Source organism: Yeosuana aromativorans (genome assembly GCF_014646655.1).
Classification (GTDB): Bacteria; Bacteroidota; Bacteroidia; order Flavobacteriales; family Flavobacteriaceae; genus Yeosuana; species Yeosuana aromativorans.
Genome location: NZ_BMNR01000003.1, coordinates 1 through 57,671, shown reverse-complemented (window position 1 = coordinate 57,671; position 57,671 = coordinate 1). Strand labels below are relative to the sequence as shown.

50 protein-coding genes and 2 tRNA genes (1 of these 52 running past the window's edge) are annotated in these 57,671 nt (G+C 35.9%); 39 read left to right on the top strand and 13 right to left on the bottom strand.

Features of this window, described 5'->3' with window-relative positions; genetic code table 11:
* From IEW94_RS07130 to IEW94_RS07090, 9 genes are all read left to right on the top strand, one after another.
* On the top strand, nt 1–244 hold the 3' end of the coding sequence (locus tag IEW94_RS07130) for a RagB/SusD family nutrient uptake outer membrane protein (protein WP_188651460.1). Its footprint begins 1,280 nt before the window's first position; 244 of the gene's 1,524 nt are visible here — the last part of the coding sequence; its start codon lies beyond the left edge, outside the window; its stop codon occupies nt 242–244.
* A 20-nt stretch (nt 245–264) separates the two neighbouring features.
* Nucleotides 265–2,640 carry a LamG domain-containing protein gene (locus IEW94_RS07125; RefSeq protein ID WP_188651458.1) on the top strand — a complete coding sequence of 792 codons (2,376 nt, stop codon included), beginning with the start codon at nt 265–267 and terminating at the stop codon, nt 2,638–2,640.
* Between the two features lie 136 nt (nt 2,641–2,776).
* Nucleotides 2,777–4,141, top strand: a complete 1,365-nt coding sequence (locus IEW94_RS07120) for a glucoamylase family protein (RefSeq protein ID WP_188651456.1) — start codon at nt 2,777–2,779, stop codon at nt 4,139–4,141.
* Nucleotides 4,142–4,151: 10 nt separating this feature from the next.
* The gene (locus IEW94_RS07115; protein ID WP_188651454.1) at nt 4,152–5,513 is read left to right on the top strand and encodes a glucoamylase family protein; all 1,362 of its coding nucleotides are present in this window, start codon (nt 4,152–4,154) and stop codon (nt 5,511–5,513) included.
* A 10-nt stretch (nt 5,514–5,523) separates the two neighbouring features.
* Nucleotides 5,524–6,330, top strand: coding sequence for a carboxylesterase family protein (locus tag IEW94_RS07110; RefSeq protein ID WP_229669479.1), 807 nt, complete (start codon nt 5,524–5,526; stop codon nt 6,328–6,330).
* A 2-nt stretch (nt 6,331–6,332) separates the two neighbouring features.
* Nucleotides 6,333–8,654 (top strand): beta-glucosidase BglX, encoded by a 2,322-nt coding sequence (gene bglX, locus IEW94_RS07105; RefSeq protein WP_188651452.1) that lies wholly within the window; start codon nt 6,333–6,335, stop codon nt 8,652–8,654.
* 38 nt (nt 8,655–8,692) lie between these two features.
* A complete protein-coding gene (locus tag IEW94_RS07100; RefSeq protein ID WP_188651449.1) occupies nt 8,693–10,393 on the top strand; it encodes a sulfatase family protein in 1,701 nt (566 codons plus the stop codon).
* Complete coding sequence (locus IEW94_RS07095; RefSeq protein WP_188651447.1) at nt 10,390–12,231, top strand: family 43 glycosylhydrolase; 1,842 nt, start codon at nt 10,390–10,392, stop codon at nt 12,229–12,231. The genes IEW94_RS07100 and IEW94_RS07095 overlap by 4 nt, the downstream gene beginning before the upstream one ends.
* On the top strand, nt 12,228–13,061 hold the full coding sequence (locus IEW94_RS07090; RefSeq protein WP_188651445.1) for an endonuclease/exonuclease/phosphatase family protein: 834 nt from the start codon (nt 12,228–12,230) through the stop codon (nt 13,059–13,061). Before IEW94_RS07095 ends, IEW94_RS07090 begins: the two co-directional genes overlap by 4 nt.
* Here IEW94_RS07090 and IEW94_RS07085 read toward each other — a convergent pair.
* Nucleotides 13,053–13,625, bottom strand: a complete 573-nt coding sequence (locus IEW94_RS07085; RefSeq protein ID WP_188651443.1) for a hypothetical protein — start codon at nt 13,623–13,625, stop codon at nt 13,053–13,055. The two genes, IEW94_RS07090 and IEW94_RS07085, sit on opposite strands and share 9 nt — an antisense overlap.
* Before the next feature lie 342 nt (nt 13,626–13,967).
* Nucleotides 13,968–14,040 (bottom strand) — tRNA-Phe (locus tag IEW94_RS07080).
* A gap of 183 nt (nt 14,041–14,223) precedes the next feature.
* Between IEW94_RS07080 and IEW94_RS07075 the strand changes: the two genes are divergently transcribed.
* The 7 genes from IEW94_RS07075 (at nt 14,224) to IEW94_RS07045 (ending at nt 22,158) form a co-directional block, all read left to right on the top strand.
* Nucleotides 14,224–14,958, top strand: coding sequence for a type III pantothenate kinase (locus IEW94_RS07075; protein WP_308423687.1), 735 nt, complete (start codon nt 14,224–14,226; stop codon nt 14,956–14,958).
* On the top strand, nt 14,955–16,268 hold the full coding sequence (bamG, locus tag IEW94_RS07070; RefSeq protein WP_188651441.1) for a BamG family beta-barrel-assembly machinery protein: 1,314 nt from the start codon (nt 14,955–14,957) through the stop codon (nt 16,266–16,268). Before IEW94_RS07075 ends, bamG begins: the two co-directional genes overlap by 4 nt.
* Before the next feature lie 19 nt (nt 16,269–16,287).
* Nucleotides 16,288–17,667: a tetratricopeptide repeat protein gene (locus IEW94_RS07065; RefSeq protein ID WP_188651439.1), complete on the top strand. Its 1,380-nt coding sequence runs from the start codon at nt 16,288–16,290 to the stop codon at nt 17,665–17,667.
* 33 nt (nt 17,668–17,700) lie between these two features.
* A complete protein-coding gene (gene lptC, locus IEW94_RS07060; RefSeq protein WP_229669478.1) occupies nt 17,701–18,222 on the top strand; it encodes an LPS export ABC transporter periplasmic protein LptC in 522 nt (173 codons plus the stop codon).
* A gap of 154 nt (nt 18,223–18,376) precedes the next feature.
* On the top strand, nt 18,377–18,565 hold the full coding sequence (locus tag IEW94_RS07055; RefSeq protein ID WP_188651435.1) for a hypothetical protein: 189 nt from the start codon (nt 18,377–18,379) through the stop codon (nt 18,563–18,565).
* On the top strand, nt 18,566–19,855 hold the full coding sequence (locus IEW94_RS07050) for a hemolysin family protein (protein WP_188651433.1): 1,290 nt from the start codon (nt 18,566–18,568) through the stop codon (nt 19,853–19,855).
* Between the two features lie 173 nt (nt 19,856–20,028).
* Nucleotides 20,029–22,158 (top strand): peptidylprolyl isomerase, encoded by a 2,130-nt coding sequence (locus tag IEW94_RS07045; RefSeq protein WP_188651431.1) that lies wholly within the window; start codon nt 20,029–20,031, stop codon nt 22,156–22,158.
* A gap of 61 nt (nt 22,159–22,219) precedes the next feature.
* Here IEW94_RS07045 and IEW94_RS07040 read toward each other — a convergent pair whose 3' ends face one another.
* Together IEW94_RS07040 and IEW94_RS07035 are read right to left on the bottom strand one after the other, a co-directional pair.
* Entirely contained in the window at nt 22,220–23,134 is a 915-nt protein-coding gene (locus IEW94_RS07040; RefSeq protein WP_188651429.1) for a GYDIA family GHMP kinase, read from the bottom strand.
* On the bottom strand, nt 23,131–24,453 hold the full coding sequence (locus IEW94_RS07035) for a hydroxymethylglutaryl-CoA reductase, degradative (RefSeq protein WP_188651428.1): 1,323 nt from the start codon (nt 24,451–24,453) through the stop codon (nt 23,131–23,133). Before IEW94_RS07035 ends, IEW94_RS07040 begins: the two co-directional genes overlap by 4 nt.
* Before the next feature lie 404 nt (nt 24,454–24,857).
* On the opposite strand from IEW94_RS07035, the gene IEW94_RS07030 reads away from it, so the two are divergent.
* The 3 genes from IEW94_RS07030 to IEW94_RS07020 all read left to right on the top strand — a co-directional run bounded on the left by IEW94_RS07030 (nt 24,858) and on the right by IEW94_RS07020 (nt 28,608).
* The gene (locus IEW94_RS07030; protein WP_188651426.1) at nt 24,858–26,222 is read left to right on the top strand and encodes a peptide MFS transporter; all 1,365 of its coding nucleotides are present in this window, start codon (nt 24,858–24,860) and stop codon (nt 26,220–26,222) included.
* A 48-nt stretch (nt 26,223–26,270) separates the two neighbouring features.
* Nucleotides 26,271–28,049, top strand: a complete 1,779-nt coding sequence (locus IEW94_RS07025) for a peptide MFS transporter (RefSeq protein WP_188651424.1) — start codon at nt 26,271–26,273, stop codon at nt 28,047–28,049.
* Between the two features lie 88 nt (nt 28,050–28,137).
* Nucleotides 28,138–28,608 carry a thioredoxin family protein gene (locus tag IEW94_RS07020; RefSeq protein ID WP_188651422.1) on the top strand — a complete coding sequence of 157 codons (471 nt, stop codon included), beginning with the start codon at nt 28,138–28,140 and terminating at the stop codon, nt 28,606–28,608.
* Here the strand turns inward: IEW94_RS07020 and IEW94_RS07015 are convergent.
* From IEW94_RS07015 to surE, 5 genes are all read right to left on the bottom strand, one after another.
* Nucleotides 28,601–30,652: a ComEC/Rec2 family competence protein gene (locus tag IEW94_RS07015; protein ID WP_188652181.1), complete on the bottom strand. Its 2,052-nt coding sequence runs from the start codon at nt 30,650–30,652 to the stop codon at nt 28,601–28,603. The genes IEW94_RS07020 and IEW94_RS07015 overlap by 8 nt on opposite strands.
* A 110-nt stretch (nt 30,653–30,762) precedes the next feature.
* On the bottom strand, nt 30,763–31,341 hold the full coding sequence (locus tag IEW94_RS07010) for a C40 family peptidase (protein WP_229669477.1): 579 nt from the start codon (nt 31,339–31,341) through the stop codon (nt 30,763–30,765).
* 7 nt (nt 31,342–31,348) lie between these two features.
* On the bottom strand, nt 31,349–32,461 hold the full coding sequence (gene lpxB, locus IEW94_RS07005; protein ID WP_188651420.1) for a lipid-A-disaccharide synthase: 1,113 nt from the start codon (nt 32,459–32,461) through the stop codon (nt 31,349–31,351).
* A gap of 12 nt (nt 32,462–32,473) precedes the next feature.
* Entirely contained in the window at nt 32,474–32,755 is a 282-nt protein-coding gene (locus tag IEW94_RS07000) for a hypothetical protein (protein WP_188651418.1), read from the bottom strand.
* Complete coding sequence (surE, locus tag IEW94_RS06995) at nt 32,756–33,544, bottom strand: 5'/3'-nucleotidase SurE (protein WP_188651416.1); 789 nt, start codon at nt 33,542–33,544, stop codon at nt 32,756–32,758.
* A 210-nt stretch (nt 33,545–33,754) separates the two neighbouring features.
* Between surE and IEW94_RS06990 the strand changes: the two genes are divergently transcribed.
* Both IEW94_RS06990 and IEW94_RS06985 read left to right on the top strand, forming a co-directional pair.
* Nucleotides 33,755–35,890 (top strand): carboxy terminal-processing peptidase, encoded by a 2,136-nt coding sequence (locus tag IEW94_RS06990; RefSeq protein WP_188651414.1) that lies wholly within the window; start codon nt 33,755–33,757, stop codon nt 35,888–35,890.
* 9 nt (nt 35,891–35,899) lie between these two features.
* Nucleotides 35,900–36,988 carry an ABC transporter permease gene (locus IEW94_RS06985; RefSeq protein ID WP_188651412.1) on the top strand — a complete coding sequence of 363 codons (1,089 nt, stop codon included), beginning with the start codon at nt 35,900–35,902 and terminating at the stop codon, nt 36,986–36,988.
* Nucleotides 36,989–37,040: 52 nt separating this feature from the next.
* Here the strand turns inward: IEW94_RS06985 and IEW94_RS06980 are convergent, their stop codons facing one another.
* From IEW94_RS06980 to IEW94_RS06970, 3 genes are all read right to left on the bottom strand, one after another.
* Complete coding sequence (locus tag IEW94_RS06980) at nt 37,041–37,901, bottom strand: hypothetical protein (RefSeq protein WP_188651410.1); 861 nt, start codon at nt 37,899–37,901, stop codon at nt 37,041–37,043.
* 90 nt (nt 37,902–37,991) lie between these two features.
* Nucleotides 37,992–38,597: a ribosome biogenesis GTP-binding protein YihA/YsxC gene (gene yihA / locus IEW94_RS06975; protein ID WP_188651408.1), complete on the bottom strand. Its 606-nt coding sequence runs from the start codon at nt 38,595–38,597 to the stop codon at nt 37,992–37,994.
* Nucleotides 38,598–38,612: 15 nt separating this feature from the next.
* A complete protein-coding gene (locus tag IEW94_RS06970) occupies nt 38,613–39,374 on the bottom strand; it encodes an alpha/beta fold hydrolase (protein ID WP_188651406.1) in 762 nt (253 codons plus the stop codon).
* A gap of 298 nt (nt 39,375–39,672) precedes the next feature.
* On the opposite strand from IEW94_RS06970, the gene mraZ reads away from it, so the two are divergent.
* The 18 genes from mraZ (at nt 39,673) to IEW94_RS06880 (ending at nt 56,956) form a co-directional block, all read left to right on the top strand.
* Entirely contained in the window at nt 39,673–40,143 is a 471-nt protein-coding gene (gene mraZ, locus IEW94_RS06965; protein ID WP_188651404.1) for a division/cell wall cluster transcriptional repressor MraZ, read from the top strand.
* Nucleotides 40,130–41,026 carry a 16S rRNA (cytosine(1402)-N(4))-methyltransferase RsmH gene (rsmH, locus tag IEW94_RS06960; protein WP_188651402.1) on the top strand — a complete coding sequence of 299 codons (897 nt, stop codon included), beginning with the start codon at nt 40,130–40,132 and terminating at the stop codon, nt 41,024–41,026. Before mraZ ends, rsmH begins: the two co-directional genes overlap by 14 nt.
* Before the next feature lie 2 nt (nt 41,027–41,028).
* Nucleotides 41,029–41,349: an FtsL-like putative cell division protein gene (locus IEW94_RS06955; protein ID WP_188651400.1), complete on the top strand. Its 321-nt coding sequence runs from the start codon at nt 41,029–41,031 to the stop codon at nt 41,347–41,349.
* A gap of 60 nt (nt 41,350–41,409) precedes the next feature.
* Complete coding sequence (locus IEW94_RS06950) at nt 41,410–43,365, top strand: PASTA domain-containing penicillin-binding protein (RefSeq protein ID WP_188652177.1); 1,956 nt, start codon at nt 41,410–41,412, stop codon at nt 43,363–43,365.
* Nucleotides 43,362–44,825, top strand: a complete 1,464-nt coding sequence (locus IEW94_RS06945) for a UDP-N-acetylmuramoyl-L-alanyl-D-glutamate--2,6-diaminopimelate ligase (protein WP_188651398.1) — start codon at nt 43,362–43,364, stop codon at nt 44,823–44,825. The genes IEW94_RS06950 and IEW94_RS06945 overlap by 4 nt, the downstream gene beginning before the upstream one ends.
* A complete protein-coding gene (gene mraY, locus IEW94_RS06940) occupies nt 44,826–46,067 on the top strand; it encodes a phospho-N-acetylmuramoyl-pentapeptide-transferase (protein ID WP_188651396.1) in 1,242 nt (413 codons plus the stop codon).
* Nucleotides 46,068–47,399: a UDP-N-acetylmuramoyl-L-alanine--D-glutamate ligase gene (gene murD, locus IEW94_RS06935; protein ID WP_188651394.1), complete on the top strand. Its 1,332-nt coding sequence runs from the start codon at nt 46,068–46,070 to the stop codon at nt 47,397–47,399.
* Between the two features lie 24 nt (nt 47,400–47,423).
* Entirely contained in the window at nt 47,424–48,617 is a 1,194-nt protein-coding gene (locus IEW94_RS06930) for an FtsW/RodA/SpoVE family cell cycle protein (RefSeq protein WP_188651392.1), read from the top strand.
* A 32-nt stretch (nt 48,618–48,649) separates the two neighbouring features.
* Nucleotides 48,650–49,003 carry a four helix bundle protein gene (locus IEW94_RS06925; RefSeq protein ID WP_188651390.1) on the top strand — a complete coding sequence of 118 codons (354 nt, stop codon included), beginning with the start codon at nt 48,650–48,652 and terminating at the stop codon, nt 49,001–49,003.
* A 10-nt stretch (nt 49,004–49,013) separates the two neighbouring features.
* Nucleotides 49,014–50,120, top strand: coding sequence for an undecaprenyldiphospho-muramoylpentapeptide beta-N-acetylglucosaminyltransferase (murG, locus tag IEW94_RS06920; protein WP_373286597.1), 1,107 nt, complete (start codon nt 49,014–49,016; stop codon nt 50,118–50,120).
* A 1-nt stretch (nt 50,121) separates the two neighbouring features.
* Nucleotides 50,122–51,474 (top strand): UDP-N-acetylmuramate--L-alanine ligase, encoded by a 1,353-nt coding sequence (gene murC, locus IEW94_RS06915; RefSeq protein ID WP_188651388.1) that lies wholly within the window; start codon nt 50,122–50,124, stop codon nt 51,472–51,474.
* Nucleotides 51,475–51,490: 16 nt separating this feature from the next.
* Nucleotides 51,491–52,183, top strand: a complete 693-nt coding sequence (locus IEW94_RS06910; RefSeq protein ID WP_308423686.1) for a cell division protein FtsQ/DivIB — start codon at nt 51,491–51,493, stop codon at nt 52,181–52,183.
* Between the two features lie 3 nt (nt 52,184–52,186).
* Entirely contained in the window at nt 52,187–53,494 is a 1,308-nt protein-coding gene (gene ftsA / locus IEW94_RS06905) for a cell division protein FtsA (protein WP_188651384.1), read from the top strand.
* Between the two features lie 76 nt (nt 53,495–53,570).
* Nucleotides 53,571–55,535 carry a cell division protein FtsZ gene (ftsZ, locus tag IEW94_RS06900; protein ID WP_188651382.1) on the top strand — a complete coding sequence of 655 codons (1,965 nt, stop codon included), beginning with the start codon at nt 53,571–53,573 and terminating at the stop codon, nt 55,533–55,535.
* A 146-nt stretch (nt 55,536–55,681) separates the two neighbouring features.
* Nucleotides 55,682–56,131 (top strand): GatB/YqeY domain-containing protein, encoded by a 450-nt coding sequence (locus IEW94_RS06895; protein WP_188651380.1) that lies wholly within the window; start codon nt 55,682–55,684, stop codon nt 56,129–56,131.
* Nucleotides 56,132–56,163: 32 nt separating this feature from the next.
* Nucleotides 56,164–56,237, top strand: a tRNA-Arg gene (locus tag IEW94_RS06890).
* Between the two features lie 280 nt (nt 56,238–56,517).
* Nucleotides 56,518–56,658, top strand: a complete 141-nt coding sequence (locus IEW94_RS06885) for a hypothetical protein (RefSeq protein WP_188651378.1) — start codon at nt 56,518–56,520, stop codon at nt 56,656–56,658.
* Nucleotides 56,659–56,767: 109 nt separating this feature from the next.
* On the top strand, nt 56,768–56,956 hold the full coding sequence (locus IEW94_RS06880) for a hypothetical protein (RefSeq protein ID WP_188651376.1): 189 nt from the start codon (nt 56,768–56,770) through the stop codon (nt 56,954–56,956).
* Here the strand turns inward: IEW94_RS06880 and IEW94_RS06875 are convergent.
* Nucleotides 56,940–57,551, bottom strand: coding sequence for an immunity protein Imm33 domain-containing protein (locus tag IEW94_RS06875; protein ID WP_083677117.1), 612 nt, complete (start codon nt 57,549–57,551; stop codon nt 56,940–56,942). The genes IEW94_RS06880 and IEW94_RS06875 overlap by 17 nt on opposite strands.
* Nucleotides 57,552–57,671: the final 120 nt, after the last annotated feature.

The window sequence follows — 57,671 nt, the reverse complement described above, 5'->3', positions numbered from 1 at the left end:
CGACCAAGCGGTTAATGCTGTAAGACAACGTGCTGGATTATTACCCATTTCTGGAGTGACAACTCAAGACGTTTTGAACGAGAAATTTGCCGAATTAGGATTGGAATGGGGCATTCGATATTTTGATTTAATCAGATTAGGTGATTATAATGAGTTAAGCTATGATGGTAGAACTTTTAGCGCTGATAAGGCTATGCTGCCTTATCCACAGGCTCAAGTAGATGCCTTACCGTTGGAGAATTAAATTGATTTAAACTAAATAATATGAAAAATATATTAAAATACATAATTGGGCTTTTGATGATACTAATTGCAGTGTCGTGTAATGATGGTATTGACCCCATAACAAAAGTTGATCCGGGAGTTGATGAGACTGCGCCAGTAGTTAAAATAGTGACTCCAACAGAAGGAACTGCAATAAAAGTGTTTGAAGATGTGACCTCAATTAACATAAAAATTGAAGTTACGGATGATATTGAGATAGCAGATATTTCCATATTCATGGATGGCAGTAAAATAACTGGTTTTAATTCTTTTAATGACTATAGAAGAGCACTAGAAGAATATACTTATAATAACTTAGTTGATGGTGATCATGTGCTGAAAGTAACAGCAACAGATATAGAAGGTAAAACAACCACAAGTGAAGTTAATTTTAGCAAACAACCGCCATATACTCCCTTATTTGATGGAGAAGTCCTGTATATGCCATTTGATGGTGACTACAGAGATTTAATAGGTTTTAAAATTGCTGACGAAGTTGGTTCCCCAGGATTTGCCGGAAGTGGTTATGCTGGTACAAATGCCTATAAAGGCGCAACAGATTCTTATTTGACGTTTCCAACGGATGGATTAAAAAGTAATGAATTTAGTGCTGCGTTTTGGTATAAAGTAAGTGGAGACCCAGACCGGGCAGGTATTTTAGTTGCTGGTGCTGATGAGAACAGAACTCAAGGCTTTAGATTGTTTAGAGAAGGTAGTGCTACAGAACAACGTATCAAATTAAATGTTGGTACTGGTACTGGTGAAAGTTGGAATAACGGTGGCGTTATTGATGTTACCGCAGGTGAATGGGTTCATGTGGCTTTTACCATTTCTCAAACCGAAACTAAAATTTATTTTAATGGTGTTGAAGTGAATTCAGCAACTTTAGACGCTCCAATTGACTGGACGGGAGTGGGACCTCTTACAATTGGTTCTGGAGGCGAAACTTTTTCGTATTGGGATCATAAATCTGATAATAGTGATTTTGATGAATTGCGCATTTTTAATAAGGCTTTGTCGCAATCAGACATTCAAATCATGATTAATTCTTACAGCCCTTATGTTCCTCAATATGCCGGAGAATCATTTTACATGCCTTTTGATCATGGATATATAGACTTAATAGGCGGTAGAGCAGCTGAAGTATCCGGGTCTCCCGAGATTACAGACCAATCTTACGTGGGTGATGGAGCCTATTTAGGAGCTGCAGATTCTTATCTAACATATCCTGCGGATGGTTTGATGAGCAACCAATTCAGTACTACATTTTGGTATAAGGTTAATTCAAGCCCAGATAGAGCGGGTATTTTAGTTATTGGAAATGATACTCCAGAAAACAGAAAGCAAGGAATTAGAATATTTAGGGAAGGAAGTGGCACAGAGCAGCGTATCAAATTAAATGTTGGAACAGGAACGGGAGAAAGTTGGAATGATGGAGGTATAATTGACGTAACTGCTGGTGAATGGGTACAAGTTGCCGTTACTATTTCAGATACAGAAAGTAAAATTTATTTTAATGGTGTTGAAGTGAATTCGGCTACGTTAGCGGCTCCAATTGATTGGACAGGATGCAACACGTTTACAATAGCATCAGGTGCACCTTCATTTACTTACTGGAATCATTTGTCAGACAGTAGCGTAATAGATGAATTACGTTTCTATAACAAAGCATTATCACCCGAAGAGGTTGTGCAAATTGTTGGAGGCTCATACACACCACCTTATTTTGGCTCAACATTGTATATGCCTTTTGATGGAACCTATACCAATAAAGTAACCAATACAGATGGAACTGAGGTAGGTACACCTAGTTTTGCAGGAGAAAGTGTTCTTGGAACTGATGCCTATTTAGGAGCAACAGATTCTTACATATCATATCCAATCGCCAATTTATTTACTGATGAATTTAGTGGCGCTTTCTGGTATAAAGTAAATGCAACCCCTGATAGGGCCGGAATTTTAACGGTGGCGCCTCCAAGGGTTAATGACACAGACGATAGAAATTCTGGGTTTAGGCTTTTTAGAGAGGGTAGTGCTACAGAGCAACGTATTAAGCTACAAGTTGGTAATGGAGGTGATGTTTGGAATGATGGCGATGTCATAGATGTTACCGCAGGCGAATGGGTGCATATTGCATTTACTGTTTCAACAACTACCACCCAGATATATTTTAATGGTGTTGCAGTTGCTAATAGCGGAAGTTTGGGATCTACACCAATAAGCTGGGCAGGTTGCACGGATCTTTCCATTGGTTCTGGAGCGCCTAACTTTATAGGCTGGGGGCACCTATCAGATTCAAGCGAGATAGATGAACTCTATCTATTTGACCATGTATTAACAACTGAAGAGATACAAGCAATCATGAACAATAATTAATTTTTAATTGGCTAAAACCTTAAACACTCATTCTAGTATTTAAGGTTTTAGTTTAATTGTTTTTGAGTATTTGTTTGTTTTTATTTGAATTTGGCTGCATTTAAATAATGCAGCTAAATTTATCATCCATTCCAAAATGACGTATCATAAACTAAAAATAATATCTTTTTTTGGTGTTGCAATTCTTTTGTTTAATTGCAATAAAAAGAAAGAATCAATTGCTGACATTAAAGATAATTCCAAACCAATTATTGAGAGTGCCTTATTGGACACTGTTCAAAAGCAGACCATTAATTACTTTTGGGAAGGCGCCGAACCAAACTCAGGTTTGGCCAGAGAGCGTTTGCACATGGATGGTGTTTACCCAACATCACCAAAAAACACGGTAACAACTGGTGGAAGCGGTTTTGGGCTGATGGCCATTTTGGTTGGTGTTGAAAGGGGTTTTATTTCTCGCCAAGCGGCATTGAACAGATATCTTAAAATTATTGATTTTCTAAATAAAGCAGATCGTTTTCATGGTGCATGGCCGCATTGGATGAATGGTGAAACAGGTAAAGTGCTGCCCTTTAGTAAAAAGGATGATGGTGGCGATTTGGTGGAAACCGCTTTTTTGGTTCAGGGATTGTTAACAGTCGCTGAATATTTCAGAGGCGGAAATGATAAAGAACAAGAATTGGTAACTAAAATCGAAAAACTTTGGAAATCGGTAGAATGGGATTGGTACACCAAAAATGGAAAGGATGTCTTGTATTGGCACTGGTCACCAAATTACGGATGGGACATGAATTTTCCAGTAGGTGGTTATAATGAATGTTTAATCATGTATGTTTTGGCAGCTTCATCACCAACACATTCCATTGATAAGTCAGTTTATGATAAAGGGTGGGCAAGAAGCGGAGCAATTGTTTCAAGAGATTCTTTGTACGGTGAAGCCCTAGTGTTGAACTACTATGAGCATGATGATGCTTTGGTAGGCCCATTGTTTTGGGCGCATTATTCCTATTTGGGATTGAATCCAAAAGGATTAAAAGACCAATATGCAGATTATTGGAAATTGACCCAAAATCAAGCAATAATCCATCATAAGTATGCAATTGAGAACCCCAATAATTTTAAGGGTTACGGAGATAGTATGTGGGGCTTAACCTCAAGTTATTCCATAAAAGGTTATGCTGGCCACAGACCTGGAAATGACCTTGGTGTTATAGCTCCTACGGCTGCTTTATCATCATTTCCTTATACACCAGACGCAAGCATGAAAATGCTCAAAAATTTATATAAAAACCATGATACACTTATTGGTAAATATGGACCGTATGATGCTTTTAGCTTTCAGGATAATTGGTACGTACCAAGATATTTAGCCATTGACCAAGGACCAATACCTGTTATGATAGAAAATTACAGAACCGGATTATTGTGGAAATATTTTATGCAAAATGAAGATGTTAAAAAGGGCTTGGATAAATTAGGATTTAAAATTGAACCCCATAATTAAAAAACAAACAATGTCTAGAATTTATTATATAGTATGTATTGTGTTTCTTTTAGCTTCATGCGGTTCAGATAATGGACCAGGTTATGAAGAGCCATATATTCCTGGAACCAATGAACCCACAGTCGACCCTTTGACTGATACGGAGATAATGGATTTAACCCAACAAGAGACGTTTAAATATTTTTGGGATTTTGCCAATGCCAATTCAGGTGCCGCTAAAGAACGGTATCATCCCGATAATCCAACGCTTAACCAAAACGTTGTGACCACTGGCGGAACCGGATTTGGATTAATGGCTTTATTGGTAGGAATTGAAAGAGGATTCACCACCAGAGCTGAAGGCGTTGCCAGATTAAATAAAATATTGAACTTTTTAGAAAATGCCGATCGGTTTCATGGTGCTTGGCCACATTGGATGGATGGTGGTACTGGAAACGTCATTCCATTTAGTCCAGATGATGACGGAGGTGATTTGGTTGAAACTGCCTTTTTAACTGAAGGATTGATTTGCGTTAAAGAGTATTTTAAAAATGGTTCTACAGAAGAAAAAGCATTGTCTGACCTAGCAGATAATCTATGGAAAGGTGTAGAATGGAATTGGTACACGCAAAACCAAAATGTATTATATTGGCATTGGAGCCCAAATTATCAATTCACCAAGAACTTTAAATTAATAGGATATAATGAAACCCTCATAACATATATTCTTGCAGCAGCCTCTCCGGATTATTCAATAACTAAAGCGGTTTATACTGAAGGCTGGGCAAACAAAGGAGCCATAGTTACTTCTGAATCGCAATATGGATACCCTTTAATTTTAGATCATGCTGGTTCTGGAACGGGTCCTTTGTTTTGGGCACACTATTCATATTTGGGTCTCAATCCAACAAATTTATCAGACCAATATGCTAACTACTGGAATTTAAATGTAAACCATACTACTATAAATTATCTGTACTGTGTTAACAATCCTAAAAACTACACTGATTATGGTCCTGATTGCTGGGGATTAACGGCCAGTTATAGCAGAAATGCAAATGGTTCAATTGGATATAGTGCCCATAAACCAGATAATGACTTAGGAGTTATTTCGCCAACAGCAGCCATAAGCTCCATTCCGTACACCCCTGAAAAATCCTTAAAAGCTATGCACTTTTTTTATAGTAAAAAAGATAAATTGTTAGGACCTGCTGGGTTTTATGATGCCTTTAGTCCCCAATACAACTATTGGGTTGCCAAGGCTTATTTGGCCATAGATCAAGGACCTCAAATTGTAATGATTGAAAATTACAGAACAGGGTTGCTATGGAATTTATTTATGCAAAATTCAGATGTTCAAAATGGTTTAAACAAACTTGGTTTTAATTATTAAAAAAATTAGAATGAAATACACCAAAAGAAAACTTATTAAACAGAGTATGTTTTGGTTACTGTTAATCGTTGTTTCAAATGTTTTGGTAGCGCAACAAGAACTTTTTTCCAAGGAGTTGTTCCTTCATGATGGCGATACTCTAAAATACCGCTTATTGCTACCAAAAAATTTTGATGAAAACAAAGCATATCCATTGGTTTTATTTCTTCACGGTAGAGGAGAAAGTGGCAATGATAACAAAACGCAATTGGTTCATGGCAGTCAACTGTTTTTAGATAATTATGAGTCTGATGCATTTCCGGCAATTGTAATTTTTCCGCAATGTCCTAAAGATGACTATTGGTCAAATGTAAAAAGGGATTATTCAAAAACTGGACTTGAAAAATTTAAATATAAAAGAAGAGGCAAACCAACAAAAGCAATGCAATTGGTTTTGGATTTAATGGATGATATCGCCAAAAAACCTTATGTTAAAAAGAACCAAATTTATGTTGGAGGGCTTTCAATGGGAGGCATGGGTGTTTTTGATATACTAAAATTCAGACCCAATATGTTTGCAGCTGCGTTCCCTATTTGTGGTGGCGGAAACCCTAAATCTGTTTGTAAATATGCAGATAAAGTGTCTTTATGGGTTTTTGATGGCGGAAAGGATGATGTAGTAGACCCTTACTTCTCTTTGAGAATGGTTACAGCACTAAGAAAAAAAGGAGCTGATGTTAAACTATCTTATTTTGAAAATGACAACCATAATAGTTGGGATTCAGCTTTTGCAGAACCGGAATTGTTATCGTGGCTTTTTTCAAAATCAAAAAAATAAATATGAAGAAAAAACAAATCAACATTACGTTTGCTTTTCTAAGCATCATTGCAATACTTATCGTATCCTGTAATTCAAATCAAAACAAATCAGATGCAATTTCTAATAGCAATCCTTTTGAGGCAAAAGTAGATTCCATATTGAACTTAATGAGCCTTGACGAAAAAATTGGTCAACTCAATTTGCCTTCGTCAGGTGACATTACAACAGGGCAAGCAAAAAGTTCCAATATTGCCAAAAAAATTGAAGAAGGTAAAGTTGGTGGACTTTTCAATATAAAATCTGTAGAAAAAATCATAGAGGTTCAAAAGATTGCTATGGAAAAAAGCCGTTTAAAAATCCCATTGATTTTTGGAATGGATGTCATTCATGGTTATGAAACTACGTTTCCCATTCCACTGGGCTTATCAAGTTCATGGGATATGAATCTTATCAAACAAACGGCGCAAATGGCTGCACTAGAAGCAACTGCTGATGGAATTAACTGGACGTTTTCACCGATGGTTGATATTTCAAGGGATCCAAGATGGGGTCGTGTTTCTGAAGGCGCTGGCGAAGATCCTTATTTGGGTAGCGAGATAGCAAAAGCTATGGTGCAAGGTTATCAAGGGGATGACTTAACCAAGAATAATACCATGCTGGCCTGTGTCAAGCATTTTGCGCTTTACGGTGCACCAGAAGCAGGCAGGGATTACAATACGGTCGATATGAGCAGAATTAGAATGTATAACGAATATTTACCGCCTTATAAAGCTGCTGTTGATGCTGGAGTAGGATCGGTCATGGCTTCCTTTAACGAAATAGATGGCATTCCAGCTACAGGAAATAAATGGTTGCTTACTGATTTGTTAAGAGATGAATGGGGATTCAAGGGGTTTGTAGTTACCGATTACACTGGGATAGAAGAAATGATGTACCACGGCGTGGGCAATTTTCAACAAGTTTCTGCTCAAGCTTTACAAGCTGGAATAGATATGGATATGGTTTCTGACGGATTTTTAACTACTCTAAAAAAATCTGTTGAAGATGGAACAGTTTCAATTGAAACGATTGATAAGGCAGTCAAGCGCATTTTAACAGCTAAATACAAATTAGGGTTATTTGATGATCCATTTAAATACTGTGATATCAATAGGTCCAAAAAAGAGATATTTACAGAAGCCCACAGGAGTTTTGCTAGAAAAGTGGCTACAGAATCCATGGTGCTATTAAAAAATGAGAACCAATTACTGCCATTAAAAAAATCAGGAACCATTGCACTCATTGGGCCATTGGCAAATACGGCCGTTAATATGGCCGGTACCTGGAGTGTGGCAACCAAACAAAATGTGTCCAAAACATTATTGGAAGGCTTGAAAACTGTAGCCGGCGATAAAGCTAACATTTTATATGCCAAAGGGAGTAATGTTGATTATGATTTGGAGTATGAAAAACGAGTGACCATGTTTGGGAAAACCATTCCTCGTGATGGCAGGAGCGATAAACAACTAATGGACGAAGCCTTGTCTGTTGCCTCAAAGTCCGATGTTATTGTTGCCGCCATTGGTGAGACTGCCGAAATGAGCGGAGAATGCAGTAGTGTGACCAACCTTCAAATACCACAGGCACAAAAAGATTTATTGAATGCGCTCTTAAAAACAGGTAAGCCGATTGTTTTAGTTCTGTTTACGGGACGACCTTTGGCAATTGTTGAAGAAGATAAAGACGTGCCTGCCATTTTAAATGTTTGGTTTTCTGGCAGTGAGGCCGGACTGGCGATTTCGGATGTGCTTTTTGGAGATGTCAATCCCTCAGGTAAGTTAACGGCCACTTTTCCAAGAAATGTAGGGCAAGTTCCTATTTATTATAACCACAAAAATACGGGCCGCCCACTAGGAAATAATGAAGGAAAGTTTGAAAAGTTCAAATCAAATTATATTGATGTCCGCAATGAGCCTTTGTATCCATTTGGTTATGGGTTGAGTTATACGACCTTTCAGTATGATAATTTGAAACTAAACACACATAAAATCAATAGAGATCAATCTGTTGAGGTTTCCGTTGATGTGACAAATTCCGGTAATTATGATGGAAAGGAAGTGGTGCAATTGTACATTCGTGATTTAGTGGGCTCCGTAACAAGGCCAGTAAAAGAGCTTAAAGGCTTTCAAAAAGTTTTTATTAAAAAAGGAGATTCTAAAACCGTGACCTTTAAACTATCTGTAGACGATTTGAAATTTTATAATTCCAATCTGGATTTTGTTTCGGAACCTGGTGAATTTGAAGTGTTTGTTGGAACAAATTCCAATGCAACACTTAAAGATTCCTTTGAGCTGGTCCAATAATCTTTAATTAAAGCCTTGACATAAATAGTTAAATTCTGATGAAAAATATATTTAAATACAGCCTGTTTTATTTTCTTTTATTTGGTGTTTTTTCCTGTAACAATAAAACAAAACAGGTTAAAGAAGTATCAGAACAGCAAAGGCCCAATATTATTTATATCATGGCTGATGATCATGCAAAACAAGCCATTAGCGCTTACGGTCACCCGATAAGTCAATTGGCACCCACACCGAATATTGATAGAATTGCCAATGAAGGCGCTTTATTCAACAATAATTTTTGCACCAATTCTTTATGTGGCCCCAGTAGGGCGGTGGTCCTAACAGGAAAGTTTAGTCATGTAAATGGTTTTAGAATGAATGGGGAATGCTTTGATGGAAGCCAGCAAACCTTCCCTAAACTCCTACAAAAAGCAGGATATACTACCGGAATTGTTGGTAAATGGCATTTGTATGGATTACCTCAAGGTTTTGACTATTGGAAGATTCTTGAAGATCAAGGGCATTATTATAATCCAACGTTTATTTACCAAGGCCAAAATGGGAAAGAAGCAGATACTTTGGATGTTCACGGTTATGCAACAGACATTATAACCCAACAGGCAATCGAATTTTTAGATGAGGTAAAGAATGGTGGTAAGCCCTTTATGTTGATGATCCATCACAAGGCACCACATAGAAATTGGATGCCGGCCTTACGCCATTTAAACAAATATGATTCTATTCAATTCCCGTTGCCCGATACGTATTTCACAGACCATGAAGGGTCATTGGCTTCAAAAGACCAATTGCAGACCATTTATAAGGATATGTATGAAGGTCATGATTTAAAGATGACCAAGAAAAAAGGAAGCCCAGAATTGGCTTGGAATCCTTGGCCAACAGATTTTGAGCGCATGACAGCTGAACAACGCGCTGCTTGGGACAAAGCCTATCAACCAAAAAATGATGCTTTTCATGATGCCAATCTTTCAGGAAAGGCTTTGGCAGAGTGGAAGGGTCAACGCTTTTTACACGAATATTTAGCAACGGTTGCATCGGTAGATGAAGGTGTTGGAACCATATTGGATTATTTAAAAGCCAATGGTTTAGACAAGAATACCATAGTGGTTTACACAACCGACCAAGGATTTTATCTTGGTGAAAAAGGTTGGTTTGATAAGCGTTATATGTATGAAGAATCACTATCCATGCCTTTGTTGATAAAATATCCGGGGCATATTAAACCCAAAACTGTTGTTGAGGGGTTGACCCAAAACTTAGACTTTGCTGAAACGTTTTTAGATTATGCCCAAGTTGATATACCAAACGATATGCAAGGAAAATCATTTAGGCCGTTGTTGGAAGGTAAGATGAAAGATGAGGATTTTAGGGATGCCATTTATTATCATTACTATGATTATCCCGCATTTCATATGGTAAAAAAACACTATGGTGTTAGGACTAACCGGTATAAGCTCATGCATTTTTATGATGATATTGATACTTGGGAATTATACGATTTAAAGGAAGATCCTGAGGAAATCCATAATCAGATAGATAATCCGGAATACGACTCAATCGAAGCACAATTACATCAAAAACTGGATTTATTGGAAGCGATTTATAAAGTCACCAAAAAGGAACTAGAGAAAGCGCCAAAAGAACAAGTAGATCGTGCATACAAACAATTTGAAAAATTACGTGGACATACAGGAACAGCTTATGATCCCATAAAGAACAAAGACTATACACCATGAAAATCCAAGCCATTGTAGCAGCCACTTTTTTATTGGGAATTTGTGCATGCAAGGACCATTCAGAAACCAAAAATAGTACAAATACAAAAGAAAAAACTGTAGCCAAATGGCATTACAAAACCTATTGCAATCCTTTGGATATTGATTACTCTTATATGTCTCACTACAGAGCAAAAAATAAGGTGTCCTACCGTTCTGGGGCCGACCCAGCTGTTATAAATTTTAAAGGCCGTTTTTACATGTTTGTTACACGTTCACATGGCTATTGGGCCTCTGATGATATGAGCAATTGGACCTTTATAAAACCCCAAAGTTGGTATTTTAAAGGTAGTAATGCGCCGGCAGCGGCAGTAAGAAATGGAAAGGTTATTGTCTACGGTGATCCCTCAGGCCGTGGGCCTATAATAGAAACCGATAATCCTGAATTGGGAGACTGGAAAACCAATTATGCGGTTTTAGATCCACCGGGTGGCATTCAAGATCCCGATTTATTTGTAGATGATGACAATAAAGTGTATCTCTATGAAGAGTCTTCAAACGTATGGCCAATACGGGTTGTAGAACTGGATCCCGATAATTATTATGTGCCCATGGGTGATGAAAAGGACCTGTTCAACTTGCATCCTGATAAACATGGCTGGGAGCGTTTTGGTCAAGACCACAGGTCGGATATTGCACCGTATTTAGAAGGACCATGGATGGTAAAACATAATGGCACCTATTATTTGGAATATGGTGCGCCTGGCACACAATGGAACGTGTATGCTGATGGGGTTTACACCAGCGACAGTCCATTTGGACCTTTTGAATATGCGCCCTATAATCCTATTTCATATAAACCGGGCGGTTTTTTAAAAGGATCGGGACATGGAAGCACCGTACAGGATAACAATGGGAATTATTGGCATTACTCCACAATGGCCATTTCGGTTAATTATAAATTTGAAAGACGCATCGGTATGTATCCCGCAGGATTTGAGGACGACGGACAAATGTATGTGAATACAGCTTATGGTGATTACCCACATTATTTACCGGACACCAAAGTAAAACAACACAAAGAACGATTTACAGGTTGGATGTTGTTGTCCTACAAAAAACCGGTCACAACAAATTCGCCTTTGGTAAAACAAGAGATTAATGTGGTTGATGAAAGCGAATCGGGTTATATGTTGGGACAGATTAAAGATTTTGATATTTCTAAAATTAATGACGAAGAAATCCGCTCATATTGGGTGTCCCAAGCCAACAATGATTCCATTTATGTGGAAATGGATTTAGAAAAGAAAATGAACGTCAAAGCCATTCAAATTAATTTTCAGGATTTCAACAGTGACATTTACGGCCGGCCAGATACGTTAAGACAACAATTTGTGCTTCAGTCTTCAATTGATAGAGTTAAATGGCAAACCATTGCTGATTATTCCAAAAACACGCGCGATATGCCGCATGGTTATATTGAATTGGAAAAACCGGTTGATGCCAGATATATTCGCTATAATCATGTATATTATACCAATAATTATTTGTCTATTTCAGAATTTAGAGTATTTGGAAATGGCTATGAAGCCAAGCCAAACAAGCCTTCTAATTTTAAAGTGATGAGACAACAAGATAGAAGAAATGCCAATTTAACATGGGATAAGGATGCAACAGCACAAGGCTATGTGATTTATTGGGGTATTGCAAAAGACAAGTTAAACTTATCAGTATTGATGTATGATGAGCCCAATTATGAATTGCGCGCACTAAATACAGATCAATCGTATTACATGCAAGTTGAGGCATTTAATGAAAATGGCATTTCAGAAAAGAGTGATATAATATTTGTAAAATGAACCTAAAAAAATCAGTAGTTACGGTTATTGTTTTAATAACCTTGTCATTACAAGCTCAAAAGCTAAAAGTGATGACGTATAACATTAAGTTGGATTACCCCAAAGAAGGCGAAAACAGCTGGGCAAACAGAAAGCCCTTTTTTATTGACCAATTAAAATTTTATGAACCCGATGTGTTGGGCGTTCAGGAGGCCATGCCCAATCAAATGAAGGACATGGATAGTTTATTGCCAGCCTATAGTTATGTGGGCGTTGGCCGTGATGATGGGAAAGATTCTGGTGAATATTCAGCGATATTTTATAAAAAGGATAAACTAAAAGTTTTGGAATCGGCAACATTTTGGTTGTCCCAAACACCTGAAAAAGTATCTATGGGTTGGGATGCTGTTTGCAATCGCATTTGCACATATGCCTTATTTGAAAACCAAAAGACCAATCAAAAATTCTGGATGTTTAATACCCATTTTGACCACATTGGTGTTGAAGCCAGAAAAAACAGCGCCATGTTGATTATTCAAAAAATCAAGGAAATCAATACACAACATTATCCGGTTATCTTAAGTGGTGATTTCAATATGGAAGATTCTGAAGAGGGCATTCAGTTTATAAAACAGCATTTGCAAGATTCTAAAACTATTTCAAATATTGTTTTTGGGCCTTCCGGAACATTTAATGGTTTCAATTTTAATGAACCCGTAATACGCCGAATTGATTATGTTTTTCTTAGTTCAGGGATTTCAGTCAACAAGTACGGGGTTTTAAGTGACAGCAAAGATTGCCATTATCCTTCAGACCATTTGCCTGTTTATGTGGAACTGGATTTATTTTAATACTTGAATAGGTGTTTTGTATTCACCAGTAACTTTAATTTCTTGTTGATTTGAATCCAAAAAAGTTAAATTAAAATTGCCAGAAATTGCATATACTGAATAAAATTCACCCAAATCCTTTACATAAGTAATGGCAGTTATATTGCTAAAGTTATTTTTGGATTTGTCCAGAGATAAAGTTTCATCATTCTGTAAAAAATTAATGCAAAAATCAAAATTTTCCAAACATTCGGAAGTTGAAAAATCATATTCAATAACATTAGATTTTTGAGTGGTATCGATTGTAAAATTATTTGATTCCTTATAGGTTGCCAAAAAGGGCTCTATAAAATATTCTGAGGTTTTTAATATGCTTATTAAAGTAAAGAATATATTTTCACCAGTTTGACATTCGGTCTTGTTGTGACTTAATTTTCCTAGTGTATTGTTACTTAATAAAATGGTATTGTTTATTGCTACATCAATAAAATAGTCTTCTTTTGATAAATTATTAGAGTCTTCGGAGCATGACCAAAAAAACAATGTAGAAGAGATTAAAATAAACCAATTGATGCTGTTATTCATAATAATTTTTGAGGCTAAAATAGTTGAATTTGGAATTTGATTCTTTTCTGATTTATTAATTTATTATTAAATAAAAATCAATAGTTATAGATTATAATTATTTTTTTTAGACTAAAAGTCAAATTTCCATATGAAGCGTGAATGAGAATGGCCTTCTAAGACTGCAAAACTTAATCGATGTAACTTAGAAAAAATGAAGATTTCTAGATAAGTGGTAAATTAAAGGGAAAAGTATTTTTGTTAATAGAATTAAAACCCCCTTAAAATACGTTGTGAAAAACATAGTAGAAACAAAAAACCCTTAATAACACATTGATTATTAAGGGTTTGTGAAAATTTAAGTGGTACCTCCAGGAATCGAACCAGGGACACATGGATTTTCAGTCCATTGCTCTACCAACTGAGCTAAGGTACCTCGCTAAAGCGGATGCAAATATATATTCATTTTTATTATTCGCCAAAAGAAAAATTATAAAATATGGTTTCCTTTAGATTTGGTGTTTTTAAATTATTGATAGATAAAACGTAAGCCTAGGAAATATCCAACTATAATAACATTAATTATTACTCGTTTTGTAAATTTACAACTTTTATAGGTATGATGAATTTAGTAATTGACGTTGGTAATTCCCTAGTAAAACTGGCTGTATTTGATGGAGATGCGCTTCTGTATAAAAAAACCATCAAGTCAAGCTTTATAGTAAAGCATATTGACCTATTAAGAAAAGAGTACGCACCAATTAAGCAGGTTATTGTTTCTTCAGTAGGTAAATTAAAAACGTCTGATCTATCTTATATCCAAGACCATTTTGAGCTCATAAAGTTAGATTCAATCAGCAAGTTGCCTTTTAAAAACAGTTATAAAACCCCAAAAACACTTGGGTTGGATAGAATTGCGCTGGTAAGTGCTTCCATTCAACAATACCCTTACAACAATGTTTTGATAATTGATGCCGGAACCTGTATTACTTATGATTTTGTGACCAATGATAATGAATATTTGGGTGGTGCCATTTCACCGGGCGTTCAAATGCGGTATCAATCCTTGCATAATTTAACGGCTAATTTACCGTTGTTGAACCCTGAAGTGCCCGAAAACATTTTAGGAAGCTCAACAAATGATTGTATGCATTCAGGCGTTGTTTTTGGCGTTATCAAAGAAATTGATGGTGTTATTGAGGAATATAAGGAAAAATATAAAGATTTAACAGTTATTTTAACAGGAGGAGATGCTAATTTCTTGTCTAAACAATTAAAAAGTAGCATATTTGCCAACTCTAATTTCCTTTTAGAGGGATTGAACTTTATTTTACAAATTAATTCAAACGAATGATAAAAAAACTTGTATTAGTTTTTATTGCGCTTTTTGCAATTCAAAGTTACGCTCAACAAGGTACCGCTTCGCCTTATTCTTTCTACGGTATTGGAAGTCTGAAATTTAAAGGAACTGTTGAAAATAGAAGTATGGGGGGATTGAGCATTTATACTGATAGTATCCATGTAAATTTAAGAAACCCTGCATCATACGCTACACCAGATATTAATTCATTAGGATTTGATGGAGAAAGCAGACCCGTGAAATTTTCAGTTGGAGGTAGCCAGTCACGGTTAAATCTTAAAAGTAGTTCAAGTAGTGACAAAGCTTCGTCAACAACGTTTGATTATATTGCCTTATCAATTCCCTTGAAAAAATTCGGTTTTGGTTTTGGTTTGATGCCTTTTACATCGGTCGGCTACAAATTAGAAACCCTAAATGATAGTGGAGACTTATTAAATAGATACAGGGGAGAAGGCGGTTTAAACAAAGTGTATTTTGCTTTGGGCTATATGATTAGTAAAGGATTGAGTGTTGGGGTGAATGCAGATTATAATTTTGGAAATATTCAAAACAGTACCGTTGAATATGTTTATGATTTAGATGGCGTACCATTATTATACCAGTCAAGAGAAAACAACAGGTCCGATTTAAGCGGATTGAATTTTAATCTTGGTCTATCCTACAAAACCATGTTAAAGGATAAATACGAATTGGTCACCGGTATTACTTATACCCCACAAAGTGATTTAACCTCTGATAATGTGCGTTCCTTTTCAACCATAACAATAAACTCCAATACTGGGCAGGAGTTTACAGTTAACACGGTAGAAACCAATTTGGATGCCCTTGGTTTAAAGCAAACAACGCTGACCATGCCGGCTAAATTCTCAATAGGAGCGGGTATTGGAAAACCTAGAAAGTGGTTTGTGGGTACAGAATATACCTCACAACAAACCAGTAAATTTTCCAACCCATTATACAGTGACATAGCTACATCCTATGAAGATGCGTCAACTATATCAATAGGTGGATTTTTTATACCACAATATAATTCCTTCACAGGTTACTTTAAAAGAGTGGTTTACAGGGCTGGTTTACACTTTGAAAAAACAGGTTTAGTGGTAAATGATGAGTCCATTAAAGAGTTTGGCATGTCTTTTGGTTTAGGATTACCAGTAGGGGATGTATTCTCAAATGCAAATTTAGGCTTCGAAATTGGAAAACGTGGTACAACCAGTAGTAATTTAATTCAAGAGAATTTTATTAATTTCCAATTAAGTTTATCTTTGAACGACAGATGGTTCCGAAAAAGAAAGTATGATTAAGAATATAACAACAAATATCATGAAAACGAAAATTACTTTATTATTAACATTGTTTTTTGTTGGCATTGTAGGTTTTGCCCAGCAAGAAGAGGAATGTATGACAAAGCTTTCCATATTTCACGAATATGTAAAAGCCAAAAATTTTGATGCTGCCTATCAACCATGGATGGATGTTAGAAATAAATGTCCAAAATTCAATAATGCCATTTATATTGATGGGGAGAAAATATTAGAAGATAAAATTGAAAAATCCTCAGGAGCTGAAAAAAAGGCTTTTATTGAAGACCTAGTAAAAATGTGGCAGGAGCGTGAAGCTAATTTCCCAAGTAAAACACCAAAAGGGGAATATGCTGCCAATGCGTGCCAATTACAATATGATAATAGAGAGCTTTTAGGAAAAACAGATTCAGAGTTGTATGAGTGTTTTGATGCTGCTTATAATCTAGATAAAGAAACCTTTACAAACCCAAAAAGTCTGTACACTTATTTTTCTTTAATGGTTGATTTGTATGATGCTGGTAAAAAATCTGCACAAGATTTGTTTGACAAATATGATGACGTTGTAGAGAAAGTTGAATCAGAAGTTAAAAACTATTCTGAAAAACTGAACGAACTTATTGCAAAAGAAGATGCGGGTACAGCTTTGTCAAGCAAAGAAGAAAGACTTAAAAGATACTATGAAAGTTACTTGAATGCCTATGATCAAATTTCTGGTAGCATAGACCAAAAATTAGGAGATAGAGCAAATTGTGAGAACTTAATTCCATTGTACCAAAAAGGATTTGAAGACAACAAAAACAATGCAGTTTGGTTACAAAGAGCAGCTGGTAAAATGTCTGAAAAAGATTGTACTGATGACCCATTGTTCTTTAAATTGGTAAATGCTTACCATGCATTAAGTCCGTCTGCAAACTCAGCCTATTATTTAGGTATCTTAAAAGATAAAGAAGGAAAATCTAATGAAGCTATTAAGTTTTATGAGGAAGCTATTAAGTTAGAAACAGATAACTTTAAAAAGGCAAAACTTAACTATAAAATTGGCTTAAAGTTAAAAGCTGCGGGGAACTATGGTAGAGCGAGAAGCTTTTTCAGGGAAGCACTTAGTTTGAACCCATCTGACGGACACCCTCATTTGTCAATAGCGGCTATGTATGCTGCCAGTGCTAATAGCTGTGGTGATACTAACTTTAATAAACGAGCTGTTTTCTGGTTGGCTGCAGATGAAGCAAGAAAAGCTGGTAGACAAGATCCAACGTTAAGCAAAGCAGCTGCTCAAACAGCTGAAAACTATGAGTCAAAAGCACCAAGTAAAGGAGAGATTTTTAGTGAAGGTAACTCAGGGCAAGTGATAAATATAGGTTGTTGGATTGGCGCATCAGTCACCGTGCCTAAAATTTAAATGTTCAGTAGAAACACACATAACATATTATACATGGTCACAGCAATTGCTGTGACCATGTTTTTTTCATGTAAAAATAATTTGAAGGAGGTTCAAAAAATTGGAATTCCTGAAAATGAACCCATTGGCGTTGCAGAAAACATTAATTTAAAATATACTGATTCCGGAAAAATAAAAGCCATTCTTATCAGCCCAAAAATGTTGGATTATTCTAACAGGGATTTTTCATTTAATGAATTTACCGAAGGCATTAGCTTGACGCTTTTTGATGACGATGATCAAAAAAACACAGTGACAGCAGATTATGCCATAGTTTACAATGATACCGATTTGATGGATTTACAAGGTCATGTGGTCATAGCCACCTATAGTAAAGACACCTTGTTTGCCGAACAGTTGTATTATGACCAAAAAAAGGAATGGTTGTTCACCAATAAACCGGTTACGTTTAGAACAGGATCTGACTTAATAAACGGCAATGGCTTTGATTCTGATACCAAATTCACAAATGCTGAGGTTTTGGAAATCAATGGTATTATTACCGTCAACGAATAATCTAAGACCAATAAAATTACCTCCCAACTTTTTGAGTATCTTTGCTGATATAAAAATTAAATATTTTTTATGAAATGCCCATTAATAAGTTGTAAACCAACCAAAATGATAATAAGGCATTACATATGACTTTTAAAACAATAAATATTAACTGATGAAAGTTGCTAAGATTTTTCAATTTGCCTATTTAATTTTTGCTGTATTGTTCTTGTATGACGCCTTTGTTAATTGGGGTGACAGTAGAGCGTATATGTCTTTATTGTTGGCCGCTACCGCAGTTTTTATGTTTTTCTTTAGAAAGCGATTTAACAAACGATACGATAATAACGACAAGTCTAAGTAAATGGGTTTTTATGTCATTATCATAATTATTTGTTTATTACTGTCTGCTTTTTTTTCAGGTATGGAGATTGCTTATGTATCTTCAAACAAAATACATATTGAAATAGAAAAAAAACAAGACAGTTTTCTGGCCAAAGTATTGGGCAAGCTTACCGCTAAGCCATCAAAGTATATCGCCACTATGCTTATTGGTAATAATATTGCGCTGGTTATTTATGGGTTTTTTATGGGCGATTTGTTGGTGGAATGGTTTCAATCCATGCTGCCTTCAAATTATGCCATCATAAACTATCTGCTTACAGATTTGAGTTTATTGACTCAAACTATCATATCAACACTGGTTATTTTAATTACTGCGGAATTTTTACCCAAAGTGTTTTTTCAAATTTATTCAAATAAATTAATCAAGGTGTTGGCGCTTCCAGCTTACTTGTTCTATTTGATGTTTTCGTTTATATCGGATTTTGTTATCTGGATTTCTGATATCATATTGAAACAATTTTTTAAAACAAAAGGTGACCAATTGCAATTGGCCTTTACCAAAGTAGAGTTGGGCAATTACATTAGTGAGCAAATGGAGTCTGTTGAAGCATATGATGAGGTAGATACAGAAATCCAAATTTTCCAAAATGCGCTTGAGTTTTCAGAAGTAAAAGCCAGAGAGGTTATGGTTCCCAGAACAGAAATCATAGCTGTAGAACTCAATAATTCCATAAAAAGTCTTAATGCACTGTTTACAGAGTCTGGTTGCACCAAAATCTTGGTTTACAAAGAAACCATTGATGATATATTGGGCTATGTCCATTCTTTTGAGTTGTTTAAAAAACCCAAGGACATCAAATCAATCATTCTTCCTGTTGAGTTTGTTCCAGAAACCGTTTTGATTAAAGATGTACTTAGTGTACTTATTAAAAAGCGAAAAAGTATTGCCGTTGTTTTAGATGAATATGGCGGGACATCCGGAATCATGACCGTAGAAGATATTGTTGAGGAGCTGTTTGGTGAAATTGAAGACGAGCATGATACGGTTGATTTGCTTGAAGAGCAGTTAGATGAAAATAATTTTAAATTCTCGGCACGTTTAGAAGTAGATTATATCAATGAAACCTATAAAATCAATCTGCCGGAAGGTGAAAATTACGAAACACTTGGTGGCTTGATAGTAAACCATACCGAGGAGATTCCAACACAAAATGATGTGGTTGTCATTGATATGTTTCAGTTTACAATATTAGAGGTTTCAAACACCAAAATCGATATGGTCGAGCTTAAGCTTTTAAAAGAAGATTAAATTCTTGGGTGTAATGTAATTAAAGCGTCTTTCTGCTTTTATTATTAAATAGAAAATGGTATTTTCGCACGCAATATTTTTGATAGTACACATTAGCAAACATATTACTTTATAACAATAACGAACTTAACAAGAAATAACCCATTTAGGGTTGATAATAATTTAATTTACAGATGGCAATTTTAAACAAAATCAGACAGCGTTCTCTTTTTTTGATAGTAATTATAGCGCTTGCGTTATTCTCTTTTGTTTTGGGAGGACTCATTAAAAATGGTAGTGCACTTTCATCAAAATCCCAAAATACAGTAGGAACGGTTAATGGTAAGGATATTAACAGAACGGATTTCTTGGAAAAAGTTGAAATGGCTCAAAAACAAGCGGGACCTAGTGCAACCAATACGCAAGTAATGAACAGGGTTTGGGACCAGGAAGTTAGAAAAGCAGTGATGGAAACCCAATTTGAAGCTTTGGGCATTTCTGTTGAAAAAGACCAAATGAAAGATTTGTTGAAAACAGCTTTGGCAACTACTCCTCAATTTCAAAATGAAGCTGGTTTGTTTGACGAAAACAAATTGAACGAATACATCATCAACTTAAAGGAAACGTCTCCTGAAAGATATCAAGATTGGATTAATTATGAGGAATCGTTGGCCGACAATGCGTTGCAACAAGAATATTTTAATTTGGTTAAGGCAGGTTTAACAGGTACGCTTGAAGAAGGCAAATTAGAGCACCGATTGGAAAGTAGCAAAGTGGATGTTAAATTTGTGCAAGTTTCCTATGCATCTATTCCAGACAGTACTGTTGCCGTATCAAAATCTGATATTAAAAGTTATATTGAAAAGCACAAAAAGCAATATCATGTTGATGCTTCAAGAGATATTAACTATGTTGAGTTTAAAGAAACACCTACAGTAGAGGATGAAAATGAAATTAAAACGGCTTTAACAGATCTTTTAAAAGACAAAGAGGTTTATAATGAAACCACCAAAGCTAATGAAACCGTAACCGGATTCTTAAATACTGATGACAATGAAGATTTTATAAATTCAAATTCTGACATCAAATTTGATAGCCGATTTGTGTTTAAATCTGCTCTTCCAACAGCTATTGCTGATAGTATTTTTAACTTAAATGTTGGAGAAGTTTATGGCCCTTACAAAGATAATGGTTATTTCAAAATATCTAAATTGATAGCTGTTAAACAAATCCCCGATTCTGCAAAAGTCAGACATATTTTAATCCCATTTGTGGGAGCTAGAGGTGCTGCACCTGAAGTAACCCAAACGGAAGCTGAAGCAAAACAAACGGCAGACAGTATCTTGGCAGTTGTTAAAGCAAACAAATCTAAATTTCCAGAATTGGTCAAAGAATTTTCATCAGACAAAGGAAGTGTGGAAAATGGTGGTCGTTATGACTGGCACCCATACAATTCAATGGTTCCTGAGTTCAATGATTTTGAATTTGAAGGAAAAGTGGGTGATATAGGTGTTGTTAAAACAATGTTTGGTTTCCACGTTATTGAAATTGAAGGACAAAAAGACAAGCAAAAAGCTGTTCAGGTAGGTACCATTGCCAGAAAAATTGAACCATCACAGGCTACAATAGATAAAGTGTTTAGAGATGCATCCAGTTTTGAAATCGCTCTTGAAAAGAAAGATTTCCAAGAATTGGCAACTGAAAATAAATATACCATTCGTCCAGTTAATGGTATTAAGGTATTGGATGAAAACATCCCGGGTATAGGTAACCAAAGACCTATTGTAAGATGGGCCTTTGATGAAGAAACAGAGATTGGAGCCATCAAGCGTTTTGATATCCCTTCAGGGTATGTAATAGCACAATTAGCTGCAAAACACAAAGAAGGATTGATGCCTGTTGAAGAGGCAACGATAACGGCATTGCCTGCTATCCGTAAGGAAAAGAAAGCGAAACTTATAAGAGACAGAGTAACTGCAACTACTTTAGAGGATTTAGCAGCAGCTGAAAACACAACAGTCAGAACAGCTTCTGCCATCAACATGAAAAACCCAACTATTTCTGGAGCAGGAAAGGAGCCTTTTGTGGTTGGAGCTGCATTTGGTCTTAAAGAAGGTCAAACGTCAAAATTAATTGATGGTAATAATGGTGTTTACATGATTCAGGTTACAAAAATAACACCTGCTGTTGAATTGGATAATTACCAATCATTTGCCAATCAAGTAGAGAAACAAAAAATCAATGTGGTTACATCCAAACTTTACAACGCCTTAAAAGAAGCGGCTGATATAGAGGATAATAGGGTAAAAACAAAAATTGAATAAAAAAGTTTCAAGCTATAAAAAAAAGCCTCGTTTTGCGAGGCTTTTTTTTGTTTTTGGGACGTTATAAAACCATATCCCTATACGGAATAACGGTTTTAAAACCTTTTGTTTCAAAATAAGATTTAGGGTTCCCGTTTGACGTAGCTAGAATAAAATCACCACCCCAAGCCCCTAAGCTTTTTACAGCACCATTAAAGTCATTGAACAGAAGTTGTTTGATTGGTTTCTGCTTGATTTGTGTAGCTATCAGATTTTCATGGCTTGTAATGAGTTTGTCAAATTCATTCAAGGATTCACAAATAATCATTTTGTTAGTAATATCACTGATTTCCGATATGAACATTTTGGATTCTTTTGTTTGTGACCGATACATAGCAATGCCATCACGAGAGTTTTGTTTTTTATTGAGGTAAACAAAATACAAATGGTCACTAAAAGACGGATGAAATCGAACTTGATTAACCGAACGGCCATACTCGTTTATTTGATAGCTTATGGGGTAGTTATGTTGTGCGCAAGCAATATCATATCCACTTCCACCAAAGGTGTTTTCTAAAAGACTATAGGCATCTACTTGGGCCCATGACGCTATATTATTTATTAAGGTTGATGAGGTTCCCAAGCCCCAGTTTTTTGGAAATGTTAATTGGGTTGAAACGTTAAACCCTTTGTTTTCGCCTAAAAAATCAGGATTAAGTTGTTTGGCTGTGTTTAAAATTTGAACAAGCTTATTATAGGTTTCGTCATGCTGAACTTGTTTCAACATCACATCTTGAATTATTTCAAAAACATCTTGAAACCAAACGGCGTTGTTCTCATCAAAACTGGTCCAAATAAGCTGTTGCTCATCAATTGGTTCAATGGTCAATGATTGTCCGTAAGTTGTTGGTACTGCAAGAGACAAGGCACCATCTAGCACGGCATACTCACCCGTTAGCAATAATTTTCCGTTGCTATAAAAAGTTTTGGTTTTCACGGATTGGTTCTTAACTTTTTTAAGGCATCAACAACGGCACTATGCGAAACCGTATGGGTTTTAAAATAGTTTATAATGGATGCTTTTTCATCATCAGTGGCTTGAAATTGATTGAGAATATTCAACAAGTGCATCTTCATGTGCCCTTTTTGAATACCTGTGGTAGTGAGAGAACGTAAGGCCGCAAAATTTTGTGCCAATCCGGCAACAGCCACAATTTGCATGAGTTCTTTTGCCGATGGATTATGAAGCAATTCCAAGGCTATTTTAACCAATGGATGTAATCCGGTAAGGCCTCCAACGGTGCCAAGCGCTAACGGAATTTCCATCCAAAAGGTAAACATTCCGTTTTCAATCTTAGCATGCGTTAAGCTGCTGTATTTTCCGCCTTTTGAGGCATATGCATGTACGCCAGCTTCAACAGCCCTGAAATCGTTCCCAGTGGCCAATACAACCGCATCAATACCATTCATGATGCCTTTATTGTGCGTGACGGCACGGTAAGGCTCTACTTCGGCAATATTAACTGCTTGTACAAATTTTGAAGCAAATTCCTCAGGTGATATATCGTCGTCTTCATTTAAGTCTTCAACAGGGCAACTGACTTCTGCGCGCACCAAACAATCAGGCACATAGTTTGATAAAATGCTCATAACAATTTGAATATCCTGTTCTTCAGCAGTAAAGTCCTTATACAGTAAAACTTCTTGTTTGAATGTTTTGGCAAATTGCTCCAAACAGGAATTGATGAAGTTGGCACCCATGGCATCAAGCGTTTCGAACGATGTGTGCAGTTGGTAATAGCCTTTTATATCCTTTGTTTTGTCTCTTAAAGTAATGTCCAAAATACCACCGCCACGTTGTTCCATGTTTTTTGTAATGGGTTTGGCGTCTTGAAACAGTTTGGGTTTTACATCTTTAAAAAAAGCCTCTAACGTGTCTGGGTTGCCATGATACATAAAGTGAACTTGACCTATTTTTGTGGTTGAGATTACTTGGGTTTTAAATCCACCACGATCCAACCAAAATTTAGCAGCCTTACTTGCAGCCGCAACCACCGAGCTTTCTTCAATGGCCATTGGGATGGTATATACTTTTCCGTTAATCAAAAAATTTGGAGCGACTCCAAGCGGCAAATAATAATTTGAAATGGTATTTTCTATAAACTCATCATGCAGCTGTTGGATTTTCTCATCAATATGCCAATACTGCTCTAAAATACGTTTAGCCTCTTGACCGTTTGAAAAGTAGGTGTTTACAATCCAATCAATTTTTTTTGATTTGGATAGCTTGGAAAAACCAGAGATGGATTTGCTCATTAAATGCTCATTTTAAAGGACAAAAGTACATGATTTTTTTCGTTTAGAAATTAACAAAAACTAAATGGAAAATTTATGGACTAACGGAGTGATTACTGAAGTAAAACTAAATTTTGTATTTTTTTAATGTAAAATTTAGTTTTTTACAGAAGAAATATACTATAACTTGTTTTTAAATAAATCAAATGTCTTTTGATGTTAAAAACAAAAGATATTTAACTGTTAATAATTAGGGTTTTTTGCGGTTTTTTTAGTAAACTTGAAAACTTTTATTGAAAAAGCAATAATTATCTAAAAATGACATGATTTATATAATTTGGCTTATAAAATATTTAAATAACTAAATGGTTATTAGAATGAAAATAAGCTAAATATGTAAACTTGGTATAAATAAACTCTAATTTATGGCTAGCACAACACTAAAACCACATCAAAAAGAACTTTTTGGACAACCAGTAGGCTTATACATTTTATTTTTTACCGAAATGTGGGAGCGTTTTTCATATTATGGCATGAGGGCCATTCTTGTTTTATATTTAGTTCAGTCAACATCAGATACTAACTCAGGATTAGGATGGAGCAATGGTGAAGCTTTAGCATTATATGGTTGGTATACAATGCTTGTTTACGTTGCATCAATTCCAGGAGGCTGGATAGCAGACAACATATTAGGACAAAAAAAATCGGTTTTATACGGTGGTATATTATTGGTTGCAGGGCATAGTATTTTGGCTGTGGAACAAATGTGGGCATTTTATACTGGTCTAGGGTTAATTATTGCGGGTGTTGGTATGTTAAAACCTAATATTTCAACTATGGTTGGAGGTCTTTATAAACAAGGTGACATTAGACGCGATAAAGGCTTTACCATATTTTATATAGGAATTAACGTTGGCGCATTTTTATCAGGTTTAATTGTTGGTTATGTGGGTGAAGTCCATGGTTGGCATTATGGTTTTGGTTTAGCCGGAATAGGGATGGCTTTAGGTTTGATCCAATACCTTTTTGGTCAAAAATATTTGCAACACGTTGGGAACTTTTTAGGGGAATCAAAAAACGAGGAAGAGAAAGTTTCCATGAAAAAACCTTTGACCAAAATTGAAAAAGATAGAGTGGTCGTTCTGTTTATTTCCTTTTTGTTGGTCATTGTTTTTTGGGGCGCTTTTGAGCAAGCCGGCGGATTAATGAATATTTACACATCAGAAAAAACAAATAGAATGTTGCTGGGCTGGGAAATTCCCGCTTCCTGGTTTCAATCACTTAACTCTATGTTCATTATATTTTTGGGAACAGCAGTTGCTGGTTATTGGGCCAAAAGAAAATTAAAAGGAAAGGTAGCTACATCGTTATTTAAAATGATTGTAGGTTTGATTATCATGGGGTCTGGCTTCTTTTTTATGACAGCCGCCGCCGCTCAGTATGAATCAACGGGTTCTTCTGCGATGTATTGGCTTGTATTGGCTTATTTATTCCATACAGTTGGTGAATTGTGTCTTTCGCCAGTGGCATTATCTTATATTACAAAATTGGCGCCTGTAAAATATGCCTCATTAATGATGGGTATTTATTTTGCGGTGACTGGTTTAGGAAATAAAATAGCAGGCCTATTGGGAGAAGCGTCCCAAAGTTTAGGCGAATATGCTATTTTCACAGGAATAGCTGTTTTTTGCATTGTATTTGCATTACTGGTCATGGCATTCAGGAAAAAACTCGAAGCCTTGACCCATGGAGCCGAAGATGATGAACATGAAATGCATGAAGTAGCTTAATCGTATCAATTATAAAAACAAGTTTATTCCTTTTTTAAATTAATTACCATGGCAGAAAACTCAACGGATCAATATTTCAAAAATAATGTTCTTGGACATCCAGCAGGCCTATTCGTGTTATTTTTTACCGAGATGTGGGAACGTTTCTCATTTTATGGTATGCGGGTATTGTTGGTTAATTTCTTAACCTTTGCAGTTATAGGGTCCAATCCGGGATGGGGCTGGTCAGCTGAAAATGCTGGTGCTTTATTTGGTACCTATGCCATGCTACTTTATATTACGCCTATAGTTGGTGGTATAATAGCAGACAAGATTACGGGGTATCGTTGGGCTGTTGTTATAGGGTCCTTGATTATGGCATCAGGTCACGCCTGTATGGCCATGGAAACAGAATTCACATTGTATTTAGGGCTAGGGCTTTTGGTGATAGGAACTGGGTTTTTTAAACCTAATATTACATCTATCATTTCAGAAATGTATAAACACAGTTCAGAAAAAAAGGATGGCGCCTATACCATTTTTTATATGGGTGTTAATGCTGGTGCTTTTTTTGGCATGATGCTTTGTGGGTATTTAGCAGAGAAAATAGGATGGTCCTACGGTTTTGGTTTAGCTGGAGTATTTATGCTTTTAGGAACATTACAATTTTGGTTGTCCGGTAACCTATTTGGTAATATTGGAAAAAGGCCGACCAAGGTCCATGAGGTTGAGGATATACAGGATGCTGATAATAGAATAGCAGAAATTAATGAAGAAAAAGAAACTGAAAAGGAAAACCCATTTACAACTTTAGATAAGATTTTAATAGGAGTTTCTTCAGTTATAGGTTTAGGATATGCCATTAACGATCCAATGTCAAAAATTGCCAATATTGATATGTTTTCTTATTTCCAAGTAGGGGAATTTGAGGGGCAATATGTTGTAGTGCTAGTTGCGTTGGCTTTGTTTTTATTTTTGGTTATAGGTAGAATTTTAAGGTATACTGCTATTGTAAGGGACAGAATGCTCGCTTTTATAATTTTTGCATTTTTTACAGTATTCTTTTGGTTATCTTTTGAACAGGGAGCTTCATCTTTAGTGTTGTTTGCTCGTGATAACGTTGATCGTGTTTTAACGGGCGAATCAGCCCTTGTTTTTAACATTGCCAATGCATTGTTAACGGTTATTCCATTAATGATTATTACCTATGTTTTATATGATTTGTGGCGGAAAACATTTAAAATAATACCGTATTCCAATATCGTTTTAGCTATTTGTTTTTTATGTATGTGGGGAATAGTTGGATGGATGTTAAATAGAGAGTTTTCTGCTGATGTTTCTGAAATAACAGTATCTTGGTTCAGCATCCTTAATTCGTTTTTCATTATTGTTTTTGCGTCATTTTTCTCTAAATGGTTTGAAAGCAAATACAATCCTTCTGCTGCCGCAAAATATGCCTTAGGTTTGATAATTATGGCCATAGGCTTTGGTCTGTTGGCATTTGGAGCTTATGGCATTCATGAAGGTGTTAAGGTTAGTATGTTGTGGCTAATTTTAGCTTATTTATTCCATACACTTGGTGAATTGTGTTTGTCACCTGTAGGCCTTTCATACGTTAGTAAATTGGTTCCTGCAAGAATGATAGCGTTAATGTTTGGTATGTGGTATTTGGCCATTGCTATAGGAAATAAATTGGCTGCTGTATTAGGTGGTCAAATTGAGAATATCACTAAGGAATATAGCCTATCTACTTTTTTCTTGATTTTCACTATTGTTCCAATTACGGCAGGATTGATAATATTTGCTTTAAATCCTATGCTCAAAAAATTGATGCATGGTGTCCGTTAATCGAAAAAACAGTTAAAAAAAATTATAAATGCTCCAATCTTGGAGCATTTTTTGTAAGTTCGATATTAGTTTTGCAACAAATAAAACCATGAAAAAGATCGTATTATTATTTATTTTGACCGGAATGGTCTCAATGTCGGGTTTTTCCCAAGAAGAACTAACTTGGCATACCGATATGAACAAAGCTTTTGATATAGCTGTCAAGGAAAACAAACCCATTTTAATGTTTTTTACCGGTTCAGATTGGTGCGGTTGGTGCAAAAGATTGCAAAATGAGGTTTTAACAACATCTGATTTTAAAAAATGGGCAAAAGATAAAGTGGTATTGGTTGAGTTGGATTTTCCAAGAAGAACGCCACAAGAGGAAAGCATCAAAATCCAGAATTATCAATTGCAAAGCATGTTTAATGTGAGGGGTTATCCAACCATATTTTTTGTTGACCCAGAAAAGACACCAGAAGGTAAAAAGAATTTAAAAACACTTGGAAGTACAGGTTATGTGCGTGGAGGAGCCGAAAAATGGTTGGAAGTGGCCAATAAAATTGTAAATGTCAATTAACATTTTGGATATCAATAGTAAAAGCTCCCTTTTCAGCTGTGGCGTGAAAAGGGATTTTTGTTTTAAGGCAAGTTGATTTCCAACGTTCAACAACGGATTTGTAATTACTGCCGTCTGCAATAATGTAAGCAGGATGTATGGAATCTATCAACCGATTTAGATTGATTTTAGGCGAATTTCTTAGCAGCACATAATCGGGCATAAATGTTTTTACATGGTAAACACCCAAACTATCAATCACCAAAAGTTTTTTGTTTCCTAATAGATATAGGTTGTTTAATGTGTCTTCTTTAATGTGTTCAATGAAGTTGTCAACCTTATAATCTGAAATAATATTGGCATTATTTTCAATGGAGTCACTAAGGTCACTGGCAACAATCATGTTGTTTTTCAGTACATGTCCTAGCAAGGTGTGCCTGCTTTTTTGAAACACCAAAAATTGATTATTTGGTCTTTCTAAATTAGTGTAAATCAATGTGCATTGGCCTAATATGACGGCAACAGCTAGCAAAACAAGTCTTCTGTAATTTCTTTTAATCATAAACCTTACCAGTGTTATGATAAAAAAGTAAGTCACAACAACACACAAAAAGTTAAACGGAATATCTTTAAAAAGAAATGGTTCTTGTTTCGCTACCCAATCAACAATAGTGTTCATTACATTAATGGAGCCTCCAAACAGAAATACTAAAAAATGCGGTAGTATTTTCAATACAGCCATTAGAATGACAAGAATGCCAAATCCTAAAATGATTCCTAAGACAGGAATTATGAGCAGGTTTGTTAAAAAAAATAGGGCAGGAAATTGGTGGAAATAGTATAAACTAAGAGGAAGAATTCCCAATTGTGCCGAAATGGTGATGGTGAGTGTATGCCAATATACTTTAGTTAGCCAATATTTTGGTTTCCATAATTTATATAAATACGGGTCAATGCTTACAATGGCAAATACAGCCATATAACTTAACTGAAAGCCTACATCAAAGATAAAAAGTGGCTTAAACAATAGAATTATAAATATGGAGATGGCCAATGTATTATAAATATTGGTTGGACGTTTTAAGTTCATGCCAATAGTCACTATGCTGAACATGGTGACGGCTCTGGTAACTGATGCTGAAAGTCCTGCAATAATGGCAAAACTCCACAGAATGAATAGCAGTAGGATGGTTTTTATGAACAGGCCATAGCGCAATTTTTCCAAGGGTTTAAAAAGAAAGTTCAAGATGATTAAAATAATACCAATATGTAATCCAGAAATGGCCAAAATATGAATGGCTCCGGCATTTGCATAATTGGTATAAACATCTTCACTAATGTTTTGCCGTTGCCCCAATAGTAGCGCATTGATAATAGCCAACTCATCAGGTTTAAAGGAATAAGTCTTGAGCCTTTGGTTTATATATTCCCTAATGTTGTTGGCAATTCCCAACAAGGTTTGTTGATTGGATTTAAACTTTAAAAGTTCGTTTCTTGAAGCAAATAACTGATGGTAAATATATCTTTTCCCCAGATAGTTTTTATAATTAAACTGGCCGGGGTTTAAAGGAGGTGTAATGGGTTTAAAAGTCGTTTTTGTAATATAGATATCATCAACATTTAAAGTGTTTTGGGTAGAATCTTTTGGAATGTTTAATATGGATTTTCCTGAAACTGAATGCTCATCTGTTTTTAAAACATCGACAATGTATGTATCGTAATAGGTATTGGGTTTTAAGACTTCCCTAACTCTAAAAGTAATTGTTTCTGGAGTGTTGCTATCTTTAGAAATAAAATGTGAATAATGGTTTGCAAAGTTTTTTGGGTTATGTATGGAAACCGTCCAAATTCCTATTGAAACGGTGGTCACTAACGCCATAATTCCAAACCAAATGGTTTTTACAAATTGTTGCCTGGCAATAAAAAACGTTATGGTTAGAGTAGCTAATAGTAATCCTAGTAAGTAACTAATATTTTCAAAAGGAAAAGCGTACAGATAACCTATAATAATTCCTGCTATGAGGCAAATAGTTAACTTAACAAACGGAAAATTAAAAAGCTTCATTTGAGAAATGTCCATTATTAAAATTGACAACTTAACCAAAATGTTTATCAAGGACATTACATCTGACCTCTAAAACAATAAGTTAAAGAGATGAAAGATAACAAATATCTTTATAATATTCTGCGAGCTTCTACAAATGAAAAATACCAATAGCGTTCTGCTAATGATGAAATGATGACACCCAGACTGGTTGAAGCGTGGATAAACTCAACATTTCCTGGGAGAGCCGTTACTACCATACCAACATGGCTAATGGCATTATGTTTGCCATTGGTTTTAAAGAACAATAAATCGCCAACTTTCACCTGTTCCAAGGGAATCGGTTCGCCTTCTTTTGCCATATTCCTTGAAATTCTTGGTAAGTCAATATCATAAGCTTTAAAGGATGTATAAACCAATCCGGAACAATCCATGCCTTTTTTTGTGGTGCCACCATACTTATACCTTACACCTTCAAACTGCTTGGCATAATCAACAATATTTAAAGCCAGATTATTTGAGGGTTTAGCGTTAGGCTCATCATTTAAAGGATATGATGAAGCGTGTGCTGTTTTTATGGGGTTTACATCATTGGTATGAATGATTACTTTAGAAGAGGTGGTTTTGTCTGTTATGGCATGTTTTGAAGATCCACATCCCATTAGCGCAAGGCAAGCAATTGCAGAAAATATAATGGGTGTTTTCTTCATTAATAAGTTAAGCTTTAAGCGCCTTAAAAATCAATTTAGCTGTTTTTTCACTAGCACCTTTACCACCCAATTTTTTTTCTAATTCGTAATAATTAATAAAAAATTTGGTGCGTTCATATGGGTCTAAAATAATATCCAATTCCCGTTTTAGATTTTTAGAATTGAACTCATTTTGAATCAGTTCTTTAACAACTTCCTTATCCATTATCAAGTTCACCAATGAAATAAATTTAAGCGTAATGATGCGCTTGGCAATTTGATAAGAAATGGCGCTCCCTTTATAGCAAACCACTTGTGGTATTTTAAACAAGGCAGTTTCTAAGGTTGCCGTGCCCGAAGTCACCAAAGCGGCAGTGGATACACTTAACAAGTCGTAGGTTTTATTGGCAATAAATTTAACGTTTGAGGCTTTTATAAACGGCTGATAGAACTCAAAATCCTGACTGGGAGCTCCAGCAATTACAAATTGGTAATCAGGATAGAAATCCACTAAACTCAACATAACAGAAAGCATGTTCTTAATTTCTTGTTTTCGGCTGCCTGGCAATAGGGCAATAATGGGCTTTCCACTCAGTTGGTGTTCTGCCCTAAACTCGTATTCATCTACTTGGGTTCGGTCTGCTATGGCATCAATTAACGGATGCCCAACAAATGTCACCTTGTAGTCATATTTTTTATAGAATGCCTCAACAAAAGGCAAGATTACAAACATGGCATCAATATCGCGTTTTATGGCTTTTACCCTGCCTGCTCTGGATGCCCAAACCTGTGGTGAAATATAATAATTGGTCCTGAATTTATGTTGTTTGGCCCATTTGGCTATGCGCAAGTTAAATCCTGAATTATCAATAAAGATGATAACATCTGGGTTAAACTCCAGAATGTCACGTTTACAAAAAGCGATATCCTTATATATTTTTGAAAGGTTCAGAATCACTTCAGCAAAACCCATGAAAGCTCTTTCTTTGTAATGTTTTACCAATGTTCCGCCAACCTGTTGCATAAGGTCTCCGCCCCAAAACCTAAATTGAGCATTGACATCTTGTTTGAGCAATGCTTTCATAAGGTTTGAACCATGTAAATCGCCCGAAGCTTCTCCAGCTATGATATAATAATTCATTTATGGGTTACATTAAAACAGTTTGAATACAAATGTAAATACTGCAACCAAAACCGTGATAAGCAATACACCACGTGCTCTGTAATCTTGTTTCTTTTTAATAAAGACAAAAAATGCCAATAGATTAAGAATAGCGCCCAAACTAATAAGCTTGCCTAAAAATCCTTCAGCTGCCGCCGCTTTAATGACAGTTATAAAACCATCCCCGTTTCCTAATAATAAGGTTGCTAAAAATAAGCCTATGGTGTTGGCAATCAATCCAACAATCATTCCTATAACAATATCTTTTTTCATTTATGCTGAATTTATTTCAGTGTCATTTAAATTCCAGGTATTTAAGTTTTGAATACAATGATGGGCCGTTAAGTCAAACTGTACAGGAACCACAGAAACATACCCATGCTCCAAAGCCCATTCATCAGTATCTTCACCATGATCTAAATTAACAAATTTTCCAGTAAGCCAAAAATAATCCCTTCCTTGGGGATTTTTGCGTTTGTCAAACTCCTCAACCCAATTGGCTCGTGCCTGACGACATATTTTAATACCTTTTATTTTAGGAATATCTGGGATGTTTACATTAAGTACAACGCCATTGGGAAGACCGTTTTTCAAGACATTTTCTGTAATAGTTTTTACATACTGTTTAGAGGCATTAAAATCAGCGCTCCATTTATAATTCAACAGCGAAAACCCAATTGCGGGAATGCCTTCAATACCGGCTTCAATGGCAGCACTCATGGTTCCAGAGTAAATCACGTTTATAGATGAATTGGAGCCATGGTTAATGCCAGAAACGCAAAGATCTGGCTTTCTGTCCAAAACCTCCCTAATGCCAAGTTTTACACAATCGGCCGGTGTACCGGAACAGCTATATTCAAGTTGCTTTTCATTGTCTAAAACAACACGTTCAACATACAATGTGGAATCTATTGTAATGGCATGTCCCATGCCGCTTTGAGGACTGTCTGGGGCAACCACCACAACATCACCAATCTCATTCATGACATCTATCAGTGTTCGTATGCCCGGTGCATTGATGCCGTCATCATTGGTTACTAAAATAAGCGGTTTTTCTTTCATAATTCGTTATAAAACATCGCTAAAATACATAATTTCCATTGTAATAGATCAATTTCTTTGGTTTAACAAAAAATTAGTATATATTGGCTTTAATGGCATGGTTTTTTCTTTATTTTAGTAGAAAAATTACCATTCATTTTTACAGTACAACCTCTAAATTTAAAACAATAGAGATTGACAAACACTTTTGCAAACACTATGAAAAACATTATGAAAAGAAACTATAAAGCATTATTGTTGTTGTTATTACTGGCATTTGCATCCTGTAGTTTTACAACAAAAACGTTTGCTGACCCCGATAAAGACAAGCTTTTGGTTCAAGTTGTTACGTATGTTTTACAACAATTACATTTTGATCCAGTCGATTTTAACGATGCATTTTCCAAAGAATTGTTTTCAGATTACATAGAAAACCTTGACCCTGTTAAACGCTATTTTTACCAGTCTGATATTGATGATTTCAAAAAGTTTGAAACCAATATTGACGACCAGCTAAAGGTTTATGACATAACTTTTTTCAATGTAACGTATGACCGCATGATTAAACGCATTGAGGAAGCCAAACAAATTTATAAAGAAGTTCTATCGGAGCCATTTGATTTTTCAAAAGATGAAACTTTTAATACTGACTATGAGCATGTAGGGTATGTTAAGACCAAAAAGGAAATGAAAGAACGATGGAGACAACAGTTGAAATTCTCTACGCTTTCCAATTATGATGATATTTATACTGAAGAAAAACAGGCTAAAGAAAAAGACCCCTCATATGTCATGAAGTCTGAAAAGGAAATTGAAAAAGAAGCCAGGGAATCTACCTTAAAATCCATTAATATCTATTTTAATGATTATTTTGATGATTTACAGCGTGACGACTGGTTTTCAATTTATGTGAATACCATTGTAGAAGAGTTTGACCCACACACCTACTATTTGGCACCTAGAAACAAAGAAGAATTTGACATGAAAATGTCTGGAAAATTGGAAGGAATAGGAGCTAGGTTACAAAAACGAAATGATTACATTAAGATTGTGGAGTTAATATCAGGTGGTCCTGCTTGGAGAAGCAATGAGCTTGAAGTTGAAGATGTTATTTTAAAAGTAAAACAAGAAAATGAGCAGTACCCAGTTAATATTGTGGGTATGCGAATCAATGATGCTATAGAATACATTAAAGGTCCCAAAGGAACCAAAGTAACGTTGACCATTAAAAAAGTTGATGGAACAATTAAGGATGTAACGCTTACACGTGATGTTATTGAACTTCAGGAAACCTATGCAAAAGCTTCTATAGTAAAGAAAGGCGATATGACATTTGGGGTTATAGATTTGCCTAGTTTTTATTTGGATTTTAATAATTATAAAAAATTAAATGCCGCTACCGATGTGAAAAAAGAAATAGAGCAGATGAAAACCCAGGGTATTGAAGGCTTGGTTCTAGATTTGCGTAATAACGGCGGAGGCTCTTTGCCAGCAGTGGTAGATATGGCCGGATTGTTTATTAAGGATGGACCCGTTGTACAGGTGCGCTCAACTGGCGAACCAAAGCATGTTCTGGAAGACAGGGATAAATCCATAACCTGGGATGGCCCTTTAGTGATTTTGGTCAATGAACTATCAGCATCTGCCTCAGAAATCATGTCTGCTGCCATGCAAGATTATAAACGTGCCATTATTATAGGTAGTAAACAAACCTATGGAAAAGGTACCGTTCAAAATGTACTGGATTTAAATAACTGGGTTAGAAATAACACCAGTGGCGATTTAGGCGCACTTGCCCTAACAACCCAAAAATACTATAGAATCAATGGTGGTTCCGTGCAGTTGGAAGGTGTGAAAAGTGATGTGGTGGTTCCAGATAGATATAGTTATATTGATGTAGGCGAAAAAGATAAACCAAATCCATTACCATGGGATGAGATTGATGCCGCCAATTACTCAACTTGGAATAATTATCTTGATTATGATGAAACCATTAAAAAAAGCAAAGAGCGCATGAGCAAAAATGCGCAATTAAAACTTATTGATGAAAACGCCAAGTGGGTTAAAAGTAAGATAGATGATAAAATAGTTCCTTTGAATTATAAAAAATACAAGGAAGAAATGAATTTAAATGATAAAGAGGCTGAACGTTTTGAACCTATTGGAGATTACAAAACAAATTTAACCTTTGAGTCACCAAATTATGAAAAAGAACTCTTTGCTAAGGACACCACCGATTTAAAGGAAAAACGGGATCGTTGGCACCAAAGTTTAAGTAAAGATGTTTATATTGAAGAAGCCATCAATGTGCTTCAAGATTTAAAAACATCAAATAACATTAAAAAAGTGGCAACAGTTAAAGACTAAATAAATTATATGAGTACCCATTCGCACTCATTAAAACAATTAGCGCTCCAAAAGTTTAAAAAGAACTTCTGGGGCGTTTTTAGTTTCTATTTCATTGTTCTGGTGGGGTTCATATCCATATTTGCCTATGTAATAGCACCAGATAATTCCCAGTACGCAAACCAAATGCATTTGTCAATCCATTCTAAAAAACCAGGATTTAAAGTAGATATGCTAATCATCCCATCTCAATTAAATTCCAATCAATCTACTTTTGATAAGGTGTTTTTTGGGAAGAAAAACCCAGATACTGAAATCCCAATATCAGCATATAGCGTTAAAAATAATGCGCTCATATATACCGAATACGCATCAGATGGCTTAAAAGGAGCGGAAAAGTCAATAGACATAAAGCAGGATGATGCGTTGGGTCCTTTTGTGAAAAGCAAAACATTTTATTGGGGAACCGATAAATATGGGCGTGATTTATTGAGCCGGATATTGGTTGGTGCCAGAATTTCATTTTTTATTGGTTTTGTAGCCGTTTTTATTTCGTTGGTTATTGGCATTTTTATGGGTAGCCTAGCGGGTTATTTTGGTGGTAAGGTAGATGCCGTGATTATGTGGATTATCAATGTGACTTGGTCTATTCCTACTTTATTATTGGTGATAGCCATTACATTGGCATTGGGCAAGGGCTTTTGGCAAGTGTTTATAGCTGTTGGTCTGACCATGTGGGTTGAAGTGGCCAGAGTGGTACGCGGACAAATAATGAGTGTCAAGGAACTGCAATATGTTACGGCGGCCAGAGCTTTGGGCTTTGGCAATTTTAGAATCATAACCAAACATATTCTGCCCAATATTATGGCGCCAGTCATCGTGATTTCCGCGGCCAATTTTGCAGCGGCTATTTTAATAGAAAGCGGACTTAGTTTTTTAGGTATTGGTGCGCAACCACCCATGGCCAGTTGGGGCGCCATGATAAAAGACCACTATAATTATATTATTTTAGGAAAACCGTATTTGGCTATTATTCCCGGGCTGTGTATCATGGCTTTGGTTATGGCGTTTATGTTGATTGGCAATGCCCTACGTGATGCGCTGGATGTAAAGAGTTAGGTTGTTTTTTGGGTGTTTGTTTGCCAATCTTATTTTATTACACACATCTTTGTTAGCTCCAGTTTTTATATGTTTTTTTATATTCAGTTAATATTTCAAATGGAACATCGTATACATTGAATGAAATTTTTTTTCCTTTGTTTTGATAGTTGTAATAAACTTTTATTTGATTAGTTTCAGTCTTTTTATTTTCAGTGAATAATTCAATATTTTCAATTGAATTTGTTAGCTCATCTTTTTGTTTGCGGTAAACAAATTTTTGGAATTCTATAATATGATGTGAAAGTTCATTCATTAAAGGGATTAAGTCTAATTCATTCCCGTAATCTTTTATTTCATTAAAGACTTTTGCTCCGAATAAATCCTTTTCCTTGAGAAGAAGCTTTTTGTTCAAAAGTAGTTTTGCAGTATGTTCACTTTTTTCAGGATTTTCAATATTAAATTTAATGTCAAAATTTATTACTTCGAGTGGAAATCCTAAGTGAACTGAATAATTTCTTAATTTGTATAAGAAGCGATATGCGAATGAATTGTCATAAATTTTATTCGTTAATAGCACGAATTCATTCGCTTGACTTGATGTTTTTCCGTATTTCCTTTTTAAATAAAACTCTGCATTATCTAAGAAAAATTTAAAAGACATTAATGAGTTTAAAATTAGTTTATTGGCAAACATTACAAAATGTATGTTTGTTGAAATGCTAAAATCCATTTTGTCAGCTGGAACATTACTCCATTTTTCAATAAAATCAAAGTAATCTTTCAGATTCAGTTGAAGGTTTTTGAAAACCACGAATTGAGTATAAGCATCTTTTAAAATTGAACAATCAGATTTTAATAATTCAAAGGCTTCTTTATTAATTGTCTTAAATGGCTCAAATGAATTGTTTTCAAAAGTTGATAATCTTATCACAGGGTTTGAATTCAAAGTGTTTCTAACAGAAGGCAAACGAAGTTAGTCAATTTTTCTTACAAAGCCAATAAAGCCTATTGAAAAATAGTGCTAACCCAAATTCAAATTCCCGTTCAGCTCATCAATATAGCTTAACACAGCGTCTTTCCCAATATCTTTTGAGGATGAGGTAATAAAATAATTGGGCATGTCTTCCCAAGTTTCAAGTAGAATGGTTTTGTAATCTTCTATGTGGTTTTCTATGGCCTTTGGTTTTAATTTATCGGCTTTTGTAAATACAATTGAAAACGGAATATTGTTTTCGCCCAGCCATTGCATAAACTCCAAATCAATGGGTTGGGGATCATGCCGAATATCAACAAGCACAAAAGCAGATACCAATTGTTCACGTAAACTAAAATATTGTGTAATGAATTTTTGAAATGTTTTTTTCGCGCTTTTTGAAACCTTGGCATAGCCATAACCGGGTAAGTCCACCAAGAACCAATTTTTATTGATTAAAAAATGATTGATAAGTTGCGTTTTTCCTGGTTTTCCTGATGTTTTTGCCAAACTTTTTCTTCCCGTCAGCATATTGATAAGCGAAGACTTGCCCACGTTACTTCTGCCAATAAAAGCATATTCGGGCAACCTGTTTTTTGGGCATTTTGCCACATCAGAATTGCTCATTACAAATTCAGCAGATTTAATTTGCATGTGTTTTTTTTGAAATTAAAAATTTCTAGCGTTTAACCAGCCTTCTAGTATGTTGTTAAACTCCTCAGGATGTTCCATCATAGCGGCATGGCCACATTTATCAATCCAGAACAAATCTGCATCAGGTAACAAATTATTGAATTCTTCAGCAACCTCTGGCGGTGTAACGGTATCATTTTTACCCCAAATAATGCAGGTTGGCGTTGTCATTTTTGGCAAATCCTTGGCCATATTGTGCCTGATGGCACTTTTGGCTATTGCCAGTGTTTTTATAAGTTTGTTTCTATCGTTAACAGTAGCGTAAACTTCGTCAACAATTTCTTTGGTCGCCACCTTTGGATCATAAAATACATCTTGGGATTTCTTTTTTATAACCTCATAATCACTCCGTTTGGTGTAACCGCCTCCCATGGCACTTTCGTAAAGCCCTGAACTTCCGGTAATGACCAATGCCTTGATTTTTTCTGGATACAGCTTTGTATGATACAGGCCTATGTGTCCGCCTAGTGAATTTCCCAATAAAATAACTTGGTCCAACTCTTTAAATGCAATGAAATCATGCAAGTATTTGGCAAAGCTTTTTACATTGGTTTTAAGCAATGACATCTCATAAATAGGTAACTCTGGTATGATGACTTTATAGCCTTTTGTACTGAAATATTTAGTTACAGAATCAAAATTACTCAATCCGCCCATCAGCCCATGCAACACTATAATAGGAGTGCCTTCCCCTGCCTCAATATAACTGTAATTTTTTTCCTTTTTTAAAAGATGCATTCTAAAAATAGTTGGTCATTTCCTTAAAAACAAATATAGTTATTTCATTCATATTTCAATGGTTTTAAATGAATTCTAAGCACAATTAATGAATGAATAGATGTTAACAATTAAAATTGGTTTATCAGAAATTTCATAACCCATTGAAAACAAGTATTTAAGTGGTTTTAGTATGGTCAAAATCGAATGATAGCTGCGTTTAATCGAAAAATTATCAACAAAGTGGTATAAAGTGGTAAAATGTGGTAAAATTTTCAATATATTTGAATCTTAAAGGCAAAAAACGTAACCAGCTGTTTTGAATTCACTTATAGGAACATATGAATGTAAAGTAGACGTCAAAGGTAGACTTATGATGCCTGCTGCCTTAAAGAAGCAATTGAATCCTGTCTTGCAAAATGGTTTTGTGTTAAAGCGTGCGGTCTTTCAGCCTTGTTTGGAATTGTACCCCATGAGTGAATGGGAGATTTTGATGCAAAAAATGAACAAGCTCAATAAGTTTAAGAAGAAAAACAATGATTTTATTAGACGGTTTACCGCTGGTGTAAAAATTGTTGAAATCGATTCCAATGGCCGTTTATTGATACCTAAGGACTTGACGGTCTTTGCCGATATTTCAAAAAACATTGTGGTGTCTTCGGCCATAAACATCATTGAGATATGGGATAAAGATAAGTATGAACAAGCTATTGATGATGCTGCGGAAGATTTTGCTGATTTGGCTGAAGAGGTAATGGGACAAGATGATGATGACCATGGAATATCATAATCCAGTACTGCTCAAAGAGACTGTAAAAGGTTTAAATATAAAAGAAGACGGTGTTTATGTTGATGTGACTTTTGGAGGCGGAGGTCATAGCAAGGAGATATTAAAACATTTGGGTGATACCGGAAAACTGTTTGCTTTTGACCAAGATCAAGACGCTCTTGAAAATACGATTGATGATGGGCGGTTTACGTTAATCAATGAAAATTTTAGACACATAAAACGGTTTTTACGGTTTTATGGGGTTAAGGAAGTAGATGGTATTTTGGCCGATTTTGGAGTGTCTTCCCATCAATTTGATGTGGCAGAACGCGGATTTTCAACGCGCTTTGAAGCCGATTTGGATATGCGGATGAATCAGAAAAACCAATTGTCTGCTTATCATGTGGTCAATGACTATGATGAAGAGCAATTGAAAAACGTGTTTTCACAATACGGAGAATTAAGAGCGGCATCGGCCATGGCGAAAGTGATACTTGAAAATAGAAAGGAAAACCCAATAAAAACAAGTGAGCAGCTTAAAAACGTGCTTAAAAAGTTTTTGCCACCAAGACATGAAAATAAAGTATTGGCCCAGATATATCAAGCTATTCGAATAGAAGTGAACCAAGAAATTGAAGCATTGAAAGAGTTTTTACAACAAACGCCTGAGCTTTTAAAAAAAGGAGGAAGGTTAAGCGTGATATCCTATCATTCATTGGAAGATAGGTTGGTAAAACGCTTTATAAGAAATGGATTGTTTGAAGGGGAACCAGAACGTGATGTGTACGGAAATTTTGAGGTGCCTTTAAAAAAAGTGAATGGTCTTATTGTGCCATCTCAAGACGAGATAAACAGTAACAGCAGGGCGAGAAGCGCCAAACTTAGAATTGCCGAGAAACTATAAAAATGAAAAAAAGTATTTATAGCATCTTAAAAGGAACCTTTTTGGTGAGTGATGATTCTTTTAAAAACTGGAGAATAATCATTTTCATATCGGTATTGGCGATAGTTATGATAGCTAGCTCGCATAGTGCTGATAAAAAAGTATATGAAATTGCAAGATTAAAAAATGAGGTTAAGGAAATGCGGTCGGCATTTGTTGATGGGCGTTCAAAACTCATGCGGCTTAAAATGGAATCGGAAGTTGCTGAGGTCATGAAAGAAAAAGGGATTGTGCCATCGGAGATTCCACCAAAGAAAATAAAAGTTAAATCGCAAAAACAATAGAGAGGTTTGGTAACAAACGAAAAACACATATTAAACAGATTGTATTTCACGGCAGGGTGTATGTTCCTGTTCTGTGTTGCGGTTGTATTTAAATTGGTGACTATTCAGTTTGCTCAAGGTGATAAATATAGGGCGATGGCAGAACAACGTATTGTTAAAAATGTTGTCATCCCGGCTAATCGTGGAAATGTGTATTCAGCCAACGGAAATCTATTGGCGACCTCAATTCCAAAATATGATATCAGAATAGACGCCGTGACACCGTCTGCCAAAACATTTGAGAAATACTTAAAACCGCTGTGTGATTCCCTGTCAGGGTATTTAGGAAATTCATCAGCGTATTATCAAAACCAGATACGAAAAGCAAGGGCCAATAAAAACCGATATCATCTGTTGGCAAGAAACATTGGCTATTCTGATTATATAAGGATGCGAGACTTCCCATTGTTAAATCTAGGTGCTTACAAAGGTGGTTTGATTGTTGAGCAGCATACCAAGCGTGAACATCCTATGGGCGGTATTGCCCAGCGCACCATTGGCTATGAGCGTGTTGATGACGATGGTAATGTAACCCGGCCTGGTATTGATGGGGCTTTTGGGGTTAAATACTTAAGAGGTACAGATGGCAGACGTGCCAAACAGCAAATAGGTAAAGGACAATGGAAACCCATTGCAGACTACAATCAAATAGAGCCACAAGATGGTTATGATGTTTATACAACCATAGATGTTAACATTCAGGATATTGCCCATCATGCGTTATTGGAGCAGTTGGAAAAATATAAGGCAGATCATGGGTGTGTGGTGGTTATGGAAACCAAAACAGGCGAGATAAAAGCCATATCAAATTTAGGACGGAATAGTGAAGGTTACTATTATGAGCGATTAAATTATGCGGTTGGAGAACGACAGGAGACTGGTTCAACATTTAAGTTAATGTCTGTTACGGCTGCGCTTGAAGATAAAGTGCTAGATACCACAGATATAGTAGATACGGAAAATGGTGTTTTAACGTTCTACGGAAAAAAAGTTCGCGATTCCCATCATGGCGGTTATGGAAAAATCACTGTGGCACAGGCTTTTGAAGTGTCTTCAAATACCGGTATTGTAAAAGCGATTGATAGAGCGTATTCCAAAAATCCAGAGAAGTTTGTGGATAGGTTATACGCCATGAATTTAAATAAAAAGTTGGATTTGCCCATTCTTGGAGAACCAAGTCCCATTATTCCAGATCCAAGAATAAAAAATGGCCGATGGAGTGGTATTGCTTTGCAGTGGATGGCATATGGTTATGGCGTGTCCTTTACACCTTTGCAAATGCTCACTTTTTATAATGCCATTGCCAATGATGGTGAAATGGTGAAACCTCAATTTTTGAAAGAAGTAAGAGAGTTTGATAAAACCATTGTGCCATTTAAAAAAGAAGTTATCAATCCTCATATTTGTTCAAAAGAGACGATTGCCAAAGTTCAGCAATTACTCAAGAATGTTGTCGAGCAAAAGCACGGTACGGGACACAGATTGTACTCAAAGAACTTCTCCATGGCCGGAAAAACAGGTACCTGCCAAAAAAACTATGCTAAAAAAGACAAGTTAAGTTATATATCATCTTTTGCAGGATATTTCCCGGCCGATAATCCTAAGTACTCATGCATTGTGGTCATTCATGAACCCGATAAAAGTGTGGGGTATTATGGTGCTGATGTATCGGGCCCTGTGTTCAAAAAAATTGCCCAAAAAATATTTACAGATACGCCAATTATTGATGAGGTGGAATCTTTGGATGTTGACCGTAAATCAACAGACCAAGAATTTGAAGCATTTTACGATATCGCTAAAACCTATAAAACCATTATGCCCAGCGTAGTGGGCTTGCCAACAATGGATGCCGTTTCGCTTTTAGAGAATATGGGGCTTAAAGTGAAGATGAATGGCGTTGGTATTGTAAAAAGACAATCCATTGAACAAGGTGAAAAAATAAAGAAAAATCAAACCATAGTACTCGACGTATCATGATGGCACTAAAAGACATATTGTATAAAGTTACTATCAACGCTGTTGTAGGTAGCACGTCTGTTGGTATTAATGCTATCCAGTTTGATTCAAGACGTATTGAAAGTAATGATGTTTTTGTGGCCATTAAAGGTAGTGTGGTTGATGGACATGATTTTATTGATCAGGTTATTGAAAAAGGAGTTGTGGCCATAATTTGTGAAACATTACCTAGCAATTTACAAAGCGGCATCACCTATATAGAAGTAGAGAATTCAGCAAAGGCTTTGGCTTTTATGGCTTCCAATTATTATGGCGTGCCTTCTGAAAATTTAAAACTAGTAGGAGTTACTGGTACCAATGGTAAAACAACTGTAGCCACTTTACTGTATCAACTTTTCAAAAAGGCTGGATTTAAAGTAGGATTGCTTTCTACTGTAAAAATAATGGTTGATAGTAAAGAGTATAAAGCAACCCACACCACACCAGATTCTTTGACCATTAATAAGTATTTGAAGGAAATGAGCAATGTGGGCGTTGAGTTTTGTTTTATGGAGGTCAGTTCCCACGGCATTCATCAGCATAGAACAGAAGGTTTGTATTTTACAGGAGGCATTTTCACCAATATAACCCATGACCATTTAGATTATCACAAGACCTTTGCCGAATATAGAGATGTCAAGAAATCATTTTTCGATAACCTGCCTGCTTCAGCTTTTGCTTTGGTGAATGTTGATGATAAAAACGGGCTGGTCATGCTTCAAAATACACAAGCAAAAAAATACACATATGCTTTAAAGACCTATGCAAATTACAGAGTCCAAATATTGGAAAATGAGTTTGGTGGGTTGTTATTGAAGATTAATGAAAGTGAAGTGTGGACTCGACTTATTGGAAATTTTAATGCCTACAACATATTGGCTATTTATGGAACGGCTGAATTATTAGGACTTGATAAACAAGAGATTTTACAATTGATAAGTGCTTTGGAAAGTGTGAGTGGTCGCTTTCAATATTTGATTTCTGATGAAAAAATCACTGCTATTGTGGATTATGCGCACACCCCTGATGCCCTTAAAAATGTATTGGAAACCATCAATAGCATTCGTACCAAAAACGAAGAGCTGATTACCGTTGTTGGCTGTGGAGGCGATAGGGATAAAACCAAGCGCCCTAAAATGGGGCATATAGCCACAGAGTTAAGTACCAAGGTCATTTTTACTAGTGACAATCCGCGCAGTGAAGAACCGGAAACCATTATTAGTGATATTGAAAAAGGCGTAGAGCCACAACATGCCAAAAAAGTGCTGTCAATAGTTGATAGAAAGCAAGCCATTAAAACAGCCTGTCAATTGGCGCAACCAAATGATATCATTCTCATTGCGGGAAAAGGTCATGAAACTTATCAAGAAATTAAAGGAGAACGATTTGATTTTGACGACTTAAAAATAGTTCAGGAATTTTTAAAACAATTACAAAAATAGATGCTGTATTACTTATTTGAATATTTAGAAAAGCAATTTCAATTTCCTGGAGCGTCCCTTTTTGGGTTCTTAACCTTTAGGGCGGCCTTTGCCATGATTTTATCATTGCTTATTTCTACTATTTATGGTAAACGAATCATTCGGTTTTTACAAAAACAACAAGTAGGTGAAACCATCAGGGATTTGGGTCTTCATGGGCAACAAGAAAAAGCCGGCACACCAACCATGGGAGGAATCATCATCATTCTGGCAACATTAATCCCCGTTTTTTTACTGGCTAAATTAGAGAACATTTATGTGATTTTACTTATTGTAACAACTCTTTGGATGGGAACCATCGGCTTTATTGATGATTATATCAAAAAATTCAAAAAAGATAAAGAAGGACTCAAAGGGAGATTTAAGGTTTTGGGACAAGTAGGTTTAGGTATCATCATTGGTGCCAGTTTGTATTTCAACAGCAATGTGACTATTAAGGAAAAACTGCCTGCTCAAGTTCAACAAGAAATCTTAGCTAAAGATCCAAAGGTGTCACCATCAAAACTTTTTAAGGACGAAGAAAAATCAACCAAAACAACCATTCCTTTTGTTAAAGGTAATGAATTTGATTATGCAGAATTGATAACCTGGATAAACCCTGGATTACAAAAATATGCTTGGGTCATTTTCATTTTGGTAGCCATTTTTATCATCACAGCCGTTTCCAACGGAGCCAATTTAACAGACGGTATTGACGGTCTGGCTGCAGGAACTTCAGCCATCATTGTACTCACTTTAGGGATTTTCGCATGGATTTCGGGTAATATCATTTTTTCAGATTACCTCAATATTATGTATATCCCAAGAGTGGAAGAAATCACCATTTACATCGCCGCTTTTGTAGGTGCTCTTGTAGGATTCCTTTGGTACAATACCTATCCGGCCCAGGTTTTTATGGGCGATACAGGAAGTTTAACCATTGGAGGCATTATAGCGGTCATAGCTATTGCTGTGAGAAAAGAGTGGCTGATTCCCGTGCTGTGTGGGATATTTTTAGCCGAAAATTTATCGGTGGTCATGCAAGTGAGTTACTTTAAATATACCAAGAAAAAATACGGTGAAGGAAGGCGCATTTTTAAAATGTCACCGCTGCACCATCATTACCAAAAGTTAGGATATCATGAAAGTAAAATAGTAACCCGTTTTTGGATTGTTGGCATTTTATTGGCCATAATTTCTATTGTGACTTTGAAAATAAGATAAATGAAGCGGTTAGTCATTTTAGGAGGCGGAGAAAGCGGTGTAGGAACCGCGCTTTTGGGAAAGAAAAAAGGTTTTGAAGTATTTGTTTCCGATAAAGGGAATATTAAAGGAAAATATAAAGAAGTTCTTATACATAATGAGATTGAATGGGAAGAAGGCCAGCATACAGAATCAAAAATTCTGAATGCAGACCTAGTAATGAAAAGTCCCGGCATACCTGATAAGGTAGCCTTGGTAAAACAAATCAGGGAACAAGGGATTTTAGTGGTTTCTGAAATTGAATTTGCGGCCCAATTTACCAAAGCAACCATAGTCGGTATAACGGGAAGTAATGGCAAAACAACCACGGCAACATTAACGCATCATATTTTAAGTCAACAATTAGAAGTGGGTTTGGCCGGAAATATAGGCGATAGTTTTGCCAAGCAGATTCTTGAAAAAGATTACACAAACTATGTGTTGGAAATCAGCAGTTTTCAATTGGATGATATAGTTGATTTTAAACCGCATATAGCAGTCATTACAAACATTACACCCGATCATTTGGACCGATATGATTACAAGTTCGAGAATTATATCGCTTCAAAATTCAGAATAGCAAAAAATCAGACAAAAGCCGATTTTTTAATATATGATGCTGATGATCCAGTTATTGACAATTGGTTACAAATGCACCCAGTTCAATCCACATTATTGCCATTTTCATTAACAAAACCTATTGAAAACGGCGCGTATTTAGACAATAATAAAATAAAAATAACAATAGATAACAATCAAATAATCATGCCAACAACAAATCTAGCATTAGAAGGAAAACACAATATTAAGAACGCCATGGCTGCCTCAACAGTAGCCCATTTATTAAAGATTAGAAAGCAAACCATCAGGGAAAGTCTAGAGAATTTTCAAGGCGTAGAACACCGCTTGGAGCATGTGTTAAAAATCAACAAGGTACAATATATTAACGATTCAAAGGCAACCAATGTTAATGCAACCTATTATGCTTTGGAAAGTATGGAAACCCCAACCGTTTGGATTGTTGGCGGTCAAGATAAAGGCAATAATTATGAAGAGCTGTTTTCGTTTGTAAATGAAAAGGTCAAGGCTATTATCTGCCTAGGGGTTGATAATGAAAAATTGCTCAATACGTTTGGGAACATGGTTGATATCATTGTTGAAACACAGTTTATGAGCGAAGCGGTTAAGATTGCTTATAAAATAGCAGAAGCAGGGGATACCGTATTGTTGTCTCCGGCTTGTGCCAGTTTTGATTTGTTTGAAAACTATGAAGATAGGGGTCGCCAATTTAAAGAAGCCGTAAGAAATTTGTAAAAAAGAACAATAGTAAAGACATCTATGCAAGCACTGTTTAAAAACATAAAGGGAGATCGGTTAATTTGGGCAATTGTAGCCTTGTTGGCCATATTTTCATTTCTTCCGGTTTATAGTGCGGCTAGTAATTTGGCCTATTCTGGTGGGAATACCAGTACGTTTGCATTTTTTGTTAAACATTTTATGCATTTGTTTTTAGGGTTTGCCATCATGTATGGAGTGCATAAGATTCCGTACAGGTATTTTAGGGGGTTATCTTTAATTATGATTCCAATTGTTTTGGTTTTGTTGGTTGTTACCATGTTTCAAGGAATCACTATTGAAGGCGCAAACGCAAGTAGATGGATTCAAATCCCCATAGTAGGCATGTCATTTCAAACATCAACCTTGGCGTCTGTTGTTTTAATGGTATATGTGGCTAGGTATATGTCAAAAATACAAGATAAAGAGATCACATTTAAGGCGTCCATCTTGCCCCTGTGGGTGCCTGTTTTTTTAGTATTGGTTTTAATTTTGCCGGCCAATTTATCAACAGCAGCCATTATGTTTGTTATGGTGGTCATGTTGGTATTTATTGGAGGTTATCCCATACGGTATTTATTGTCAATTTTAGGAATGGGTATTTTGTGTTTGGCCTTATTTGTGTTGGTTGCAAAAGCATTTCCTGATGCTATGCCCAATAGGGTTGACACGTGGATGAGCCGATTGGAAAGTTTTACCAACGATGATGATACAGAAGCCGATTATCAAATAGAAAAAGCAAAAATAGCTATTGCCACTGGTTATATTCAAGGAGTCGGCCCTGGTAAGAGTATTCAAAAGAACTTTTTGCCTCAGTCTTCATCCGATTTTATTTTCGCTATTATCATTGAGGAGTACGGGTTGATAGGCGGGATATCCATAATCATTTTATATATGTGGTTGCTGTTTAGAATCGTGATTGCGGCTCAAAAGGCTGATACCGTTTTTGGTAAATTATTGGTGCTTGGTGTGGGGCTTCCTATTGTATTTCAGGCCTTGATCAATATGGCCGTGGCGGTGGAATTGTTTCCAGTTACGGGACAAACATTGCCGTTAATAAGTAGTGGAGGAACCTCAATCTGGATGACTTGTCTGGCCATTGGAATCATATTAAGCGTGAGTGCTAAACGTGAAGAAATTAAAGAGTTGGAAGATATAGAAGATAATCCGTTGGAAATTTTATCAGAAACCATTTAAAATTACGAGTTACGATTTTAGTAATACGATTGATGAAGCAAATATTAAAAAATAGAACAAAAAAATATGCATTAGATTGTTGGAATCTTTGCGTAAAGTTTCCAGTTTCAAGAGAGTATAACGCATTTTGTAATCAGTTAATTAGATGTTCAAGTTCAGTTGGAGCAAATTATAGGGCTGCGTGTAGGGCGAAATCTGATGCGGATTTTGTTAATAAATTAAAAATAGTAGAGGAAGAGGCAGATGAGAGTATGTATTTTTTAGAATTATTATTGGAAGTAAGTAATAAAGAGCATGAGGAAATAAAAAGATTGCATGCTGAAGGAAATGAATTATTGTCAATAATTGTTGCATCTATAAAAACGATGCGCAATCGTAAATCGTAAATTGAGAATCGTGAATCGTGAATCAAAAACATATAAAATAATTCTCTCAGGAGGTGGCACAGGTGGGCATATCTACCCAGCGATAGCTATTGCTAACGATTTGAAAAATCGCCTCCCAAATGCAGAGTTTTTGTTTGTTGGTGCTAAAGACCGAATGGAAATGGAAAAAGTGCCACAAGCAGGTTATGATATTAAAGGCTTATGGATTTCTGGTATTCAGAGAAAACTCACGCTAAAAAACCTTATGTTTCCATTTAAACTAATAAGTAGTTTATGGAATGCCAATAAAATAGTTAAGGCTTTTAAACCTGATGTGGCCATTGGTACAGGTGGATTTGCAAGCGGACCATTGTTATACATGGCGGCTTCAAAACATATTCCTTGCTTGATACAGGAACAAAATTCTTATCCGGGAATTACCAATAAACTTTTGGCTAAAAAGGTGCAAAAAATCTGTGTGGCTTATGATAATTTAGAGCGCTTTTTTCCAAGTGATAAAATTATAAAAACAGGAAATCCGGTTCGCCAGGATTTACTCAATATTGAAACAAAGACTGTAGAAGCCAAAGATTTTTTCAATCTAAAACACGGTAAATATACCTTGTTGGTTTTAGGGGGAAGTTTAGGAGCTAGAGCCATAAACGATTTAATTGAAAAAGAACTGGACTTTCTGGACACCCAAAATGTACAAGTTATTTGGCAATGTGGAAAACTGTATTATGAACAGTATAAAATTTACAATAACACCAAAGACATACAGGTGTATCCGTTTTTAAACAATATGGATTTTGCCTACGCTACATCTGATATTATTATTTCAAGGGCAGGAGCGAGTTCGGTTTCAGAATTGTGCATTGTTGGTAAACCGGTCATTTTTGTACCATCACCAAATGTGGCTGAGGACCATCAAACAAAAAATGCCATGGCTATTGTAAACAATGATGCTGCCATGATTATAAAAGAAGAAGATTTGGATGTTGATTTTGAAAATAAATTTTCGCAGTTAATCCAGTCACCAGAAAGGCAAAAGCAACTAGCAGCAAACATTAAAAAGCTGGCATTGGTAAATGCCACAAAAGATATAGTAGATGAAGTGGTTAAACTTCTAGAAAGATAATATGGACCTGAACAACATACATAACGTTTATTTTATAGGTATCGGAGGTATTGGTATGAGTGCCTTGGCACGATATTTTTATGTCAATAACAAGTATGTTGCAGGGTATGATAAAACATCAACTGAGTTAACAGATAGTTTAATATCCCAAGGCATTAGTGTTCATTTTGAGGATTCTATAAAACATATAGAGGAACGGTTTTTAAATCCGGATGACACTTTAGTGGTCTATACACCTGCCGTGCCTAAAAACCATAGCGAATTAGAATATTTTAAAGCCAATGGGTTTAATGTTTTAAAACGATCTGAAGTGCTTGGTTTGATTACAGAACACACGTTTTGTTTGGCAGTAGCCGGAACTCATGGAAAAACCACTACAACCAGTATTCTGGGCCATTTGTTGTTTGAATGTAATGTGCCAATGACCGCTTTTTTAGGAGGCATTAGTGAAAATTACAATTCAAATTTAATAATTAATGGAACCGAGGTTTCAGTGGTTGAAGCAGATGAATTTGACCGGTCATTTTTAACGCTGTCGCCAAATATTGCTTGTATTACCTCGATGGATGCTGATCATTTGGATATTTATGGCGATGCATCACAACTTAGGCAAGCTTTTAAGGATTTTTCTAAAAAAGTTAAAACAAACGGAAAACTATTTGTTAAAAATGGACTTGCACTACAAGGGGTTACATACGGAATTGAGGATGATTCTGATTATTCCATTCAAAATATTAAGATAAAAAATGGCACCTATGTTTTTGATGTTAAAACACCTAAAACAGTACTTGAAAATTTACAATTTAACCTGCCTGGTAGACATAATCTGTCGAATGCATTAATAGCCTTGGCGATGTCTGTAGAGTATGGGTGCCCTCACCAACAGCTCGCCAAGGCTTTAGCATCTTACACAGGGGTTAAAAGACGATTTACATATCATATAAAAACCGATGATTTTGTTTTTATAGATGATTATGCGCATCATCCGCAGGAAATAAATGCTGTTTATCAGGCTGTCAGGGAAATGTATCCTGACAAAAAAGTACTGGCTATTTTTCAGCCGCATTTATATAGCAGAACCCGGGATTTTGCAGATGAATTTGCCCTGAGTCTATCACAGTTTGATGAAATTATGTTACTGGACATTTATCCGGCAAGAGAATTGCCCATTGAAGGAATTACATCAGAATGGTTATTAAATAAAATACAAAATCCCAACAAACAGCTTATTAGCAAGGCGAATATGATGTCCAAAATACGCGCCAGTAAAGCACAGGTTTTGTTGACCATTGGAGCTGGTGATATAGGAGAAGAAGTTAAACATATTAAAAAGGAATTTAGCATTGCGAGTTAACTGGAACTACATAAAAATGATTGGTTTATTTGGCTTGGTAATATTTTTATTTGCCTTTGCCACAGTTAGAAATGAAACCCGTAAGGTGTCATCAATTGATATCCGTTTTGTAGGTGAGAATAATTTGTTTGTAACCCATGAGACTGTTAGTAAATTGTTAATACAAAATCACCATAGCGTTAAAAATTTGTCAAAAGAAACTTTAGATTTGAATCAGTTAGAGAATGCCCTAAATTCTAATCCAATGATCAAGTCAGCTGAAGTATATGTTACTGTAAATGGTGCAGTTAAGGCTGATATTGAACAAAAAACACCTATAGCTAGAGTAAGCACTACGGAGTCTTATTACATTGATGACGAAGGTTTTTATATGCCATTGTCATCTAATTTTACGGCTAGAGTGCCCATAGTGACCGGTTATGTAAAGAAGAACAATTTAAAAAACGTTTATACTGTTGCAAACAAAGTTAAAAATGATGATTTCCTAATGAAAAATGTTATAGAAATTCATCAAAACATAGATCAAACTATTAGCCTAAAACTTCGCCAGTGCGATTTCATAGTACAGGTGGGAACTATCAATTTTTTAAATAAAAAAATAAATAACCTTAAGGCGTTTTATCAAAAAAACCTACAGGATAAAACGCTAAACAATTACAGTAAAGTCAATTTACAGTTTGACAACCAAGTAGTATGTACCAAAATATAAGCCATGGAGCATAATATAGCAGTAGGATTAGACATAGGGACCACCAAGATTGTGGCCATGATAGGTCGTAAAAACGAATACGGCAAAGTAGAGATTTTAGGTATCGGAAAATCTAAGAGTCTAGGTGTTCACCGTGGTGTAGTAAACAATATTACACAAACCATTCAATCCATTCAGCAAGCGGTTTTGGAAGCAGAAGCCACTTCTGAAATTAAAATTGAAGGAGTCACCGTTGGTATTGCTGGACAACACATTCGCAGTTTGCAACATAGTGATTATATCACCAGAGCAAATTCTGAAACGGTGATTGATGATAATGATATTGATAAACTCATCAATCAGGTGCATAAGTTGGTCATGTTGCCTGGCGAGGAAATCATTCATGTCCTACCACAAGAGTATAAAGTAGATGGGCAGGCTGAAATTAAGGAACCTATTGGGATGTATGGCGGACGTTTGGAAGCTAATTTCCATGTAGTCGTTGGTCAAGTGTCATCCATCAGGAACATTGGCCGTTGCGTACAAAGTGCCGGATTGAATTTAGAAGGTATTACGTTAGAGCCTTTGGCATCTGCCAATGCGGTTTTAAGTCAAGAAGAAAAAGAAGCAGGTGTTGCGTTGATTGATATTGGAGGAGGAACCACTGATTTGGCCATCTTTAGAGATGGCATCATTCGTCACACTGCCGTGATTCCTTTTGGTGGTAACGTCATCACAGAAGATATCAAGGAAGGATGTTCCATTATTGAAAAACAAGCCGAGTTATTAAAAATAAAATTTGGTTCTGCTTGGCCAGGTGAAAATAAGGACAATGAAATCGTGTCCATTCCAGGGCTACGTGGTAGGGAACCCAAAGAGATTACCCTTAAAAATCTCTCAAAAATCATTCATGCGCGCGTTGTGGAAATCATTGAGCAAGTGTATGTTGAAATAAAAAATTACGGCCACGAAGAGCAAAAGAAAAAACTCATTGCAGGCATCGTGTTAACAGGTGGTGGTGCACAACTTAAGCATCTTAAACAGTTAGTTGAATACATCACAGGCATGGATACTAGAATTGGTTTTCCCAATGAGCATTTGGCTGGTGATAGTGATGATGATGTAACAAGCCCTTTGTTTGCCACAGCAGTAGGGTTGGTTCTTGATGGTTTAAAACGCCAAGAGAGAAAACGCGTTGAAAAAATTGAAGAAGAAAGACGGGAAGAGTTAAAACCAAATGAAATTATAGAGGAAAAGCCAATAAAAGAAAGACGTTCGTTTTTGGATAAGTTGACAGAACGCGTCAAGGACTTTTTAGATAATGCAGAGTAGAAAAAATAAACAAAACAAACCATCCATTGAACAATATAAAAGAAAAAATAGTATTAATACCAGTAAAACAGAATTTATGAGCAGCAAAAAAGAATTCGACAGTATAGCATTTGATTTACCAAAAAACCAATCGAATGTCATTAAAGTTATTGGTGTTGGCGGCGGCGGCAGCAATGCCATAAACCACATGTTCCAACAAGGCATTAAAGGCGTAGATTTTTATGTCTGTAATACCGATGCACAAGCACTTCAAAATAGTGGTGTGCCCAATAAAATTCAATTAGGAGTTAATTTAACAGAAGGATTAGGAGCTGGAGCTAATCCAGATATAGGAGAACAATCGGCATTAGAAAGTTTTGATGACATTACCCAAATGTTGGACACCAACACTAAGATGGTTTTCATCACAGCCGGAATGGGAGGAGGAACTGGTACAGGCGCTGCACCAATAATAGCTAAAATGGCTAAAGATTCTGATATCTTAACGGTTGGTATTGTAACCATGCCATTTCAGTTTGAAGGCAAAATGCGTATAGAACAAGCCCAAAAGGGAATTGAAAACCTTAGAAGTGTGGTAGATTCCTTAATTGTAATCAACAACAACAAGCTTCGTGAAGTTTACGGAAATCTGGGCTTTAAAGCTGGATTTTCAAAAGCCGATGAGGTGTTATCCACTGCTGCTCGTGGTATTGCCGAGGTTATAACACATCATTACACTCAAAATATTGACTTACGTGATGCCAAAACCGTATTGAGCAATAGTGGTACCGCCATTATGGGATCTGCTTTGGCATCAGGTCAAAACCGCGCACAAGAAGCCATTAGAAAGGCATTGGATTCGCCATTGCTAAATGACAACAAAATAACCGGAGCTAAAAACGTATTGCTGCTTATTGTTTCTGGTTCACATGAAATCACCATTGATGAGATTGGTGAAATCAATGATCATATCCAAAATGAAGCTGGTCATGGCGCCAATATTATCATGGGTGTTGGTGAAGATGAATCATTAGAGGAATCTATTGCAGTGACCATCATTGCAACGGGGTTTAATGTGGAGCAACAAGATGAAATTTCAAATACTGAAGCTAAAAAAGTAGTTCATTCACTAGAGGACCAAGACCTTAGTCCTAAGGATCGGGAGCCCATTATCATTGCTCCAACCATTGAGCTTGAGAAAAAAAATGAGCCAACAGTAACGAAACATGTTTTGGATATTGAAGAAGATACTTTCAATAAATCAGATGAAACAACCTCAAAAGATAATAAAACAAGCCAAGTTTCTAATGGAATGGATTTAATTCCAACTTCAGAGCTTATCAAAAACATACAAGTTGTTTATGATGAGGTAAAAGCAAATTTTGAAGAAGAGGATGATTTTATTATTAAGCCAGTTACAAGAATGTCTGCTCCAACAAAAATTGAAGATGAGGATATTGAGGAGGAAAAACAAATAACCTTGACATTTGATTTGCCACTGTCAAATAATAAAATTTCCAATGAAGAAAAAGACGATGTCATTGAACATAAGTTAGAAGACGAAGAAGTGAAGAAAATCCAGGTTAAGGATTATGTAGAGCTTATAACTGTTACCGAATCTAATGAAAAAGGAGACGTTAGATATGCCCTTGATGATTATGTTGAAGTAGAGTCTTCCATGAACAAAAAACAACCAAAAACCAAAGAGGAAACTTTGGAAGGTTTTGACCAAGAAGTCGTATTTGAAAAGAAAATAGTTGCAAAACAAACCGAAGAAGAAACCGGTCAAGACATTGATCCTGTAAACAGCCCTATTTCTGACATGTTAAAAGAGCGGGCAGCGGAGCGAAGACGTAAAATGAAGGATTTTAACTATAAGTTCAATAGTTCTAAAATTGATGATATAGAAAAAGTTCCGGCATACAAACGGCAAGGTGTTGATTTGAAAGAGGTCAAGCATTCTTCAGAAACAGATATGTCAAGAACCAGTATTGATTATGATGATAATGATGAAATCCAATTGAGAAGTAATAATTCGTTTTTGCACGATAATGTTGATTAGTACCAAGACAGTTTAGTACAAACGTCTTATAGGCCCAAAAAGTTTCCCTCAGCTTTTTGGGTTTTTTATATATTAAAAATTTAAGAAAGCAAAGGCAGAAAACATATTTCTTACTATCTTCGCAGCATCTTACAAAATCAAACCAAATGAGTTTACAAGATGATATCATGACGGCAATGAAGGTTGCCATGAAGGAAAAAAACACGACGGCTTTAACTGCCCTACGAGCAGTTAAATCGGCTATTTTATTAGCTCAGACTGAAAGTGGAGCCAAAGAAGAATTAACAACAGAACAAGAGCTTAAGATACTTCAAAAGCAAGTGAAACAGCGTAAAGATAGCGCTGCCGTTTATCTTGAACAAGGGCGTGAGGATTTGGCGCAACCTGAGTTGGCAGAAGCTGAGGTTATTGCCCAGTTTTTACCAAAGGCATTAAGTGATGAAGAAATAACCAAAGTAGTGGTAGAAACCATTCAAAAAACCGGCGCAGAGGGCATGAAAGATATGGGTAAAGTCATGGGGATTGTCAGTAAAGAGTTGGCAGGAAAGGCTGATGGAAAAACCATATCAAATATAGTAAAAGCAAAATTAGCATAAATAATAAAAAGATTCCTGCCGAGCAGGAATATGGCTGCGTAGTTCAACTGGATAGAATATCAGATTTCGGCTCTGAGGGTTGGGGGTTCGAATCCCTCCGCGGTCACAAACAAAGATTCAATTGGTTTCATTACCCCACAGTTTATTAGGAACTGTGGGGTTTTTGCTTTCAGTTGGGTCCGTTAAAGTTCGTTTAAGACCACTTATTTGTTTCACCATTGTTTCACCAAAACGTTAAAAAGTGGAAAAAGGCATGATAGTCCTCTTGCCAAAAGGCGAAGGTAGCCCATGACTTTTTTTTGGTTTGGGATGATTTGAACCGGTTTGATGTCAATTTTTTGTTCCACACATATTCATTCATTTTTTTAAATCTTTGAAGATTAATTATGGGAACAACACTCAAGTTTTACATCAAGGCCCCAAAAAGGGCTATCCTTTTTATGTCCGGATTGTCCACAACCGCAAAAGGCCGAGGGGAAGATCAGCCTGACCAGAATAAGGGGCTCAGAGATCAAGCATTGGGATGAAGGCATGCAAAGGTTCAGCACCAGGCAAAAGCATCTGTTGGAGCACAATATCCTGCTCAATGAGATGCAAAACGAATTCCATAACTACCTGAGGGCAAACTTGACAAACATGGCTGAGGTCACCCCGCACCAAATTGTGGACCACCTGCTGTCAAGGCAGCAGGATGAACATGTCACGGTCATTAATGCAGCCAACCAGTTTTATGAAAAGGCCATACTTCCGGATGTCGATAAGGCCCCTGGGACCAAAAGAATTATAGCCGTTGTTGTACACCGTTTTTTTATTCCACATTTTTAAGTTTTTCGTCAAACCAAACATCTTCGTAACCGTTTTTGTCAATTAAAAATCGATAACCAATGTCAAGTCCTAAATATTTTATTAATTCAGGTCGAATCTGTAGCAAATGTTCTGCACACATTGGTTTGAAAAAATCACCTGATTCCGAGTATTCTCCTGTCCAAATATACCAGCCTGTAGTTCCTTTTTCTTGCGGATGTCGTAATCCGTGAATTGGGTCAGAATTAGGGTCAGAACTAATTCCAACTTTCAGTTTTTTGTTAATCGGATTCCATTTAGATTCATATTTTTCGCAAACCTTTTTTTGTCGGTCAATATGCACATTCCATAAATTAAAATCTTCTAATAAGTTTTCGTCAGTTCTTAATTGGTGTTTCCAAAGTTTGACATTTTGTTTTGTAATCGGAAAATTGATTAGTGGATTATCCCATTGAAAAAGAATGTCTGATATTACGTCATCGTCCCAGTCAAAATGATCTTCTGTTATTAAGTCCCAAGCATAATTTTCAAAATCCTTTTCTCCAATTTCGCCATTCAGGTATTGGTCACATTTAGCAATTAAGTCAGAGCGTAATATTTTAATTTCTTTGTTCAATTTGTGTTTTTCTCAAATGTCTCGTCCTGAAATATGGCTACAGGTTAAAAATTGATTTACGCTGTTAATTTATATAACATATTCGGTGTTTTGAAATCTAAAGATAAGTGTAATCTTATT

What these genes read in the sequence shown, in the direction of transcription:
- IEW94_RS07020 (WP_188651422.1), top strand. Translation starts at nt 28,138, where the DNA reads ATGAAAAAGATCGTATTATTATTTATTTTGACCGGAATGGTCTCAATG.
- surE (WP_188651416.1), bottom strand. Translation starts at nt 33,544, where the DNA reads ATGAAAGAAAAACCGCTTATTTTAGTAACCAATGATGACGGCATCAAT.
- IEW94_RS06930 (WP_188651392.1), top strand. Translation starts at nt 47,424, where the DNA reads ATGCAAGCACTGTTTAAAAACATAAAGGGAGATCGGTTAATTTGGGCA.
- IEW94_RS06945 (WP_188651398.1), top strand. Translation starts at nt 43,362, where the DNA reads ATGATGGCACTAAAAGACATATTGTATAAAGTTACTATCAACGCTGTT.
- IEW94_RS06970 (WP_188651406.1), bottom strand. Translation starts at nt 39,374, where the DNA reads ATGCATCTTTTAAAAAAGGAAAAAAATTACAGTTATATTGAGGCAGGG.
- IEW94_RS07125 (WP_188651458.1), top strand. Translation starts at nt 265, where the DNA reads ATGAAAAATATATTAAAATACATAATTGGGCTTTTGATGATACTAATT.
- IEW94_RS07000 (WP_188651418.1), bottom strand. Translation starts at nt 32,755, where the DNA reads ATGAAAAAAGATATTGTTATAGGAATGATTGTTGGATTGATTGCCAAC.
- IEW94_RS07075 (WP_308423687.1), top strand. Translation starts at nt 14,224, where the DNA reads ATGATGAATTTAGTAATTGACGTTGGTAATTCCCTAGTAAAACTGGCT.
- IEW94_RS07055 (WP_188651435.1), top strand. Translation starts at nt 18,377, where the DNA reads ATGAAAGTTGCTAAGATTTTTCAATTTGCCTATTTAATTTTTGCTGTA.
- IEW94_RS06910 (WP_308423686.1), top strand. Translation starts at nt 51,491, where the DNA reads ATGATTGGTTTATTTGGCTTGGTAATATTTTTATTTGCCTTTGCCACA.
- bglX (WP_188651452.1), top strand. Translation starts at nt 6,333, where the DNA reads ATGAAGAAAAAACAAATCAACATTACGTTTGCTTTTCTAAGCATCATT.
- IEW94_RS07110 (WP_229669479.1), top strand. Translation starts at nt 5,524, where the DNA reads ATGAAATACACCAAAAGAAAACTTATTAAACAGAGTATGTTTTGGTTA.
- IEW94_RS07035 (WP_188651428.1), bottom strand. Translation starts at nt 24,453, where the DNA reads ATGAGCAAATCCATCTCTGGTTTTTCCAAGCTATCCAAATCAAAAAAA.
- IEW94_RS07090 (WP_188651445.1), top strand. Translation starts at nt 12,228, where the DNA reads ATGAACCTAAAAAAATCAGTAGTTACGGTTATTGTTTTAATAACCTTG.
- murD (WP_188651394.1), top strand. Translation starts at nt 46,068, where the DNA reads ATGAAGCGGTTAGTCATTTTAGGAGGCGGAGAAAGCGGTGTAGGAACC.
- mraY (WP_188651396.1), top strand. Translation starts at nt 44,826, where the DNA reads ATGCTGTATTACTTATTTGAATATTTAGAAAAGCAATTTCAATTTCCT.
- IEW94_RS07015 (WP_188652181.1), bottom strand. Translation starts at nt 30,652, where the DNA reads ATGAAGCTTTTTAATTTTCCGTTTGTTAAGTTAACTATTTGCCTCATA.
- IEW94_RS07045 (WP_188651431.1), top strand. Translation starts at nt 20,029, where the DNA reads ATGGCAATTTTAAACAAAATCAGACAGCGTTCTCTTTTTTTGATAGTA.
- IEW94_RS06880 (WP_188651376.1), top strand. Translation starts at nt 56,768, where the DNA reads ATGGCTGAGGTCACCCCGCACCAAATTGTGGACCACCTGCTGTCAAGG.
- IEW94_RS06955 (WP_188651400.1), top strand. Translation starts at nt 41,029, where the DNA reads ATGAAAAAAAGTATTTATAGCATCTTAAAAGGAACCTTTTTGGTGAGT.
- IEW94_RS07030 (WP_188651426.1), top strand. Translation starts at nt 24,858, where the DNA reads ATGGCTAGCACAACACTAAAACCACATCAAAAAGAACTTTTTGGACAA.
- IEW94_RS06925 (WP_188651390.1), top strand. Translation starts at nt 48,650, where the DNA reads ATGAAGCAAATATTAAAAAATAGAACAAAAAAATATGCATTAGATTGT.
- rsmH (WP_188651402.1), top strand. Translation starts at nt 40,130, where the DNA reads ATGGAATATCATAATCCAGTACTGCTCAAAGAGACTGTAAAAGGTTTA.
- bamG (WP_188651441.1), top strand. Translation starts at nt 14,955, where the DNA reads ATGATAAAAAAACTTGTATTAGTTTTTATTGCGCTTTTTGCAATTCAA.
- IEW94_RS07100 (WP_188651449.1), top strand. Translation starts at nt 8,693, where the DNA reads ATGAAAAATATATTTAAATACAGCCTGTTTTATTTTCTTTTATTTGGT.
- IEW94_RS07065 (WP_188651439.1), top strand. Translation starts at nt 16,288, where the DNA reads ATGAAAACGAAAATTACTTTATTATTAACATTGTTTTTTGTTGGCATT.
- IEW94_RS06950 (WP_188652177.1), top strand. Translation starts at nt 41,410, where the DNA reads ATGTTCCTGTTCTGTGTTGCGGTTGTATTTAAATTGGTGACTATTCAG.
- IEW94_RS07085 (WP_188651443.1), bottom strand. Translation starts at nt 13,625, where the DNA reads ATGAATAACAGCATCAATTGGTTTATTTTAATCTCTTCTACATTGTTT.
- IEW94_RS07095 (WP_188651447.1), top strand. Translation starts at nt 10,390, where the DNA reads ATGAAAATCCAAGCCATTGTAGCAGCCACTTTTTTATTGGGAATTTGT.
- IEW94_RS07025 (WP_188651424.1), top strand. Translation starts at nt 26,271, where the DNA reads ATGGCAGAAAACTCAACGGATCAATATTTCAAAAATAATGTTCTTGGA.
- lpxB (WP_188651420.1), bottom strand. Translation starts at nt 32,461, where the DNA reads ATGAATTATTATATCATAGCTGGAGAAGCTTCGGGCGATTTACATGGT.
- IEW94_RS06885 (WP_188651378.1), top strand. Translation starts at nt 56,518, where the DNA reads ATGGGAACAACACTCAAGTTTTACATCAAGGCCCCAAAAAGGGCTATC.
- IEW94_RS07010 (WP_229669477.1), bottom strand. Translation starts at nt 31,341, where the DNA reads ATGAAGAAAACACCCATTATATTTTCTGCAATTGCTTGCCTTGCGCTA.
- ftsZ (WP_188651382.1), top strand. Translation starts at nt 53,571, where the DNA reads ATGAGCAGCAAAAAAGAATTCGACAGTATAGCATTTGATTTACCAAAA.
- murC (WP_188651388.1), top strand. Translation starts at nt 50,122, where the DNA reads ATGGACCTGAACAACATACATAACGTTTATTTTATAGGTATCGGAGGT.
- IEW94_RS07120 (WP_188651456.1), top strand. Translation starts at nt 2,777, where the DNA reads ATGACGTATCATAAACTAAAAATAATATCTTTTTTTGGTGTTGCAATT.
- lptC (WP_229669478.1), top strand. Translation starts at nt 17,701, where the DNA reads ATGGTCACAGCAATTGCTGTGACCATGTTTTTTTCATGTAAAAATAAT.
- IEW94_RS06990 (WP_188651414.1), top strand. Translation starts at nt 33,755, where the DNA reads ATGAAAAGAAACTATAAAGCATTATTGTTGTTGTTATTACTGGCATTT.
- yihA (WP_188651408.1), bottom strand. Translation starts at nt 38,597, where the DNA reads ATGCAAATTAAATCTGCTGAATTTGTAATGAGCAATTCTGATGTGGCA.
- IEW94_RS07115 (WP_188651454.1), top strand. Translation starts at nt 4,152, where the DNA reads ATGTCTAGAATTTATTATATAGTATGTATTGTGTTTCTTTTAGCTTCA.
- IEW94_RS06985 (WP_188651412.1), top strand. Translation starts at nt 35,900, where the DNA reads ATGAGTACCCATTCGCACTCATTAAAACAATTAGCGCTCCAAAAGTTT.
- ftsA (WP_188651384.1), top strand. Translation starts at nt 52,187, where the DNA reads ATGGAGCATAATATAGCAGTAGGATTAGACATAGGGACCACCAAGATT.
- IEW94_RS07050 (WP_188651433.1), top strand. Translation starts at nt 18,566, where the DNA reads ATGGGTTTTTATGTCATTATCATAATTATTTGTTTATTACTGTCTGCT.
- IEW94_RS06895 (WP_188651380.1), top strand. Translation starts at nt 55,682, where the DNA reads ATGAGTTTACAAGATGATATCATGACGGCAATGAAGGTTGCCATGAAG.